Annotated in this window: 46 protein-coding genes and 3 tRNA genes (1 of these 49 running past the window's edge); 36 read left to right on the forward strand and 13 right to left on the reverse strand. The window is 23.3% G+C overall.

Going from position 1 to position 57,671, the window contains the following annotated elements; genetic code table 4:
* The first annotated feature begins 181 nt into the window (after window positions 1-181).
* From dcm (ACXX84_RS00760) to ACXX84_RS00790, 7 genes are all read left to right on the forward strand, one after another.
* Window positions 182-1,957, forward strand: a complete 1,776-nt coding sequence (gene dcm, locus ACXX84_RS00760) for a DNA (cytosine-5-)-methyltransferase (RefSeq protein WP_458572727.1) — start codon at window positions 182-184, stop codon at window positions 1,955-1,957.
* Window positions 1,941-3,197, forward strand: a complete 1,257-nt coding sequence (locus ACXX84_RS00765) for an HNH endonuclease (RefSeq protein WP_458572728.1) — start codon at window positions 1,941-1,943, stop codon at window positions 3,195-3,197. Before dcm (ACXX84_RS00760) ends, ACXX84_RS00765 begins: the two co-directional genes overlap by 17 nt.
* Window positions 3,198-3,206: 9 nt before the next feature.
* Window positions 3,207-3,280, forward strand: a tRNA-Trp gene (locus ACXX84_RS00770).
* Between the two features lie 26 nt (window positions 3,281-3,306).
* On the forward strand, window positions 3,307-4,710 hold the full coding sequence (locus ACXX84_RS00775; RefSeq protein ID WP_458559475.1) for a hypothetical protein: 1,404 nt from the start codon (window positions 3,307-3,309) through the stop codon (window positions 4,708-4,710).
* Window positions 4,694-5,191 carry a redoxin domain-containing protein gene (locus tag ACXX84_RS00780; protein WP_458557732.1) on the forward strand — a complete coding sequence of 166 codons (498 nt, stop codon included), beginning with the start codon at window positions 4,694-4,696 and terminating at the stop codon, window positions 5,189-5,191. The genes ACXX84_RS00775 and ACXX84_RS00780 overlap by 17 nt, the downstream gene beginning before the upstream one ends.
* A gap of 231 nt (window positions 5,192-5,422) precedes the next feature.
* Window positions 5,423-5,509: transfer RNA gene (locus tag ACXX84_RS00785), tRNA-Leu, on the forward strand.
* A 2-nt stretch (window positions 5,510-5,511) separates the two neighbouring features.
* A tRNA-Lys gene (locus tag ACXX84_RS00790) sits at window positions 5,512-5,587 on the forward strand.
* Between the two features lie 129 nt (window positions 5,588-5,716).
* Here the strand turns inward: ACXX84_RS00790 and ACXX84_RS00795 are convergent.
* Both ACXX84_RS00795 and ACXX84_RS00800 read right to left on the reverse strand, forming a co-directional pair.
* On the reverse strand, window positions 5,717-6,007 hold the full coding sequence (locus ACXX84_RS00795) for a YneF family protein (protein ID WP_458560670.1): 291 nt from the start codon (window positions 6,005-6,007) through the stop codon (window positions 5,717-5,719).
* A 103-nt stretch (window positions 6,008-6,110) separates the two neighbouring features.
* Window positions 6,111-6,443, reverse strand: coding sequence for a hypothetical protein (locus ACXX84_RS00800; protein WP_458557522.1), 333 nt, complete (start codon window positions 6,441-6,443; stop codon window positions 6,111-6,113).
* A 66-nt stretch (window positions 6,444-6,509) separates the two neighbouring features.
* On the opposite strand from ACXX84_RS00800, the gene efp reads away from it, so the two are divergent.
* The 4 genes from efp (at window position 6,510) to ACXX84_RS00820 (ending at window position 10,162) form a co-directional block, all read left to right on the forward strand.
* Window positions 6,510-7,073 (forward strand): elongation factor P, encoded by a 564-nt coding sequence (gene efp, locus ACXX84_RS00805; RefSeq protein ID WP_436358442.1) that lies wholly within the window; start codon window positions 6,510-6,512, stop codon window positions 7,071-7,073.
* Between the two features lie 2 nt (window positions 7,074-7,075).
* On the forward strand, window positions 7,076-7,390 hold the full coding sequence (locus ACXX84_RS00810) for an MMB_0454 family protein (RefSeq protein ID WP_436358441.1): 315 nt from the start codon (window positions 7,076-7,078) through the stop codon (window positions 7,388-7,390).
* 15 nt (window positions 7,391-7,405) lie between these two features.
* Window positions 7,406-9,262, forward strand: coding sequence for a transketolase (locus ACXX84_RS00815; RefSeq protein WP_458572729.1), 1,857 nt, complete (start codon window positions 7,406-7,408; stop codon window positions 9,260-9,262).
* Between the two features lie 279 nt (window positions 9,263-9,541).
* Window positions 9,542-10,162, forward strand: a complete 621-nt coding sequence (locus ACXX84_RS00820) for a hypothetical protein (RefSeq protein WP_458572730.1) — start codon at window positions 9,542-9,544, stop codon at window positions 10,160-10,162.
* A 44-nt stretch (window positions 10,163-10,206) separates the two neighbouring features.
* On the opposite strand, the gene ACXX84_RS00825 is transcribed toward ACXX84_RS00820, so the two are convergent.
* From ACXX84_RS00825 to ACXX84_RS00840, 4 genes are read right to left on the reverse strand one after another with little or no spacing between them, the layout of a single operon-like run.
* Window positions 10,207-11,355 carry an MAG4270 family putative restriction endonuclease gene (locus ACXX84_RS00825; RefSeq protein ID WP_458572731.1) on the reverse strand — a complete coding sequence of 383 codons (1,149 nt, stop codon included), beginning with the start codon at window positions 11,353-11,355 and terminating at the stop codon, window positions 10,207-10,209.
* Window positions 11,348-12,235 carry a DNA (cytosine-5-)-methyltransferase gene (gene dcm / locus ACXX84_RS00830; protein WP_458572744.1) on the reverse strand — a complete coding sequence of 296 codons (888 nt, stop codon included), beginning with the start codon at window positions 12,233-12,235 and terminating at the stop codon, window positions 11,348-11,350. The genes ACXX84_RS00825 and dcm (ACXX84_RS00830) overlap by 8 nt, the downstream gene beginning before the upstream one ends.
* Window positions 12,183-12,566 carry a DNA (cytosine-5-)-methyltransferase N-terminal subunit gene (dcm_N, locus tag ACXX84_RS00835; RefSeq protein WP_458560573.1) on the reverse strand — a complete coding sequence of 128 codons (384 nt, stop codon included), beginning with the start codon at window positions 12,564-12,566 and terminating at the stop codon, window positions 12,183-12,185. Before dcm_N ends, dcm (ACXX84_RS00830) begins: the two co-directional genes overlap by 53 nt.
* Before the next feature lie 47 nt (window positions 12,567-12,613).
* Window positions 12,614-13,456: a MurR/RpiR family transcriptional regulator gene (locus ACXX84_RS00840; protein WP_436358435.1), complete on the reverse strand. Its 843-nt coding sequence runs from the start codon at window positions 13,454-13,456 to the stop codon at window positions 12,614-12,616.
* Window positions 13,457-13,565: 109 nt separating this feature from the next.
* Between ACXX84_RS00840 and ACXX84_RS00845 the strand changes: the two genes are divergently transcribed.
* Genes ACXX84_RS00845 through ACXX84_RS00880 form a run of 8 tightly spaced genes read left to right on the forward strand, consistent with a single transcriptional unit; the run spans window position 13,566 to window position 20,014 of the window.
* On the forward strand, window positions 13,566-14,213 hold the full coding sequence (locus ACXX84_RS00845) for a hypothetical protein (RefSeq protein ID WP_458560574.1): 648 nt from the start codon (window positions 13,566-13,568) through the stop codon (window positions 14,211-14,213).
* Window positions 14,203-14,835, forward strand: a complete 633-nt coding sequence (locus ACXX84_RS00850; RefSeq protein WP_436358433.1) for a hypothetical protein — start codon at window positions 14,203-14,205, stop codon at window positions 14,833-14,835. Before ACXX84_RS00845 ends, ACXX84_RS00850 begins: the two co-directional genes overlap by 11 nt.
* Entirely contained in the window at window positions 14,835-15,506 is a 672-nt protein-coding gene (locus tag ACXX84_RS00855; RefSeq protein ID WP_458559467.1) for a hypothetical protein, read from the forward strand. Before ACXX84_RS00850 ends, ACXX84_RS00855 begins: the two co-directional genes overlap by 1 nt.
* A complete protein-coding gene (locus ACXX84_RS00860) occupies window positions 15,499-15,801 on the forward strand; it encodes a hypothetical protein (RefSeq protein WP_436358431.1) in 303 nt (100 codons plus the stop codon). Before ACXX84_RS00855 ends, ACXX84_RS00860 begins: the two co-directional genes overlap by 8 nt.
* A gap of 13 nt (window positions 15,802-15,814) precedes the next feature.
* On the forward strand, window positions 15,815-16,261 hold the full coding sequence (locus ACXX84_RS00865; protein WP_436358430.1) for a PTS sugar transporter subunit IIA: 447 nt from the start codon (window positions 15,815-15,817) through the stop codon (window positions 16,259-16,261).
* Window positions 16,261-16,533, forward strand: coding sequence for a PTS sugar transporter subunit IIB (locus ACXX84_RS00870; RefSeq protein WP_436358429.1), 273 nt, complete (start codon window positions 16,261-16,263; stop codon window positions 16,531-16,533). The genes ACXX84_RS00865 and ACXX84_RS00870 overlap by 1 nt, the downstream gene beginning before the upstream one ends.
* Window positions 16,534-16,551: 18 nt before the next feature.
* Window positions 16,552-18,081 (forward strand): PTS ascorbate transporter subunit IIC, encoded by a 1,530-nt coding sequence (locus ACXX84_RS00875; protein ID WP_436358428.1) that lies wholly within the window; start codon window positions 16,552-16,554, stop codon window positions 18,079-18,081.
* On the forward strand, window positions 18,074-20,014 hold the full coding sequence (locus ACXX84_RS00880) for a transketolase-like TK C-terminal-containing protein (protein ID WP_458561055.1): 1,941 nt from the start codon (window positions 18,074-18,076) through the stop codon (window positions 20,012-20,014). Before ACXX84_RS00875 ends, ACXX84_RS00880 begins: the two co-directional genes overlap by 8 nt.
* 47 nt (window positions 20,015-20,061) lie before the next feature.
* On the opposite strand, the gene ACXX84_RS00885 is transcribed toward ACXX84_RS00880, so the two are convergent.
* Both ACXX84_RS00885 and pheS read right to left on the reverse strand, forming a co-directional pair.
* The gene (locus ACXX84_RS00885; RefSeq protein WP_458560577.1) at window positions 20,062-22,221 is read right to left on the reverse strand and encodes a phenylalanine--tRNA ligase subunit beta; all 2,160 of its coding nucleotides are present in this window, start codon (window positions 22,219-22,221) and stop codon (window positions 20,062-20,064) included.
* Entirely contained in the window at window positions 22,221-23,168 is a 948-nt protein-coding gene (gene pheS / locus ACXX84_RS00890) for a phenylalanine--tRNA ligase subunit alpha (RefSeq protein ID WP_436358425.1), read from the reverse strand. The genes ACXX84_RS00885 and pheS overlap by 1 nt, the downstream gene beginning before the upstream one ends.
* 90 nt (window positions 23,169-23,258) lie before the next feature.
* Between pheS and ACXX84_RS00895 the strand changes: the two genes are divergently transcribed.
* A complete protein-coding gene (locus ACXX84_RS00895) occupies window positions 23,259-28,247 on the forward strand; it encodes an MGA_1079 family surface serine endopeptidase (protein WP_458572732.1) in 4,989 nt (1,662 codons plus the stop codon).
* Window positions 28,248-28,356: 109 nt separating this feature from the next.
* Here ACXX84_RS00895 and ACXX84_RS00900 read toward each other — a convergent pair whose 3' ends face one another.
* Window positions 28,357-29,550, reverse strand: coding sequence for a hypothetical protein (locus ACXX84_RS00900; protein WP_436358423.1), 1,194 nt, complete (start codon window positions 29,548-29,550; stop codon window positions 28,357-28,359).
* 37 nt (window positions 29,551-29,587) lie between these two features.
* Between ACXX84_RS00900 and ACXX84_RS00905 the strand changes: the two genes are divergently transcribed.
* From ACXX84_RS00905 to ACXX84_RS00925, 5 genes are all read left to right on the forward strand, one after another.
* Window positions 29,588-30,301 carry a R.Pab1 family restriction endonuclease gene (locus ACXX84_RS00905; RefSeq protein WP_436358422.1) on the forward strand — a complete coding sequence of 238 codons (714 nt, stop codon included), beginning with the start codon at window positions 29,588-29,590 and terminating at the stop codon, window positions 30,299-30,301.
* 108 nt (window positions 30,302-30,409) lie between these two features.
* Complete coding sequence (gene ffh / locus ACXX84_RS00910) at window positions 30,410-31,744, forward strand: signal recognition particle protein (protein ID WP_436358421.1); 1,335 nt, start codon at window positions 30,410-30,412, stop codon at window positions 31,742-31,744.
* Window positions 31,745-31,759: 15 nt separating this feature from the next.
* Window positions 31,760-33,484, forward strand: coding sequence for a Na/Pi cotransporter family protein (locus ACXX84_RS00915; protein WP_458572733.1), 1,725 nt, complete (start codon window positions 31,760-31,762; stop codon window positions 33,482-33,484).
* 8 nt (window positions 33,485-33,492) lie between these two features.
* A complete protein-coding gene (locus ACXX84_RS00920) occupies window positions 33,493-34,716 on the forward strand; it encodes a discoidin domain-containing protein (RefSeq protein ID WP_458572734.1) in 1,224 nt (407 codons plus the stop codon).
* A 7-nt stretch (window positions 34,717-34,723) separates the two neighbouring features.
* Window positions 34,724-39,703, forward strand: a complete 4,980-nt coding sequence (locus ACXX84_RS00925; protein WP_458572735.1) for an MGA_1079 family surface serine endopeptidase — start codon at window positions 34,724-34,726, stop codon at window positions 39,701-39,703.
* Window positions 39,704-39,763: 60 nt separating this feature from the next.
* Here ACXX84_RS00925 and ACXX84_RS00930 read toward each other — a convergent pair whose 3' ends face one another.
* Both ACXX84_RS00930 and ACXX84_RS00935 read right to left on the reverse strand, forming a co-directional pair.
* Window positions 39,764-40,750 carry a hypothetical protein gene (locus ACXX84_RS00930; RefSeq protein ID WP_436358417.1) on the reverse strand — a complete coding sequence of 329 codons (987 nt, stop codon included), beginning with the start codon at window positions 40,748-40,750 and terminating at the stop codon, window positions 39,764-39,766.
* 382 nt (window positions 40,751-41,132) lie between these two features.
* On the reverse strand, window positions 41,133-41,756 hold the full coding sequence (locus ACXX84_RS00935; protein ID WP_458572736.1) for a hypothetical protein: 624 nt from the start codon (window positions 41,754-41,756) through the stop codon (window positions 41,133-41,135).
* A 129-nt stretch (window positions 41,757-41,885) separates the two neighbouring features.
* On the opposite strand from ACXX84_RS00935, the gene ACXX84_RS00940 reads away from it, so the two are divergent.
* Entirely contained in the window at window positions 41,886-43,646 is a 1,761-nt protein-coding gene (locus ACXX84_RS00940) for a site-specific DNA-methyltransferase (RefSeq protein ID WP_458572737.1), read from the forward strand.
* A gap of 2 nt (window positions 43,647-43,648) precedes the next feature.
* Window positions 43,649-45,934, forward strand: a complete 2,286-nt coding sequence (locus ACXX84_RS00945) for a DEAD/DEAH box helicase family protein (RefSeq protein ID WP_458572738.1) — start codon at window positions 43,649-43,651, stop codon at window positions 45,932-45,934.
* Window positions 45,935-45,950: 16 nt separating this feature from the next.
* Here ACXX84_RS00945 and ACXX84_RS00950 read toward each other — a convergent pair whose 3' ends face one another.
* Together ACXX84_RS00950 and ACXX84_RS00955 are read right to left on the reverse strand one after the other, a co-directional pair.
* Window positions 45,951-46,871 carry an aromatic motif membrane protein gene (locus tag ACXX84_RS00950; RefSeq protein ID WP_458560511.1) on the reverse strand — a complete coding sequence of 307 codons (921 nt, stop codon included), beginning with the start codon at window positions 46,869-46,871 and terminating at the stop codon, window positions 45,951-45,953.
* A complete protein-coding gene (locus ACXX84_RS00955; protein WP_458572739.1) occupies window positions 46,861-48,723 on the reverse strand; it encodes an aromatic motif membrane protein in 1,863 nt (620 codons plus the stop codon). Before ACXX84_RS00955 ends, ACXX84_RS00950 begins: the two co-directional genes overlap by 11 nt.
* A 253-nt stretch (window positions 48,724-48,976) precedes the next feature.
* Between ACXX84_RS00955 and ACXX84_RS00960 the strand changes: the two genes are divergently transcribed.
* The 9 genes from ACXX84_RS00960 to ACXX84_RS01000 form a co-directional block, all read left to right on the forward strand.
* Complete coding sequence (locus tag ACXX84_RS00960; RefSeq protein ID WP_458559426.1) at window positions 48,977-50,776, forward strand: hypothetical protein; 1,800 nt, start codon at window positions 48,977-48,979, stop codon at window positions 50,774-50,776.
* The gene (locus ACXX84_RS00965) at window positions 50,776-51,486 is read left to right on the forward strand and encodes an ABC transporter ATP-binding protein (protein ID WP_458557674.1); all 711 of its coding nucleotides are present in this window, start codon (window positions 50,776-50,778) and stop codon (window positions 51,484-51,486) included. The genes ACXX84_RS00960 and ACXX84_RS00965 overlap by 1 nt, the downstream gene beginning before the upstream one ends.
* Complete coding sequence (locus ACXX84_RS00970; RefSeq protein ID WP_458557673.1) at window positions 51,458-51,964, forward strand: hypothetical protein; 507 nt, start codon at window positions 51,458-51,460, stop codon at window positions 51,962-51,964. The genes ACXX84_RS00965 and ACXX84_RS00970 overlap by 29 nt, the downstream gene beginning before the upstream one ends.
* A gap of 129 nt (window positions 51,965-52,093) precedes the next feature.
* Entirely contained in the window at window positions 52,094-53,770 is a 1,677-nt protein-coding gene (locus tag ACXX84_RS00975; protein ID WP_458572740.1) for a hypothetical protein, read from the forward strand.
* Between the two features lie 143 nt (window positions 53,771-53,913).
* Window positions 53,914-54,423 (forward strand): 50S ribosomal protein L10, encoded by a 510-nt coding sequence (rplJ, locus tag ACXX84_RS00980; protein ID WP_436358406.1) that lies wholly within the window; start codon window positions 53,914-53,916, stop codon window positions 54,421-54,423.
* A 1-nt stretch (window position 54,424) separates the two neighbouring features.
* Window positions 54,425-54,793: a 50S ribosomal protein L7/L12 gene (rplL, locus tag ACXX84_RS00985; RefSeq protein ID WP_436358405.1), complete on the forward strand. Its 369-nt coding sequence runs from the start codon at window positions 54,425-54,427 to the stop codon at window positions 54,791-54,793.
* A 68-nt stretch (window positions 54,794-54,861) separates the two neighbouring features.
* Window positions 54,862-56,037 carry an ATP-binding cassette domain-containing protein gene (locus tag ACXX84_RS00990; RefSeq protein WP_436358404.1) on the forward strand — a complete coding sequence of 392 codons (1,176 nt, stop codon included), beginning with the start codon at window positions 54,862-54,864 and terminating at the stop codon, window positions 56,035-56,037.
* Window positions 56,024-56,977, forward strand: coding sequence for a sugar ABC transporter permease (locus ACXX84_RS00995; RefSeq protein WP_458560512.1), 954 nt, complete (start codon window positions 56,024-56,026; stop codon window positions 56,975-56,977). Before ACXX84_RS00990 ends, ACXX84_RS00995 begins: the two co-directional genes overlap by 14 nt.
* A protein-coding gene (locus ACXX84_RS01000) for an ABC transporter permease subunit (protein WP_436358402.1) crosses the window boundary here: on the forward strand, window positions 56,970-57,671 show its 5' portion. The gene runs 108 nt beyond the window's last position; the window shows 702 of its 810 coding nt (coding positions 1-702); its start codon is at window positions 56,970-56,972; its stop codon lies off the right edge, out of view. The genes ACXX84_RS00995 and ACXX84_RS01000 overlap by 8 nt, the downstream gene beginning before the upstream one ends.

The raw sequence follows: 57,671 nt of genomic DNA on the forward strand, positions 1-57,671 counted from the left end.
AGGTATTTAATTTAATTTGAGAAGTAATTTGCTATTCAGTTTTGAAAGAACTATTCGCTCCTGATTAGGAGTTTTTTTATTATTTAAATACTTAAATAATAAACTTTTTAATGAAAAAATTTTTATTAAAAAAAGCAAAAAAATGTTTATAATTTAATGGTAGCAACGTAGAAGGAGAGGGATGGAATTTAAAATTTTAGATTTATTTTCAGGTGCTGGTGGTTTTTCATCAGGTTTTGAACAACATAAAGATTTTAAAACTAGTATTGCTGTAGATTTTGATCAAAATGCCTTAAAAACCTTTAAATTTAACTTTCCTAACACTAAAATAATTTGTGGTGATTTAACTTCAAAAGAAGTAAAGTCGCAAATTATTGAAACTGCTAAACAAGAAAAAATAAATATGATAATAGGTGGACCACCTTGTCAAGGTTTTAGTTTAAAAGGAAAACTTAAAGGTTTAGATGATCCAAGGAATTTTTTATTTTTAGAATATTATAATTTAGTCAAAGAATTAAAACCAGAAGTTTTTGTTATTGAAAATGTTAAAAACCTTTTAAATACATTAGATGGTTATTTCATTAAGCAAATATATGACAAATTTACTAATCTTGGTTATCAAATTAATTATGGAATTTTAAATGCTAAAGACTTTGGAGTACCGCAAAAAAGAGAAAGAGCAATTATTATTGGTTCTTTATCTAAAAACATTAATTTGCCTATTAAAAATACAGAAAAAATAGTTACTGTTAAAGACGCTATTTCTGATTTAAATTATTTAGAATCTTCAGAAGGTTCTTTTGAAAGTAAATATTTATTCAAGTCTCAAAGTGAATATCAACAGATGTTAAGAGGGGATAAATTATTTAATCATCAAGCAACAAATCATTCACAAATTGCTTTAGAAAAGTTAAAAATGATACCAGCAGAAGGGAATAAAAATCATTTACCTAAAGAACTATGAGGAAAACAAAGATTCAATACAACTTGATCAAGATTAAAATGAAATGAATTTAGTCCTACAATTGATACTAGATTTGATACTCCTTCTAATGGAAAAAATTCTCATCCTGTTTTGAATCGTTCTATTACACCAAGAGAAGCAGCAAGATTACAAAGTTTTCACGATAGTTTTGTTTTTTTAGGACCAAAAACTAGTATTTGCAGACAAATAGGAAATGCTGTTCCACCATTTTTAGCAAAAGCTATAGCAACACAAATCGCAAATTCGTATAATCAAAAAGAAAAAGAAAACAATTATAAATTATATAATGGTGATGCTTATAAAATAGTTGATGATCTTATTGAAAATAAAATTATGGTAGATCATATTATTTGTGATCCACCTTATAATATTTCAAAAGAAAATAATTTTTCAACTCTAAATTCGCCAAGAAAAGGAATTTTATTTGGACAATGAGATCAAAATTTTGATTTATTTAGTTGAATTCCAAAGTATGTCCAACTTTTAGATAATAACGGTTCGATAATTATTTTTTGTTCTTATAAATATATGAGTTTTATAATAAAAGAACTAGAAAATAGTAAAATAGAAGTTAAAGATGTTTTAGTTTGACAAAAAAGCAATCCAATGCCAAGAAATATAAATAGAAGATATGTTCAAGATATGGAATTTGCAATTTGAGGTGTTAAACAAAAAGCAAAATGAATATTTAATAAACCAAAAGAAAAACCATATTTAAGATCGCTTTTTGAGTTCCCTATTGTATCAGGGAAAGAGAAAGTTGATCATCCTACTCAAAAAAGTTTAAAATTAATGGAAGAAATTATCAAAATTCATACAAATGAAGGAGATTTAATTTTAGATCCTTTTATGGGTAGTGGAACTACAGGGGTTGCTGCACTAAAATTAAAAAGAAATTTTATTGGAATAGAAAAAGATGAAAAATATTTTAAAATAACAAAAGAAAGAATTGAAAATGTTAAAATTAAGTAATTTATTAAAAAATAAAATAGAACCATTTGCTTTTGGAAGTTTAATAAGTAGAATAGTCCCTTCACAAGACAATAAATATTTTGCAGCAATTAGTTCATTTCAAGAATCTACCAAAATAGAAAACACAAGTGAAGAATTCAACAAAGATTCAGAGCTATTTTTAAATAAATTAAATATTTTTTCAGAATCAAATAAATGAATTTCTTATAAGGAATATAAAGAAAAATATTTTTTTATAAATTTTAATTTTAAAGGAAAAGAAAAAGCAATATTAATTATTGAAAATGATTTGAATATAGATAAAACTAGTTTTTTCAATAAATTATATGCAAAAATTTATGAAGATTTTTCAAGTGATGAAATTTTGAACGAAGATAAAAAACAGTTTATACGTGGTTTTTTTGAAACAAGAGGAAGTATTGATACTCAAAGAAAATTATTAAGTATTGATTTGTTTTATGATTCTAAATTTGAATTAAATAAAATTTCAATTCTAAGTGAAATATTTTGTATTCCGATTTCTATGTTGAATGTTAATTTTAGACAACTGCAAAATCAATTTATTAATAATATAAACAAAAGAAATACACAGTTAAGAATAAATTTAAAATGATATGCAAAAAATATTGGTTTCTTAAATGATTATAAATTTAAAATTTTAATAAAGGTTTATAATTTTAATGACTATTATAAAATAAATGATGTAAATTTTATAAATTGTGAATTAACTGATGAAAGTAAAAATTTGAGAACAAATGTAATTATAGAATATTTTAAAAATTTAGTTCTTTATAAAGAATTAAATACTTATGAAATTGAAAAAATTAGAAATGAATTAGGTTTTAATTTTGAAGAATTAGAAAATAAAACAACAAGAAACAAAAAAATAGTTGATTTTGTTCTTTATTTAGATGATGATATGTGTTATGGTTGTGTTGATAAATTTCCTATAGAAAATAGAACTTTTAAACATAGAAAAACAGGAAAATATTATTTTGAAATTCATCACAATATATCATTATCTAATAATTCAAAATTAGACAAAGCAGAAAATTTAGTGAAATTATGCCCTGTTTGTCATAGATGTTTAAAGAAAAATGTAGGAATTGAAAAAGAACAAAAAGAAATAATAACAAACATTTTAAAATATAAAAAAGAAGCAAAAGAATTTGCACAAGGATTTTTTGATACAAAAGATGAACAAGAATTAATTAACAATATTTATAAAAATTTAAAATAATATTGTTATGGAGGTTTAGTATAATGGCAGTACAATGGATTCCAAACCCATTGGTAAGGGTTCGATTCCTTTAACCTCCGCCATATGTAAAAACACCAAATGGAGTAAAATGGAAAAAGAAAAAAACATATTTAATTATTTAATAAAAAATACGTCAAAATTTAATTTATCAAGTACAAATTTCTTTGAATTTTTAGATTTAAATGGAGCTAAAAAACTGATTTATGCTTTTGAAAAATTAATTTTTCAAGAAAATAAAAAACAAAAAATTTTTATTGCAAATCAAAATAGCGAAAAAGCAGATAAAATTAGTGAAATTTTTATTTCTTTATTTGAATTTAAAGATACTAATCAAATTACAACATTAAGAAAAAAAGATTCTATTTTTTTTCCTTTGTTTGCTTTTGCTTCTAGAAAAGTAGGTTTTGATTATTCTATTTATATTAGCGAAAATCCTTTAAGCAAAGAAATAAGTATTAGCTTTTATAAAGGAAATATGCAGTTTTTGAGCAAAGAGGAAATTGAAAAAATGAAATTTTATTTTGAATATGAAACAAATTTAGAATTTGAGAACATTCAAAAAAATAATAGTTTTTCAATTTTGAAAATTGACAATATTGTTGAAAATTTTGCAACCACTTTAATTAATGATTTTATGCTACGAAAAAATGATTCTAAAATTCTTAATATAGGTTTTTTAAATAAAAATAATGACATTAAATTATTACAACAAAAGATAGTTGGAAAAATGGATTTAAAATTTAATTATTCTCCTTTTAGCATAATTAAAAGTAAAATGATTAATAAACTTTACTTTAATTTATTTAAAAAATCTGATGTTTTAATAGATTATGAAAATGACTTTAATAACATTATTTTTTATGTTAAAAATAAAAATAAATATATAAAAATAAGTGATATTGAACTATTTATTACTATATGTCATTTTTTAAATACTGAATTAAATACTACCAAAATTTTAATGAATAATGAATTATTTAAAATAATAGATTTAGAAGTAATTAAACAGAGACTTTTAAATAAAGAGGGCAGTAACTTAATTAATGTCAATTTGGATTCTAAAATGAATATTACTATAGAACAAAAAACTTCTTTAGTTTTTGACAATCCTTTTAAAAACCTTATTTTGTTTTTAAATTTTCTAAATTATTGCAAAACACAAAATTTAAATTTTGAAAAAATACGTGACTTTTTAAAGAAAATTTATAAATACAACGAATTAGAATTTAATTCCTTAACAAGTAAAATTAATCTAGAAAAAACAAAAAATATTTTCTTTGAAAAAGGATATAAACTGATTTTTGAACATCAAAATGATTCTATGCAAACATTTTATTGTTATTTTGAAAACAAAATGAGTGAAAAAATTTGATTTTTTTATAATTTTTCTTTTTGTAATGCAAAAATTATGTATGAATCCAAAAAAAATGTAAAATATAATTATTTTATGCATAAATTAATAAAAAGGATTAAAAATGACAACAAAATTTAAACAAAAAGAATATAGATTATTAAATAATGGAAAATCCCTTGAAAAAGGAGATGTAATTTCTTTTAAAGCAACTAACACAATGTTTGAAGATGTAGAAATCAAAAATTTTGATAAATTAACAATTATCTCTATTTTCCCTTCTTTAAACACTAGAGTTTGTGATGAACAAACAAAAGAAATTTCTAAATTAGCATCAGAATTTAAAGAAGTAAGATTTATTTCTATTTCACTTGATTTACCAAGTGCTATTGCTGAGTGAAAATCAGTAAATTTATTACCTAATATTGAAATCTATTCAGACTACAAACATAGAGAATTTGGACTAAAATACGGATTTTTAATTGATCAAGTATTTTTACTAAATCGTGGTTATATAGTGTTAAACAATCAAAATAAAGTTATAGATTTTTCATACAACACAGATGTACATGAACAAATAAATTTTGAAAAAATTAGAGAAATTATCAACGAAAATATTTAAATTCAAAATATTAACTTTAAACCGCACCAAGCGGTTTTTATTTTCTTCTATCATTGTAAAAATTTCACTTTTTTCTTAAAATATTTAAAATTTTTATTATAATTTATATACTTTTATGATAATTACTAAATAATAAATAATATCAAATAAAAAATTTTAAAAAAATCTCAAAAAAATTTGGTTTTTTTAAAAAAAATAGTATAATTATAAAAGTATGTTAATACGAGACAAGCTCGAGTGGCGGAATAGGTAGACGCAAGGGACTTAAAATCCCTCGGTGGCAACACCGTGCTGGTTCAAGTCCAGTTTCGAGCACCAGTGCGCCCTTAGCTCAGCAGGTAGAGCAAATGGCTTTTAACCATTGGGTCAGAGGTTCGAATCCTCTAGGGCGTACCATTTCAATATATTGTCCAAAGAAAATACCTTTATGGGTATTTTTTTATTTTTTAATTTATGAAAATAATTAACTAAAATAAAGGAAAAATAGATGTTTTCAAAAAAATGAAAAAAACTTAGTTTCCTAAGTTAGTTATTTTTAGCATTTTTCATTGAACGCATAACAGCTTTAATTTGTGTTTCAGAAGCTTTTCTTCCCATTTGTAGGAACATAGCTCTAATCATTTTTTCAGTAATTGGAGGATTTTCTTTTATTTGTTTTTCAAACATTTTCTTAGATACTAAAACTCCGATGATACCACCAACAATAAATAAAATTACTGCAACAGCAATAACAATACCTATTCAACCACCAAGACCTACTCCCCCAGCTGTTTCCACAACTTTTACATTAGTTGCTTCATTAAAAATTTTTAACATAAATTTCCTCCTATGATTTTTCTCCTTATATTATACCAATCAATTAATAATTTTAGGTGAAAACTATTAATTTTATTAATTATTATTATATTATTTTTTTGTTTTATAAAACAATAGTTCCTCCAATAATTCAGGAAATTCCTATAATACAAAAAACAAGACCAAAAAATAAAGGACTAACTAATTTTATTTTTTCTCAAACTGGTAAATACATTCCAGTGCTTTCATAGTCAATGTTTTTTACACTCTTTTGGTTGTTTTTTTCTTTATATTTAATTAATTGCTTTTCTTTGTACTCTTGTGCTTTTCTTTTTGTTCTTGGATAATAGAAAAATAAAATAATTCCAAGAACAATGAAAAGAGATCCAAATAAAATGGTTGCTCATAAAGGTAAACCATCTAATTTTTTATTTTCTAGTGATCCTATTTGATTCATAATATTAAATTATAAAACTTTTTAAAAATATATTATAATTAAAATAATATTTAATTAGGAGGAATAATGTTTAATGTTAATGATTTTAAACCAGGGATAACTTATCAAGAAGATGGTGAACTTTTTATTGTTTTAGAGTCCCAGCACTCAAAACAAGGTAGAGGTCAAGCAACAGTTAAAGCAAAAGTAAAAAACTTAAGAACAGGAGCTACAACAATTAAATCCTACACAGGTGGAGATAAAGTTGAAAAAGCTCATATAGAAAAAACAGGTATGAATTATCTATATAATGACGGAAACGAAATTATTTTAATGGATGAAGAAACCTATGAACAAATTGGAATTGATGTTTCTAAACTTCAATGAGAATTGAACTTTTTAAAAGATGGATTAAAAGTTATTGTTAGAAAATTCGAACAAGAAATTTTAGATATCGAATTACCTATCAATATTGAGTTAAAAGTAATTGAAGCTCCAGAAGCTGTTAAAGGAAATACTACAACAAACCCACAAAAAAAAGTTATTGTGGAAACAGGTTTTGAAGTTGAAACACCTATGTTTATTAAAGAAGGTGAAATTATTATTGTTTCAAGTGAAACAGGAAAATACGTTGGAAGAGCTGGTAAATAAATATGAATTATGTTATTGTTAATTACGGTCTTAATCAAATTTATACTGTTTATGAACAATCATTTTTACAAACAGTAAAATCTGTATTTTCTAAAACTGATTTTGTAAAACTAGATGGTGATGTTAAGATAAAATTTAACAATTCCAATACCAATATTAGTATAGAAGCTCAATTTTACATTTATGAAAACAAACATGAATTTAGCGATATTATCAATAACTTAATTAACTCTTTAAGAGAATCAATTAAGTTACTTATAGGGATAGATGCTGAAAATATTTCATTGTTTTATAAAGGAAAAATAAATAAAAAATAAAATTAAAGGATAAAAATGAACTACAATAAAAATTTAGATCAACTTTCCATTAATACTTTAAAAATTAATGGAACAGCAGCAATAAATAAAGCAAATTCAGGTCACCCAGGGATTGTTTTAGGTGCTGCAACAATTATGCACACTTTATTTTCAAGACATTTAGTTTTTAACCCAATGTCTCCAGAATGAATTAATAGAGATAGATTTATCTTATCAGCAGGACACGGTTCAGCATTATTATATGCTCAATTAAGAGTTTTAGGATTAATTAAAAAAGAAGATTTAATGAACTTTAGACAAATGGATTCTTTAACACCAGGTCACCCAGAATTTGGACATACAATAGGAGTTGAAGCAACAACTGGACCACTTGGTCAAGGAATTGGAATGGGAGTAGGACTTGCACTTGCAGAAAGTCATTTAAATTCTAAATTTTCTGAAATTAACCACTATACATATGTTTTATGTGGTGATGGAGACCTTCAAGAAGGAGTTGCTAATGAAGCTTTATCTCTTGCAGGAAAATGAGAATTAAACAAATTAATTATTTTACACGATTCAAATGATGTGCAACTTGATACAAAAGTTGAAGCAGTAAATGCAGATGATTTAAGACTAAAAATGGAATCACTTGGATTTTTCTACCAACAAGTAAAAAATGATGTAGAAAAAATTTCTAAAGCAATTGAAAAAGCAAAATCATCTAAAAAACCTTCATTTATAGAAGTAAAAACAATCATTGGTGAAGGTGCAACAAAACAAGGAACAAGCGATGTGCACGGTGCTCCACTTGGTAAAGACTTTGAAAACCTAAAAAGCAAATTAAATTGAACAATGGATGATTTTGAATTACCACAAGAAGTTGAACAATATTACAGAGAAACTCTGTTTAAACGTGGAGAAGATGCACAAAATTCTTTTACAGAATCAGAAGAATTAAAAAATTATTTAGAAAACGCTAATAAAGAAATTTCTATTAATTTAACATTAAAAGAAAATGATGCTACTAGAAATTCTTCAGGTGCTGTTATTAAATATTTAAACGAAAATACACAACACTGAATTGGTGGATCAGCAGACTTAGTTGCTTCTACTAAAGCTGGTGGAGCTGATGGAGTATTTTCAGTTGAAAACAGACAAGGAAGAAACTTATTATTTGGAGTTAGAGAATTTGCAATGGGAACAATTGCAAACGGACTTGCACTTCACTCAGTTCTAAAACCTTTTATTTCAACATTCTTTGTATTTTCAGATTATGTAAAACCAGCAATGAGACTTTCAGCACTAATGAAATTGCCTGTAACTTATGTATTTACACACGATTCAGTGTTTGTTGGGGAAGATGGACCAACTCACCAACCAATTGAACAATTAGCTATGCTTAGATCATTGCCTGGAATTAAAGTTTTAAGACCTGCTGATGAAAAAGAAGTAATTGCTTCATATGAATTAGCAATTAATTCAGTAAATAAACCACACGTTATAGTTCTAACAAGACAAAACATTACTTCACTTGCTTCAACAAATAAAGACTTATTTAAACAAGGAAGTTACTTTGTGAATAAAACAAATTCTAAATACGCTTTAGTTGCAACAGGAAGTGAACTAGCAACAGCACTAAAAATTGGTAAAGAATTTGATTTAAACGTTATTTCAGCATCTAACTGAGATAATAAAGTGCTTTGAAACCCTATGAGCACTATTTCTATTGAAGCGGCTTCTACTTTTGGATGAGCTAAATTAGCAAGACACAATATTGGACATGATGATTTTGGTTATTCAGCTCCAGGTGATCTAGTTTATAAAAAAATAAAACTTGATTATGAATCAGTAAAACAATACGTTTTAAAACACTTTAAATTAAATAAATAAAGAAGGTGTATTACAAAAACAACAAATTTACAACCAAATACACCATCAACTGATTCCAAGTATTTTACTAAATCAAAAATTTTTAAAATTACAATTTCCGATATAGTTTTAAGTGGAATTTTAATTGCTATTTATTTAATAATTACTTCTATTTTAAGATTAACGATTTTTACAAGTAAATTAAACATTAGTTTTGAAATACCTTTTAGTATTATTTTAGGTTTAGTTTTTGGACCTTTTAAAGGTGCTTTTCTTGCAATAATTGCAGATACTTTTACTTTGCTAATAGTTGGAAGTATAGCAACTTGAATGATTGAATATGCAATTGTACCACCACTTATCGCTATAGTTTCTTGATCTTTGTTATATATTTACCAATTAAAAAATAAATGAAGTTTTATAGTTATAATCACTTCATTTGCTTTGGTAATAGTTACAATGCTTTTAATTTACTTTTTAGAAGTTTTAAATACTACCAAAAATGTTAGAATTGAAAATATTAATAAAGACTGAAGAAGTTTTTTTACAAAAGAAATAGTATTAACTTTTATTTCTATTTTTTCAATAGTAAGTATTGCAGTTTTTAGTTTCTTTATTTTTAAATATTTTAAGACTAAAAAAGAAATTTATTACCTTTTAACCTTTATTTTCGCAACTATTTGCATTATAATAATCATTTTCCGTTGACTTTGAGGACCGATTGCTTTTATTAATTATTACAATCGTTTTATCGCTGTTAAAACAAATAAAGGAAGAGAAATTAGTGGATATTTCTACTTCTATCTTACTCCAATAATTTTAAAAGGTTTAATTACAATTCCAATTTATACAACAATATTAACATTATTAGTTCCTATCTTATTAAAACTTAAAAAGAAATACGATCAACCAAAATATTAATAATAAAACTCATTCGTTTGAATGAGTTTTTTAGTATTTTAATATTATGGTTGATTTCTATAATCTAAAAACTTCTTTCGCTTTTCAGTTAATTGTTGCTCTGGAATTTTTTCAATTATTTTACATAGAACTGGATTATTTTTGCAATAATCATTCATATTTTCTTTATCTAAAAAGACTATTTCTCCATTTTCAGAATTAAAAGTGAAATTATTATCATCAAATTTTTTATGTAAAGTTGGTGAAAGGTTTAAATAATTTTCTTTATCAGAGATAAAATTTAATAATTTATTAATTTCTGTATCATCTTTATTTTCTGTATTAAAGTTTGAATATCAGTAATTTATAATCATCATTTTAATCTTATAAACGGGAAAAATGTGAGCTTTTTCAATTGGTTCACTTCTTGAAAAAGGAAAAACATTTACTTGATTTATTTTACTTCTTTCTTTTTCAATTGTTTTTTCAAGTGTTTCTTTTTGTCTGCTAATTAAATTTAAATTATTTAAATAGATTTTTTTCTTTTCAGGTGAATCATTTGAATTAATTATTTTTATTGATTCATAAATATTTTTAAAAATATTTGTTGATTCTTTTTTATTGTTAATTTTTGCTTTGAACTCTTCAATATAATCATATTCAAGACTTGTTTGATAATAAATTTTTTCATAATTTGAAATATTATTGTTAAGTTTAGTAGAAAAATTTTTGAAAAATAAATGAAAATTTCTCTTGAAAATTTCGTTTTCCTTACTCAAAATCAAAGGAGCATTTTCAGGTTTAGATAATTCCCCGGCAGGATTAGAACCTCTAACTAGAGTAATAATGTTCTTAATTGTTTCATTTCTAAAATTATCTTTTAAGAAATTATTTATAATAGAAAGTTCTTTTTCATTTAATTTTACTAATTTTCTATCACTCAAACTCAATCTTTTTTCTTGAGTAAATCCAAGTAAATTGAATAGTTCATCTCTTTTTTTAAACATTGCAATTTTATCCCTAAATCATCTTTCTGTTGTTTTTAAATCAATAAAACATTCATCAAGTTTGAAGAAATAATCAACTATAACAAGTGATTCTTTCATATAAATGAAATAAAATTTCCCCTTAAAACTTGCACTTGTAGTGGTTTTGGAATGATAATTTTTTGTTTCAACATCAAATGAATTTCAAACTAATTTTGGGTTATTCATAATTCTCCTTTATAAATTCAACAATTTTTTCAAATATTTTTTCAAGCACTTCAACTGAAATTGAATTTCCTGCTAAAAATGTCATTTTTTGTTCGCTTAATAAATTAGAATCTTTAATCTTTTTTATATCTTCTTTACTAAAACCCATATATAATAAAGATTCTTCTCCATTTATTACTCTTATTTTCTTTGTATTTTCAAAGAAAAATTTTATTCTGGAATTTGCTCCTGAAGCAGTTAAAGTTGGACCTAAATGAGTATTAGCATAAATATAATTTTCAGAATTAAAATTTGTATAATTATGTATAAATGCTTTTTTAATATTATTTTTGGTTACATAAAACTCATCTATTTTTAGCTTTTTTAATTTATCTTCAAGTAATTTATCTTTAGGTGTTTGTTCTGTATCTTCTTTTATTATTTTGTTGAGTTTTTTTGTATTTTTAATAATTTCTGGTCATTCAAAACCATTTTTATTTAAAGTTGAAATCATAAAAACTCTTTCTCTATTTTGTACTGAATTGAAATCTGAAGAATTGATAATTTTTCAAGTAGAAAAATATCCAAGACTTTTTAAAAAGTCTATTCATTTATTGAAGTCATCATTAAATTTTTTACTTGCTAGGCTCTTTACATTTTCAAGCAGCAAAACTTTAGGTAGTCTATCTTTATTGGCAATTAATAACCTTTGAATTTGAAGTAATAAACCACTTCTTGTTTCTTTTGTTATTCCTTTTTGTTTACCTTGCTGTGATAAATCTTGACAAGGAAAAGAATAAGTAAAAATATCTATACCATTTGGTATAACTTTTACTTCTTTTATATCATTATAAAATGAAGGAGTCTCCTCAGAGAGAGAGAGAGAGAGAGCACTCGGCAGTTTTTATAAATTTTTCAAAAAATGGATAAATTTGTATTAAATATTCATCGGATTTCTTATTAAAAAATCTGTTAGAAACCAAATTTTTACTATCATTACTTAATTTTAATTTAGATAAATTTTCTTTAATTTTATCTAAATTAATTTTATTTGTGTGACTTTCCTTCTTTTCATTTATTAAATCATAAGCAATTATTGAATCTATAAATCATTCAATTAAACCCATTGATTTGACAGTTATATTCATTTTGTTTTTAATATTGTTTAGTGCTTTAATTTGCGAACCAATTCCAGCAAAAGCTTCAAAAATTTTTATTTCTCTCTTTTTCATTTCTTTTTAAGTATATCGCGTTTCAAAAATAAACAAAAATCATTTTTTTATCTCTCTTTCTTTAAAAAATCTTGTCAAGAATTTAAAACATTGTTAGTGTTTATTAATTTTTGTTTGTATTTCTGATTTGAATTAGTGATGTAATCAAAAAAGTAATCTAAAATAACAAGGTGAGAAATTTTGGAAGCAATAGGTACTAATTTATCTAAATTATTGATTTTGGCATAAGTTATTTTTATATCAATTAATTCAGAAAATATTTTTTCAATATTTGAAGTAATTACTATTGTTTTTGCTCCAAATTCTTTTGCTTTCTTGAGAGCAAAATAAATTTCATTATTTCTAAAATTATTGCTCAAACAGATGATTGCATCATCTTTTTCAAGAGTTCCAAGTAATGGAAACATAGTGTGGAAATCCAGTTCAAAAGTTGCATCAAATCCTATTTTCTTTAGATTTGCACAAAATTCAGAAAGAATTTTTCCACTTGAACCAAGTCCAAATAATAGCACCTTTTTTGCTTTATTTAAATAGTTAGTAGCAAGTTTGATTTTATAGATATTTTCTTTTTGCACAGCAGAATTAATTGCATACTGTTGAGTCTTATAAATATTAAGAAAGTTCTTTTCAGTTTTTAAGAATTTTGTAGAAATATCTAAAATATCTAACTCTTTTATTCTTTTGTTAATAAAAATAGTTAGTGCTCTATAATTGTTAAAACCATATTTCTTGGCAAATCGTGAAATTGAAGCCTCGGAGCAATAAATTATCTGTGATAATTCTTGCTGAGTAAGGTCAAATTCCTTTTCATGGAATAAATTTATAAACTCAAGAATTTTTAATTCTACGTTAGTTAAAGAGTTAATTTTGGTCAAAATATTGTTAGTCATATTAATAATATTTTAATATATTAAATAATAAATGAAAGAAACTTTCAAAAATTTATTTTTTTCTTTCATTTATAATAAAATTATTTATGGATAATATAAAGGAGATTTTATGAAATATTCACAAAGTGTTTGTGCTATAAATAGTTTTGAATCACTTAAAATATTAGATGAACTTTCAAATTCTGGTATGACTCATATTCATATTGATTTTATGGATAGTTTTTATGTTCCAAGTTTTGGTTTTTCTTTCGAACAAGCAAAATTTTTAATCGAAAGATTCAAACATATAAATTTTGATGCTCATTTAATGGTGAAAAAACCTTTAAGATTAATTGAAAAATTAATCGAAGTAGGATTCAAAACGATTTTTATGCCAGCAAATGAAATATCACTTGAAGATTTTGTAGATGCTACTAAAAATTATCCAAATATTTGCTTTGGAATAATGTTAGAAGCAAATAATAATCCAGAAGACTTTAGAAATATAATATTAAATTCAAAAAAAATTCTTTTGATGACTATTGATAAAATAGGTGGTACTGGACAAAAATTAAATAATTTATTATTTTCAAAAGTTAATACAATTAAACAAATAAATAAATCGATTGAAATTTATTCAGATGGTGGCTTAAGAGTGACAAATAGTGATGAATTTTATCAAAATAATATAGATGTAGCTGTTGGTGGTTCCATAATATATTATTTTGATAGTGCTAATAAATTTATGAAATGATGAATAGAGAAATATGATTCTTAATATAGCAGTAATTGTTTTAGGTTCGCTTCTTGGTTTTATACTTTTAGTAGTCATTATTTGACGTTTATACGAGAAAATTAAAGGTAAAAAAAGCAATTTCAATTCTTCTAAAATTGGAAACACATCTAAAAAAACTCTTGAAAAACTATTGATTTTTGATTCATTAAATGATTCATTAACTTTAAGCAATATTCTTGTAAAAAATAATTTTGCTAAAAAAGGTTATTCGCTTTTTAGTGGAGTTGTTCTTACAAAAGAAAAAATTTATTTAATTTCTGATTGTGTTTCACTTGACAACTATGAAAAAATTTTAATTGATGAAAAAGGTGTTTTTTTACAAAAAAATAATAAATCATTTAAAAAAGATCTTTGAGAAACCTATTGATTAAATGAGTCATCAAGATGACTTGAGAAAAGATTCAAAGATAAATATGAAATTTTAATTCTTGTTGATGAAAATCTTAATAGTGATTTAATTGAAAATAAAACAAAATACAGATTTATAGATATTTATTCATTAAATAAAGAAATAGAAACTCAAAGTCAAACTTTAATGAATCCACAAAAGGTAAGTGAAATATTTTTAAAAAACAATTTATTTAAAAAGGAAGATTCTAAATAATGAAGTTTAATATTTTAGGGATTTTTCTTTTAGTTTGTGTTTTGATAATCCAAATTTTTATTGTTTTTGTTTATAAAATAAACTTAAAAATAAAATATCAAAAAATTGGTTTAAATTTGGTAGAAAAACCAACAGTAATTGTTCAGAAAAATTTAAGTACTAAATTCAATAAAACATTTAATTTAAGTTTAAATATTAGTTGATTTAAAACTCAAATTAATATAAAAAAATCCTTGTTCTTTATCTCTAAAGAGAATTTAGGTTCAAATATTTTTTCACTTGTTAATTTACTTCACTTTAATTTTTATTGTTCAAATATAAAGAAAAATACAGAAAAAATAACTCTTATCTTTAAATATTTAATGATTTTATTATTTAGTACAGGTTGAGTTTTACTTACTATGGATTTATGAATTTGATCACTTTGTGTATTATCTTTATTTATTTTACTATTAGTATTTGAATTTGTTTTTAGTTATAAAATTTCTAAAATAGCATATATACAAACGAAAAATTATATTATTGAAAAATATCATAATCAAAATCTAAACTTAATTTTAAGTTATTTAAAATACAAAAGATTTTCACTTTTAGAAAAATATTTAACTTTTTATATTACTATCATTCAAGAATTAACTATTAAGTTTAAAAATTGGGGAAAAAATGAATAAAAAAACTAAACAAGAGTTAATTGAACATTTAGTTTATAAATATGCACTAGATGAAAAATATTTATCACAATTGTCATTAGAACAACTTGAAGAACTTTATCAAGAAAAAGAAAAAGAATCGTTATTAATTGCTAAAAACCCAAATAAATTCTTTTATATTAAAAGTTTACCTGTTCCAAAAGAAGTGGAAACAAAAACTTCTACAAAAGGTGGTTGAATAATATTTGGAGCATTTATTACAGTAATTATTTTTGCAATTGTTTTGTTTTTATTATTAGCTTTCTTAAAAAATTAAAATAAGGAGAAAAATGAAGTTATTTGACAAAAAAATGATGGAATGACAAGAAAATTGTCATGATTGAAAGGAAGTTGTACACAAAGGTGTAGAACTACTTGTAAAAGAAAATAAAGCTACATGAGAATTAGAGACAAAAATTTTAGATTCAACTGCACAATACGGAGCTTACTATGTTTTAGAAAAAGGAATAGCACTACTCCACGGACCTGCAGGAGATCATTGTTTAGAAGCTGCAACTTCCACACTTATTTTAAAAGATGAAGTAGTTTTTAATAATCAAGAAGATAAAAGTGCAAGAATTATTATAACTCTTTCAGCACCAGATAATACTTCTCACATTGGTTTTATTCAAGAATTTGGAAATTACTTTATGAATGAAGAATTTAAACAAAAAGTTTTAAAAGTTAAAAATATGCAAGAGTTTTTGGATTTAATAGAAAAATACGAGGTGAAATAATGAACATTAGATGTGTTTGTGGTTCTGGTTTAGGTTCAAGTCTTTTATTAGAAATGAATGTCAAATCAGTTTTAGATAAATTGGGAGTAGATTACGAATCTGTTGAACATACTAACATTTCATCATTTTCAAAAAATGGTGTTGATTATGTAGTTGTTGGTGCAGATGTTGCTCCTACATTGGATTTTCCAAAAGAAAAAATGGTTGTTTTAACCAACATTTTATCAAAAGATGAATTAGAAAAAAAATTAAAAGAATTATTAAAAATATAATTTTAGAAAGGAATTAAAATGGCTTTTCTTTTATGAATGCTTAATTTTTTAAAAGCCTTTGTAGCAGTGCCTGCTTTATTAGTTGGTATTTTTACAATGATTGGTGCCCTTGTTTTAAGAAAAAAGGGTTCACAAGTTGTAGTAAGTACTTTTAAAGTTATTGTAGGTTTCTTAATTATGGGTGGTGGAGCTGGAGTTCTTGTTGGTTCACTAAACAAGTTCCAACCAGTTTTCCAAGCTGTTTATAGTTTAAATGGTATTATACCTAATAATGATGGTTTTGTTGGAGCTTTAGCAAAAGCATTACCAGAAATTGCTACTTTAGGTTCAATTATAATGTTAGTTGCAATGTTGTTAAACATTTTATTAGCACTAACTTCAAGATTTAAATATGTTTATTTATCAGGACACGTTTTATACTATACTTCCTTAATGTTAGCAGCAGTAATGTATGTAATCGGTTTTGATTTTCAAAATAGTGTTGCAGACTTTGTTTTAGCAATGTTTGCAGGAGCTGCTCTTTTAGCAGTTTATATGGTTATTTCACCAGCAGTTCAACAAAGATACATGAGACAAATTGTTGGGAGTGATGAAATCGCTTTAGGACACACTGGTGGATTTGGTTATGCTTTATCTGGATTAATCGGTGAAGCAGTTTATAAACTTAAAAAAGGAAAAGTTCTTTCAACAGAAGAAATTAAATTTCCACAATCACTATATTTCTTTAGAAACACACTAGTTTCTATTTCAATTACAGTATTTATTTTCTATCTTGCAGCATTTTTACCAGGTGGAATTTTATTTGAACTTGGAAAAATAACAAATAAAGAAGCTTTAGCTGTTTTAAGCGATGGAAACTGAGTTATCACAATGATAGTTCAAGCATTTACATTCACAGCTGGAGTAGAAATTGTTTTAGCTGGTGTTAGATTATTTATTGGTGAATTAGTGCCAATGTATAAAGGATTTAGCGATAAATTAATTAAAAATTCTAAAGCAGCTGTTGACTGTCCTGTAGTATTCCCTTATGCTCCTAATGCAGTTATTATTGGATTTATTTCTTCTTTTGCTGCTGGACTTGTAGGAATGGCTATTACTATTGGTTTAGGAGCTGCAAGTTTAATTCCTGCAGTTGTATTACCAGGATTAGTTCCTCACTTCTTCTTAGGAGCAACTTCTGGAGTATTTGGAAACGTTAAAGGTGGAATAATTGGTGCAATAGTTGGTCCATTTGTAGTTGGATTAATTATTACATTTATTCCTGTATTCTTTGTGCTTGGAAATTGAACTCCAACTAACACAAATGCTTTAGGAAAATTACTTGAAGCATCTAACTCAGTAAAAGCAGATTCATTAATTTCACTAAACTGAGGAGATACTGATTACTTTATTGGTTACATTCCAGGAATTATAGGATTAATCCCTAAAGCAGGAAAATATGTTGCTTTTGGTACAATCATTGCAACTTACTTAGCGTTAGTTACTGATGGACTTGTTAAAAGATTTGTTTTTGACAAAAAAAATAAAGGTGAAGTAAAAAATGCGTAAAAAACATTTGGACTACACTGCAAATGAATTTATTGCAACAATGCGTGCAGTTGCTATTGACGGAATAAATAATGCAAAACAAGGGCATATTGGAATGGCTCTTGGTGCTTCTGAAATCTTTTATGCACTTGTAGGACAAGTAATGAGATTTAGTCCTTCTGATCCAAAATGAATCGATAGAGATCGTTTAGTTTTATCAGCAGGACATGGTTCAATGGGATTATATTCCATTTACCATTTACTTGGATTATTAAGCATTGATGATATTAAAGCACATAAAGAATATAATTCTAAAACTCCTTCACATCCAGAAATTGATAAATTAGAATTTGTCGATGCTTCTACCGGTCCATTAGGACAAGGTGTTGCAATGGCAACGGGAATGGCACTAAGTGCTAAACACTTAATAAAAAGATTTAATAAAGATCGTTTAAATATTTTTAACCACAACATTTTTGTAGTTTGTGGAGATGGGGATTTACAAGAAGGAGTAGCTTTAGAAGCAATCCAATTTGCTGGTACAAATAAACTATCTAAACTTGTAATCATTCACGATTATAACAATATGCAAATTGATTCAGCATCTTCTGAAGTAAATAACATAAATTTTGAACTATTTTTCAAATCTCAAAATTTCAATGTTATTATTTTAAGAGATAATGATCCAGTTGAAATTCAAAAAGCATTAGAAAGAATTAAAGACACAGTAAAACCTACTTATATTCAAGTTCCTACCACAATCGCTTATGGAACAGATGTTGCAAACTCTCCAAAAGGACACAATGGAATTTTAAGTCCAGAAGCAACTGTTAGTTACAAAAAAAGACTTGGTTTAAAAGAAACTAAACCTTTTGAATACAATGAGCAAGCTTATGAATTTGGAAGACAAATGATTATTTCCAAATCAACAGCTTACACAAGATGAGTTAATAATTTTGAAAAATTAAAAACAAGATATCCAAAATTAGGAAGAGAACTTGAAGCGTTAATTAAAAGGGAAAAATCCTTTGATTTTAAAGATTTTAAATTTAAACAAACTAATGTTGCTACAAGAAATTATGTTGCTGAAATAATGCAATATTTAGATGGAAATTATGAAGATTTTATGGGTGGTTCTGCAGACCTTAGAAGTGCTACTAAAGTAGGTTTTGATTCTAATAGAAATATCAAATATGGAATTAGAGAATTTGCAATGACTGCTATCAACAACGGAATAAATTTACACTCAGGATACACTACTTTTGGTTCAACTTTCTTAGTTTTTGCAGACTATGCAAAACCAGCTCTTAGATTAGGTGCACTAATGGAAATCCCTTCTATTTCTGTATTTAGTCACGATTCTTATCAAGTAGGAGGAGATGGTCCAACTCATCAACCGGTTGAACAAATTGGGATGCTCCGTTCTATACCTAATTATTTAGTATTTAGACCAGCAGATGAAAATGAAATGCTAAATTCTTTTAAATATGCATTAAATAGCAAAAAAACACCTTGTGCTATAATTACATGTCGCCAAGAAGTGAAATCATTTAATTTACAAAAAAATGAATTTAAAGCAGCTTATTTCATTGATAAACAAGAAAGTGCAAATATTACACTTCTTGCTTCTGGTTCAGAGGTGAGTTTAGCTGAGCAAGTAGCTAATGAATTGAAAAAAATTAATATTAAAGCAAGTGTAATTTCTGTTCCATCCTTGCAATTATTGCTCGATGATGAAAAACTTATAAGTCAGTTAGAACTTGCTAAACAACCATTATTTGCAATCGAAGCTTCTAACGATCATTTATGATACAAACTTTCTAAATATTCTAAATTTGATGCTCATTTAGCAAAAGACTTTGGACACTCAGCACCAGGACAATTTGTTTATGAGTTAAATGGATTTAATAAAGAATTTTTAGTAGAAAAAATCAAATTATTTTTAGAAAAATAATAAAGAAAAAAACAAAAAAAGCATTCATTAATTGAGTGCTTTTTTCTTTAATTGTACTTTTGATCAATTAGTTTCATTCCAATTTCATCACAAAGAATATTTAAGGTAATTTTTACTTCTATCTCAGTTTCAAATTTATCTTTAATTTTTATTGAAAAAATATTTTGATATAAAGCATATAGTTCATTTATGACGTTTTCTATACTTTCTCTTTTAGTTAATGAAAAGGTAATGTCTCTTGATTTTAATGGTGAATTATCATACTCTTTAAATATTACTTTCTCTTTTTCAATAGCATCTAAATTGATTTCAGCAAACAAAGCATCACTGATATTTAGATATGGAGAAATTTTTCCAATTCACCCTACGAGAGTGTTGTTGTGGTATATTAAAGCAGTTGTTCCTGTGTGAAAATTATTAATATCTTCTGCTCTTTTGAAAGTTAAATTTTCTGAAACATTGTTTAAAATCACTTCTTTTAATTGATTGAAAGGATAAGAAGTTGAAGCTAAAGCTAAAACATTCTTAAATTCATTAACCATTCCTACTTCAAAAATAGAAATATCTGTGATTTTTCTTTTTTGATTATATTCAATCACTTCTGCTAAAGAAATTGCTAAAGAGTTTCTAATTTCTTCTCTTTCTTTGGAAACGAAAGTTTCTAAAGTTATATTTTGTTTGAAATCAAAAGGATTAAAAACATTACGTTCTTTTGAAATTAAAGAATAAGTTCAAACTTCTTGAAAACCACTAGAAGAGATTTTTTCTTTAATAATATTTGGTCTATTAATTAAAAATGAGTTAATTTTTGGTTGATTTAAAATCAAATTATTAAATCCATAAAATCTTAAAACTTCTTCAAGAATATCATCTATATCTTCAATATCATGTCTATAGTTAGGAACAATAATTTGTTCACCTTTAAACTCAAAACTAAGAATTTCTAGTGATTTTTTAACTGTTGCAAATCTTTCGGTTTTTGAAATTTCACTTCCTGCAATTCTATTAATGTAATTGATATCAAAATAAATAGATTTTTGCTCTATTTTTGGTAGATTGATTATTTGTGAAAATTCAGTTAAATAATTAGATAAAAAATGATGACCTAAAAGCATTGTACCTAATGAAACTTTTTTGGATGATTGTTTATAGGAATTAGAATCAATTTTGAGTTGCTTTGCTGTATGTCTTACATCTTTAATAGAGAAATTACCAATTTCAAAAATAATTTCTTTAGTATCTTTAGTTATAGAAGTTTTTTCTGCTCCCATAACTCCAGCAAGAGAAACTGCTTGATTATTTCCATCATAAATGGCAAGTGCGTTTGTAAAATCTACAATTTTATTACCAAGTGCTTCAAATTTTCCAGAAAAAATTTGTGGTTGTAAAGGACTTTTAATAGTATTTTTATTATATGCATGAGTGGGCATTCCGCTCATAATCAAGGTTAAATTAGTTAAATCAACTATAGGGGAAACTAATTTAATTCCTGATTTTAAAAGTAAAAATGAATCTTGTATATTTAGTTTAAAGTTACCATCTTTTTTAGCTTCAATACCTGTTAAAAGATTGTTTTCATTATTTTTTATAATAAAGTTGCTATTAAATGTTGGATTTTTATAATTTATATTTAGAGGTTCTGAAAGGAAAAAGGCAGCTAATTCTTTTGCCATTATTAAATAAGAGTTAGCATCAGAACGATTGCTTAGAATTTTAATATCAATTAAATAATCATCAAGATCAAACAAATCTAAAGGATTTTCCTGTAAATTTACTTTTTGAAAAGTAAAAATACCTTCTTTAAATTCGTCTCAAACTAAGTTAGTATCAAAACCAAGTTCATTTAAAGAAACAAGCATCCCTTCTGAATTAATACCTTGTAATTTTTTTTCAGCAAAAATCATTTTTCCATTGGTAGAACCAGGAACAAATGCCATTACGTAATCATTTTGCTTAACATTTATTGCTACAGTTTGAATAACTCTATCTTTATCAGCAAATTCGATTTCACAAACATTCAATTTATCAGCATTTGGATTTTTATAGATGTTTTTGATTCTACCAAATTTAACACCTTCAATGTTATTAAATTTTTGATAACTTTCAACTTCAAAACCTATGGAATTTATTGCTTCTAAAACATTTTCAAGTGTAATTTTAGCATCAAGATTAGCTAATTGTCTTAATTTTTTATATGAAAAAATCATTAGTTTTCCTTTCTAAATTGATTTAAAAATCTTAAATCATTTTTGTAAAATTCTCTAATATCCTGAATTTGGTATTTTATCATTGCAATTCTTTCAAGACCAATTCCTGCTGCAAAACCATTCATATCATTTGTATATCCTGCTTGCTTTAGCACATTTTTATGTAGCATTCCTGCACCTAAAATTTCTATTCATTTATTTTTGTAAAAAACATCTACTTCTACTGAAGGTTCAGTGAATGGAAAATAAGATGGTCTCATTCTAATTTGAACTTCTTCTTCTAAAACATAAGATAAAAAAGATTTTAATGTTCAGATTAAATTTGGAAAATTAACATTACCTACACTAATAAAGTCTACTTGTGTAAATTGATGAGAATGTGTTTGATCATCTTCGTCATTTCTATAAACTTTTCCAATTGAAAATTGACTAAAAGACTGATTTTTAAACATTTCTAAAGTTTTTGCACTTATTCCTGTGTTATGAGTTCTTAAAAGTAGATTTTGATTAATATACAGAGAATCTTGCATTTCTCTTGCCGGATGATCTTTTGCAATATTTAGTCTTTCAAAATTATATTCATCACTAACAATTTCTGAATCTGTGTATTCTAAATATCCATTTTGTGAAAATCACTCTCTTATTTTTTTAGAAACTAAAGTTATAGGGTGTAATGAACTTTTTGATTCCAAAGGTTCATTAACATCAATTCATTCGTTTTGAATTTTAGATTCAATTCTATGTTTTTCTATATTTTCAGCAGCTTTTTGAAAAAAAAGTTCAGCTTTTTCTTTTAATTCCTTTATTTTTTTTCCAATTTGTGCCTTTTTATCGTTAGTAGTTTGTTTTAATTCTTTAGTTAATTTTGCTATTTCACCTTCAGGTCCAAATACTTTATTTTTAGCTTGTTTTAAATCTTCGAGATTTTTTATTTTATCTAATTCCATTTTTCCCTTTCTAATATGTAAAATTATATATAAAAATATGTTTTTAACAACATTTTTTGCATTATAATATATTTAAAATTATTAAAATAAATGATTAAGAATAAGGTTTGTATGATGAAAATTAATAAAAAAACAATAATGGTATTTTCTGTTCCTATAATTGCTCTAACTTTAGGGATTACAACAACTTCCATTTTAATTACTAAAAAAATTAATAATGAAAAAATAAACAAACAAAATAATCAATTGAAATCATTTATTTATAATCAACCAAACAGTGAATTAGATTCACTATTAGAAAAATTTTATTTTAAATTTATCAATAATAATGATTTAAATTTATATCAAAAAGAAAAGTTATCTTTAAACTTGCAAAAATTCGTTTCAGAATATAATGCTTTTTTAAGCAAACCTTTGACATTATTAAACTCAAGGATAGAAAAAAAATATCCTGATTTATTAAAAAAATCAAATGAATTAATTGAATTTAAAAACAAAATTAAGAAAATTGTTTCAAACATTAATTTAAATAATTTCAATTTTGAAGATAATACTAACCAATTAATAGAAAAGAATAAAGATATAGTTTACATAAATCAACAAAATAAAAATCTAAATGATGAATTAGATATTTTTTCTACTAAAATAAACTCTACAAATTTTTATAATAATTTTCTTTTAAAATTAGTAGATAAAAATTTTTTAAATGACATTATGGATGTAAATTTTTCTTATTCTAATTACTTTCAAAAAATAAAAAACTTAGATTTAGAGATAAACGAAATTAAGGATACAATTTCTTTTTTAGATTTTTACTTTGAAAAATCTGATAGTAATTTAAAAAATGAAATAAATCAAATTACAAACAAATATAAAGAAAAAATACAGGAAAAAAGCGTCTTCTCTCTCTCTCTCTCGAATTTAAGCCAAGTTAATAAATATATAAATATTATTTTAAATGACTTAAATTCTTTTATAAGTTTAAATAATCTTTTTAGTGATTATTTAATTTATAAAAAAGAAGAATTTTTAATAAAAATAAATAATAGTTCTTTTTTAAGCAAAGAGCAAAAAAAGACTTTTACTAGCAAATTAAAAGAAGTAAATACAATTATAAAAGAACAATATTTAGAAATTGAATTCAATAATGAATTGGAAAATTTTCAATTATCTAAATCTAACTTAATAACAGAAATAAATCAATCCATTATTAATGAAAAAAGCAAGTCTGAATTAATAAATAATGTAAAATCTCTAAAATCCAAAACTGAAATTCTTGATTTTAAAAATACTTTAGAAGAACTCTTTTCTAAAATAGAAAATTTAAAAATACTAATTTTAGAATTTGAAAATGGAATTTTAAATAACAATTTATCAGGACAAAAACAATTTAATTTTTTAAAAGAAAAAATAAAACTTGATTCATTTATTAAAAATAATGAATTGTTAGATGTAGATATTTTTGATCTCACTAAATCAATAGATAAAGTAGATCAATTTATTTCAAAATTGAATGAAATAAAAAACGGAACTGATGCAACTAATGATGGATTGCAAACTATTTTTGATAGAGAAGCCACTGCGAATTTAAGTAATTTTCAATTAAATTCTAATACAGAAAAGTTTGATTTGAAACAATATTTATACTCTGGTTCTATTAATTTAAAAAATTCTAATTTATATTTTGGAGCATTGGATACAGATTTTATCGATTACACAATTTTTGATTTACAATTAAAAGAAAATAATAGAAATATTCTTGTTGTAACAATAGATGCTGTTGCAAAAACTAACTCTAATTTGCACACAACAATAAGAAAAGAAATTGATTTTTCTACCAAAGATATTACACCTATTATAAATAATATATCTATTGCTAATTTAGATGAAATTTATGACATTAACTATTTTGAATTATCTAAAATTAAATTTAGAGAATTTCTTGAAAATGAAACATATAAAAAGTATTTAATAAAGAAAAAACAGGGTATTTCTAATTTCTTTAGTTATGATATACTACCTAATTTTAGTTTAGAAAACAACACAAATAAATTGCAAGCAACAGTAAATGTTTTATTTAATAAACAAATTATAAAAACTTTTAATCTTACTTCTTTAAAAGCAGTAGAATTTGAAAACGAAAACACCGAAAAAGATGACGAAATAAATAGAAATAAAATTTTACAACTTTTAAGTGGTCCAGTTGGTGATTTATTAGAAGAATTTAAATTTAAAGATGGTGTAAGAAAAACTCACACAGACTATTATTCAAAAGATGCAAAAATAGCAATTGAAAATTCCTATATTTTACCTAAATATGGTAGATATGAAATTTATGTAGAAAATGTTGAAAGTTATAATAATATAAAAGATGCTAAATATAAAAATAAAGGTGGAGATGCAAATGTTTTCTTTTGATACAAAATAGATGGACAAAAAGCACCTTTGCCTGAAAATAAATCAAGATACATAAAAACAGTTGATTTCTTTAGACATTTTACTTATGAAGCAATAAAACCAATTAATGGTAAACAATTTACAGCAGCCGATTTTAAATGGAATTACAGTGAAATAGAAGAAAATTTCAAAACAGAAATCAATAAAATTAATGAAACTAATTTTCAACATAGAAAAGTTCAAGGAAAAGCAATTAAACAAGACCAAATTACCTTGTATAGAGCATTTAACATAAAAGATTTTCTTTTCCAAAATCATCTAGAAAAAATGAATTACTTTTTCAAATTAGCAAATGCAACTGATGATTCTGCTTTAGTTGGACAAAGTTATGATAATGACTGATTTGTACCTTTAGATGCTAAATTAATTACTAAAAGTGGAGTCACTAAAAGCAATGCAAACTTAAATGATTTATTATCTAAATACTTTTATTATTTTTATGATATAAAACAAATAAATAAGTGATCATTATCATTTAAAATTGGATTTATTAATATTTTAGATAATACCAAAAGATTTACTAATGAACAGGAATATGTGTTAGATAATGTTGTAAATGATTATCAACAAGAACTTTATCCTGCAGTTATTTTAAACAAAATAACTTTATCAGATATTAATGTTAATAAAGAGCAATTAAAAGAACACGATGTAACTTACTACAGAAATAATTTGGATGAATTAAATAGAATTATTACTTTAAACTATCCTGGTGATGAAATAGAATATAATAATTTTTCTTTACCTAAAAATCGCTTTAAAATTTCAGAAATTCAAAATGCAAATGATGATTTTGCATTTGTTAGATTTGCCTTTTATAAAAAAGATGATTCTGTTATTAAAAGTGATGTTTGATATAAAATTAGCGGATTTAAAAAGATTACCACCAATGAAGGAATTAATAAACTTACATTTGATAATAACAAACTAAATACAGTCTTTTATTCAGAAAATGAAGTTGAAAGAGAAAGAGAATTAGAACCTTTTTGAAAAGACTTAATTTGAACTTTAGATCCTAAAACCAATGTTGCATCTTGAGTGTTAAAAAAACAGTATATTGAAAAAACTTTTCTTGCATCAGGAACTAAAAACCGAAGTTTTAAATTAACTTTATTTGGAAATGTTTTATCAGTTGATAATGATAAAGATGATCGAATAAGAAATGAAACTAAGGTTCCTAAGTTTTATTTTGATTTTGAAGAGTTAGTAACAGGTAAACTAGTTATCAAAGAAGGTGTTGTTGGTGGTTATAAATTTCCAAAAGGGAACACTTGAATTCAAGTGCCTCCAGTTGAATACATTTTAAGTGCCAAATATGACGAAAATACGGGAATTTCCTTTACTTTAAAACTAAAAAACCCTGAATATAAGATTATTATTGATACAACTTATACCCAACCAAATGATGTTAATTTTTCTCCATCAAGAGCTTTTATTTTAAATTTTGCACCAGCAAAAATTGTAATGAAATATATAAATAGCAAGCAAAATGAACATTTTAGTGACTACAAAACTAATCAATATAATTATGAACATGTAAATTACGATTTACAACAACAACCAATCTTACACTATAATGATGAAAATGTTGATTCAGATTATAATGTTTATAACCCAAATCAAAATGTGATTTATAAAATTCATGAAGGATATAAACCAGATAGAGAGTGAATTAGAAGTGAGTGACATAATTGAGAACTTGTAAATACAGTAAAATCAAGAGCAATTAAATATGTTCCCAATATTAACCATACTCTTTGAAATGGTTCTGCAACAATAATAGCTAAAGTTAATGATGACATTAATAATCATAGATTTTATGTTTTAACTAATCACCATGTTGAAAAAGAAGTTGATAAACTTTCTAAAATTTCGGGAGAAAACTTACCATATAAACCAATAAGTCATAGAAATATTTTTATTGAAAGTGATAAATATAGAAATGATATAAATGATGGTTTCGGTTATCCTTCAACACGAAATGAAGTAGGTTTTGGTCAAATTCCTACCAAAATTTTATGGGTAGGAACAGGAGAAAGAAATCAAATTTCTAAAGATAGCAAACAAAAAGGAAATTATGATGCTGCTGTTTCAATTATTGATTGAGGAGATTATGTTAAAGAAGCAAAACGAGAAGGTAGAATGGGTATTGTTAAACATTTTCAAAATTTACAAACATTAGAAAATGTTAAATTGGATGTTGACTATAAAACAGCGGAAATTTTTGTACCAAATATAACAGATATGGCACATTTAGGTTTCCCTTATTGAGGATCTAAAACTGGTTATATAAATCATCGTCCTGATTTAAGAAAAAATAGTGTAATTTTTGCACAGTCACCAAATTTTTCACCTTTATATTTTGGTTCAGGTAACTCTGGTTCTGGGATGTTTGTTGATAAAAATAGCTTAGTTGGTTTGTGAACATCAGGAAATGGCGGGGGAACTTCAGAAATTTTTAGATATGACACTGATGAATATAACTTTTTTGGAATTAATTGAAATAATGAAAATCCATTAAATTTAAAAAATACCGGTTCTTTTGGTGCTCAAATCATTAGAGCAAATGCTAAAAATCCAAATGATTTCTCATTACCTTGGTTTTGAAAAGAAATTAAATAGCAAATTAATTAATAGTTAATAATATATCAAACTTTATAAAAGGAAGACTTGTTTTGTTAAGTCTAATGACTTTTCTTAATATTTACAGTCTATTAAAAGAAAATAAATCTTACAAAGTTAAAGTAGATTTAAATATCTTATCTAATTTTTTAAAATTAATTTCTAAATTATTGATATTATAAAATTTTTTAATTTTATCTTCTAAATTATTATTTTGAACAAATTCTTTAAATGTTTGATTATTTAATAAACTTCAAGAAACTAACATTTTTTTTATTGAATCATTTTCAATCATTTCTGTATATAAAGGACTAAGATTAGAGTATAAAAATTTATTTTTCAAATTAGAATAATTATTTTTACAAAAATCTAATCAGCAGTATTTATATAAATTTTCTATAGAAACTGCTATTGCATTGTTTATTTTTTTACTTAAAAAGGTTTTATTTCTAATTAATGAGTTTATGTCTCTTAATGTATAAAAATATAAAATGTCTTTTTCTTCAGTTTTAAAAGGATATTTATGTATTTTTGAATCAATTGTATTGAAATTATTTAAGATAAAAAAATCTTGATGATTAAAAATATCAAATTTGAATTTTAAGATATCTTCATAATTTGTTTCGATATTGTTTTGTCTTTTATATAAAGATAAAATTAAAGGAAATTCATTAGTTTTTTTATTTTTTAGTTGTTCAAATTCTTTGCTTGAAAAAATCATAGATTTTTCAAGTTTATAGTTTTGAAAAAAAGATTTTAATTTATTAAAATTTTGTTTTTTTATAAGAAAAGAAAGTGGGTGAATTACACAAATTAAATCTGCTTTAAGTTCATTATACATTTTTAAAAATGATAAACCTAAATCATTTGAAACAAGATTTTCATCCATTTCAAAAGAACCTTTTTTATTTTTTTGGTATTGACTTAAAGTGTCATTATATGGTGGATTCCCAATTATAAGAATTTTTTCATTCTCTTCTATTTTATATTTTCTTCTATTTACTTTTATAAGCGAATTTTCTTTATAAATGGAAATATTAGGGAAATTTTCTTTTATAAAATTAACACTGAATTCATCAATATCAGTTGCAATAAAATTGCTTTCTAAATCTAGAAAGTCATTAATGAAAGAACCATAACCTACACCTAAATCCAAAATGTGGTCAAATGGATTATTTTTAATTTCATCCATAACCCATTTTTTAGCTATTTGAACTATTTTTTTAGGACTATAATAACTTCCGAGTTGAATTTTTTGTTTTTCAACTAAGTGTATATTTTTTTCAAGATTAATTTGCTTCATTACTTTATTTTATCACATTATGTAATATAATTTAATTATGAAAATTAAAAATAATAGTGGAATTTTAGAATTATTTTTTTCTTCCAAAAATAAAGGAAAATTTCGTTGAAAAATCAAAGAAAGTGAAATAGATTTTCCTAAGACATTTGCTACAACAAAAGATTTTTTTCAAGATAATTGTTTTCTTGAGTGACAAATTAGTTATGATAAAGATGCTGAACAAAACAAAGAATTTGAATTTGTAAATTACAAAAATAAAAAGAAAAATCTTTTTGAATTATCATGAATATTAAAAGAATTAATAGAAAATAAAATGATTAGTACAATCGATATTAACAAATTAATTGAAAAAATAAAAAAATATAACTTTTATTTTGAAGAAAAGAAAATTCAATATCAAAAATCCGAAGAAATATTAATTGAAGAAATAAATTTTAGTCAAAAAAATATAGTTTTGCCTACTTTTTTACACTCTTTTGATAATGGAATTAATATTGAAATATCAATTCAAAAACAACAATATGCATCTGGTTTTCAACCGATGGTTTATTTGAATATTCCTATTTCATTATTTAGTAATTCCATGTTATTACTTGGACAAACTTCTAAACATTTAACAGAATTAAAACTAATTATAAATAAAGAAATAGTTACAGTTTTTATGACTGTAGTAAAAATATTTGCTTTATGTTCAACAAAACATAAAACTGATATTTTGAATATTTTGTCATTTTTAAAAGAAAATATTTAGTTTCGAAAATATGAATTTTTTATCAAAAAAAGCAAATAAAAAACAAAATTTTAAAATATTTTATCAATATTACTCAAAACGGTATTAATTATTATATAATTAAGCAATATGTTAGATTTTTTAGGGAAAAGATTACAAAAAGCTATGCAAAAAGCTAGCTCAAAAACAACTTTAAAAGAAGAAGATTTATTAGAAATTACAAGAGAAATTAAATTAGCACTTTTAGAAGCTGACGTTAACTTACTTGTTGTAAAAGATTTTATTAAAGAAGTTAAAGAAAAAGCAATTGGTTCTGAAATAATTGGTAAATTAAATCCAGGACAACAAATGATTAAAATTGTTAATGATGAATTAACTAAAATCCTTGGTGGAAAAACAAAGGAAATAAAATTAGATCAAACAAGAACAATCATAATGATGACTGGGTTACAAGGATCTGGTAAAACTACTTCTACAGCAAAATTAGTTAGTTATTTTTTAAGAAAAAAAATGATTAAAAAACCATTAATGATTGCTGCAGATATTTATCGTCCTGCTGCTATAGAACAATTAAAAGTTCTTGGTAAACAATTGAATGTTGATGTTTATTTTGAAAATGATGCTAACGTCCAAAATATAGTAAAAAACGGAATTCAAAAAGCTAAGGATGAATATTATGATTTTGTAGTTATAGATACCGCTGGACGTTTATCTATTGATGAAAATTTAATGAATGAACTTGTTGATGTTAAAGAAATAGTAAAACCAAGTGAAATATTTTTTGTTGCAGATGCCTTATCTGGACAAGATATTATTAATGTTGCTCAAACATTTAATGATTATTTAAAATTAACAGGTTCCATTATAACTAAACTAGATTCAGATGCTAGAGGTGGTGCTGCATTTTCATTAACAAAATTATTAAACTTACCTATTGTTTTCATAGGAACAGGTGAAAAAACTAATAATTTTGATTTATTCCATCCAGATAGAATGGCAGATAGAATTTTAGGAATGGGAGACGTTTTATCTTTAATTGAAAAAGCTGAAGAAGTTATTGATAAAGAAAAAGCAGAAAAATTAGGTAAAAGAATGCTTGCTGGTAATTTTAATTTAGATGATTTACTAAATTCATTACACCAAATGAAAAAAATGGGAAAATTTTCTAAATTAATAAAACTAATACCAGGTTTACCTAAAAATATTGATCTTTCTCAAGTTGAAGGTGTTGATGAAAAAATTAAATTATATGAAATTATCATTTCTTCAATGACTATGGAAGAAAGGAAGAATCCTAAATTGTTAAAAATGCCATCAAGAAAAAATAGAATTTTAAAAGGTTGTGGCAAGAGTGTTCAAGATTATAACAAACTTTTAACTGAATTTGAAATGCTTTCAAAAAGAATGAAAGAAATGTCAAAAAATGGAATGGGAGGACTAGGAAATATATTTAATAAATTTTAATTAATTTCCTAATATATGATTTTTGAAACAACTACTTTAGCAATTATATTTGCATTAGCCAGTTTGTCTTTGTTTATTTTTGCAACTAAAAAACTATCAACTACATTAAAAAATATTGGAGATAGTAAATTCAAAAAAATAATTAAAGTTATTTCCAAAAATAATTTTGTCGCACTTATGGTAGGAGTACTAATTACCACTTTAATTCAGTCTTCAGATGGTGCAATTGCTCTAATTATGGGGTTATTAGCTGCCAAATTTATTGGACTAAGGGTTGCAATTGCTTTTCTTTTAGGAGCAAATATTGGTACCGCTACTACTTCACTGATTGTTTCATTTCAATCGAGTTTTCAATTTACTGAATACTTTGTTCTTTTTATGTTTCTTGGAGTTTTTGGTTCCCTTTTAACAAAAAAAGAAAAAGCTGTAAATATCTTTTTAATTTTAGTTTCGATAGGAATGGTATTCTTTTCTTTAAAAATAATGTCAGGTGCAGCAAAGCAAATAGTAAAGGAAGATTTCTTTAAAGAAACTTTAAGAATTGCAGGAATTAATCCTTGATTATCTTTTCTATTTTCCTTTGTTTTAACTGGTTTATTGCAATCATCAAGCGCAACAGTTACTTTATATCAAGTTGTTTTCAATGAATCAAATTCCTTATTACAACTGCCTTCAGCAATTGCTCTTGTTTTTGGCGCTAATTTAGGTACAACAATAACAGGATTGATTGTTTCATTTACATCAAAAAATAATAATTCTAAAAAAATAGCATTAATTTGAGGATTTACTAACTTCACAATTTCCTTAATTTTATTGCCATTTTTATCACCTTTTACCTTTTATTCTGATTTTATTAAGTTAATTGTTTCAAATCAAAAAGCTCTTCAATTGTCAATTGCACATTTACTTTTTAATTTCATTTTAGTTTCTATATTTTTCTGATTAATAAAATATTTAGAAAAGTTAGTAAATTTTCTTATCAAAGAGAAAAGAGTTGGAGCTGAATTTGATATTTATCTTCCAGAAGAATTAATAGGACAAAATGCTTCTTTAGCTTTAAAAGCAGCCAAAAATGCTTTATTTTCACAAGCTAAAATTTCAGAAGCAGGAATTGAATTGTTAAATAAATATATTGAAACTGGTGATACAAAATTACTTAGAAGATATTCTGAACTTGAAGAAGTAATTGATAACACTAGAACTTTAATTTACAATTATTTAGTTCAAATAAGTTCTAATAATTTAACTAAAAATGAAGCTAAAACACATTTATCTTTAATTTTATCTTCCCGTTCTATTGATAAAATTATGGGTTTAGGTCGAAGTGTAATTATTGAATTAAATAGAATTTATGACTCGAAAAACGAACTTTTCTTTGACATAGAACCAGAAATTGTTACGGAAATTAAAGAACTTGTTTCTTTAGTGCTTGTTTTAATCAAAAATGCCGCTTCTCAACTTGAAGAACAAACAAAAGAGCGTAGTGAATTTATCGACAAAATGTCTAATAATTTAAATATTTTAACTTTAGAATTTGCAAAATCCAATGTTGAAAGATTAAAAACAGAAGAAGGCAGAAAACAATTAGAAAAAGACTTTGATTATAGCGTTTTACTTAGAACAATAGAAAGAATGGCACATCACTGCCAAAGAATTAGTCACTACATTAAAAATTCAAGATTTAAAATGAAAAGAATTTCCGAACAAGAACGAACCAATTTTATAGATTTAAATAACTAGGAATATTTATGAATAAAAAATACAAAAAAATCTTTTTTCCTTTATTATTAGCAACTTTATCAACATCTTTGATTGTTGTTTCGTGTAACTCTAACAACAACAATGACGACATAAATTCAGAAAAATTTCCACCTAAAAATCCTAATCCAAATTTTAAAGAAGGAATTTACACAAAGGTAAATTCAGATATTTTTAAAATAAAAGAAACAGTAAATGATGTTAGTAGAGAAACTAATTTTATTGTTCAAGAACCAATTCTTTATTTTAATAAAGGAAAAGTTATTACTAAACAAGATTTACCAAAAACTGTTTTAATTATAAATAATACAGATTTTAGTTTTGAAAAAGAAGTTGTTTGAGACACTGATTTTGAAGAAAAAATACTCATTGATTACTCCACAACAATTCAGGGGCACATTAAGGATTATCCATCTTTAACTACTCAATTAACAATTTATACAAGAACTCAAGTAGATGGAGATGAATACGTAAGAAGTGTTTTACCTGCTATTGATGAATTAAGTGCCAGAAAAGAAATTGATTATGACAAATCAACAAAAATTTTTAATCAAGCAAATTATGATTTTTGAAAAATGCTTGATAGCGATCAAGGAATAGAGTCTAGATGAGATAATAGAGATATCCACAATAGACATACTTCCATTTCAGACAGAACAATCGTTTTTAAATGAGATGAAAGAAAATCCATTTCTCAAATTAGAATCAATTGATTTAAAAATGGATGGGGCGGAAGCACATTGCCAGAAACCTTTTATTTTTCTTATTCTAACGATGGAGAAAATTGAACAGAAGTTACAAATTTAGACAAAAACAAAGGAAGTCAATTTGATATAACTCCAGCAAACCCACTTTATGGAGCTAACGTGTCTAATCAAACTGTTTTTAATTTTGATCCTATTAATACAAGGTGATTTAAATTTTCATGAGATTCAGCTAAAACAGCAAATGGTGGGGATTCAATGATAGGAATTACAGATTTTCAATTTTGAGTAAAAAATAGTTTAAAAATTTTAACTCAAAATTCTAATTCAAGCTTTTTGAAATCTGTTTTAATAAATAATAAACCTATTGAAAATTTTAATTCTTTTAAAACTAGTTATGATGAAGTCAACATTAAAAACAATACAAAAATTAAATCTATATTTAAAATTTTAGTTACAGATGAAAACAATAATACAACTATATATAAATTAAATTTATCTAAAAAATAAGGGAAATATGGAAAATAATAAAAAAAAGAAAGCAGCAATTTTTTGAATAAGTACCTCTCTTATTGGTGCAAGTGTTCTAATAGGAACTACAACATCACTTATTTTATATAATAACAACAATATTGAAACTAAAGATTATAATAGAAAATATAATGAACAAAATCTAAATTTAAAAACTTTTATTCTTAAACAACCCAATTATAAAATAGACGAACCCTTAAGAAATTTTTATAGTTGATTTTTACATACAAAAGAAAAAGATTTAACTAAAAGAGAAGAGCAAATTAATGAACTTAAATCTTTTGTTAATGAATATAATAAATTTGCCCAAATGTCTTTTGAAGAGTTAAATCATCTTTTTTCTGTCAAAAAAGAAATATTATTTAATAAAAATAATAAAATTATTAATTTTAAGGATGAAATCTTTAAAGAAATTTTAAAAACCAAGTTTGAAAATTTTAACTTTAAAGAAAAAACTAATGAACTAAAAAGTATAATTCAAAATTTACCTATAATTGATGATGAAAATAAAAAATTAAATAGTGAAATTACTAATTTTGCTACAAAAATAAATGATACAAATTTCAGTAATCCTTCCATTTATAAATTTAACAATAAGAATTTTAAATTTGAATTTAATAAGGAAATTTTTGATTATCAAGAATACTATAATAAGTTAGAAAAAGTTGATAAAAATATTAAAGAACTATTGGATGATTTCTCTTTTTACAAAGAAAATTGATCTTTAAGAATTGAAGATTGATCCACTTTTTCAAATACTATAGAACAAGGGTTTTCTGAAGAGAAAATCTTATCTTTTAAGACAGTAGATGATTTGCAAAATCATATTGATTATTTATCATTAAATTTTAAAAATTATATAAAATCAAAAAATTTAAATGAGTCCTATTTACATTATAAGAAAACCAAATTTACGGAAGAAATAAAAGAATTTGCTTTTTTAACAGATGATCAAAAACAATTTTTTATCAACAGAAATAACGAAATTAAAACTATTGAAGATTATGAACAATTATTAAATAAAATCAATTCTCTAAAAAATGATTTCGATATTTCAAAAGAGAAATTAATCGAATATTTAAATAATTCTAAAATTGAAAATAATTTTAAAAAAGAGTTAATTCAAAATGTAAAATTAATAAAAACTAAGCAAGAAATAGATAATTTTAAAAATGCTTTAGAACAACTTTTTTCTAAAATAGAAAATTTAAAAACACTAATTTTAGAATTTGAAAATGGAATTTCAAACAATAGTTTATCAGGACAAAAACAATTTAATTTTTTAAAAGAAAAAATAAAACTTGATTCATTTATTAAAAATAATGAATTGTTAGATGTAGATATTTTTGATCTCACTAAATCAATAGATAAAGCAGATCAATTTATTTCAAAATTAAATGAAATAAAAAATGCAACCGATACAACAAATGATGATTTGCAAACTATTTTCAATAGAGAAGCAAATGCAAATTTAAGTAATTTTCAATTAAATTCTAATACAGAAAAGTTTGATTTAAAACAATATTTATACTCTGGTTCTATTAACTTAAAAAATGCAAATTTATATTTTGGAGCATTAGATACAGATTTTATCGATTACACAATTTCCAATTTACAACTAAAAGAAGATAATAGAAATATTCTTGTTGTAACAATAGATGCTGTTGCAAAAACTGATTCTAATTTGCACACAACAATAAGAAAAGAAATTGATTTTTCTGCTAAAAATATTACACCTATTATAAATAATATATCTATTGCAAATTTAGATGAAATTTACGATATTAACTACTTTGAATTATCTAAAATTAAATTTAGAGAATTTCTTGAAAATGAAACATATAAAAAGTATTTAATAAAGAAAAAACAGGGTATTTCGAATTTCTTTAGTTATGATATAGTGCCTAATTTTAGTTTAGAAAATAACACAAATAAATTGCAAGCAACAGTAAATATTTTATTTAATAAGCAAGTTATAAAAACTTTTAATCTCACTTCTTTAAAAGCAGTAGAATTTGAAAATGAAAACACCGAAAAAGATGATGAAGTAAACAAAAACAAAATTTTACAACTTTTAAGTGGACCGGTTGGTGATTTATTAGAAGAATTTCAATTTAAAGATGGTGTAAGAAAAACTCACACAGACTATTATTCAAAAGATGCAAAAATAGCAATTGAAAATTCTTATATTTTACCTAAATATGGTAGATATGAAATTTATGTAGAAAATGTTGAAAGTTATAATAATATAAAACAAATTAGAGACACTGCTAGAGGTGGAGACGCAAATGTTTTCTTTTGATACAAAATAGATGGACAAAAAGCACCTTTACCTGAAAATAAATCAAGATATATAAAAACAGTTGATTTCTTTAGACATTTTACTTATGAAGCAATAAAACCAATCAATGGTAAACAATTTACAGCAGCCGATTTTAAAGGAAATTACAGTGAAATAGAAGAAAATTTCAAAACAGAAATCAATAAAATTAATGAAACTAATTTTCAACATAGAAAAGTTCAAGGAAAAGCAGTTAGACAAGGAGATGTTACCTTGTATAGAGCATTTAATATAAAAGATTTTCTTTTCCAAAATCATCTAGAAAAAATGAATTACTTTTTCAAATTAGCAAATGCAACTGATGATTCTGCTTTAGTTGGACAAAGTTATGATAATGACTGATTTGTACCTTTAGATGCTAAATTAATTACTAAAAGTGGAATTGTTAAAAGTACTGCAAACTTAAATGATTTATTAACTAAATACTTTTATTATTTTTATGATATAAAACAAATAAATAAGTGATCATTATCATTTAAAATTGGATTTATTAATATTTTAGATAATACCAAAAGATTTACTAATGAACAGGAATATGTGTTAGATAATGTTGTAAATGATTATCAACAGGAACTTTATCCTGCAGTTATTTTAAACAAAATAACTTTATCAGATATCAACGTTAATAAAGAGCAATTAAAAGAACATGATGTAACTTATTATAGAAATAATTTGGATGAATTAAATAGAATTGTTACTTTAAACTATCCTGGCGATGAAATAGAATATAATAATTTTTCTTTACCTAAAAATCGCTTTAAAATTTCAGAAATTCAAAATGCAAATGATGATTTCGCATTTGTTAGATTTGCCTTTTATAAAAAAGATGATTCAGTTATTAACAGTGATGTTTGATACAAAATTAGCGGATTTAAAAAGATTATCACTAATGAAGGAACTAATAAACTTACATTTGATAATAACAAACTAAATACAGTCTTTTATTCAGAAAATGAAGTTGAAAGAGAAAGAGAATTAGAACCTTTTTGAAAAGATTTAATTTGAACTTTAGATCCTAAAACCAACGTTGCATCTTGAGTACTAAAAAAACAGTATATTGAAAAAACTTTTCTTGCATCAGGAGCAAAAAACAGAAGTTTTAAATTAACTTTATTTGGAAATGTTTTATCAGTTGATAATGACAAAGATGATAGAGTAAGAAATGAATCTAAAGTTCCTAAGTTTGATTTTGATTTTGAAGAGTTAGTAATAGGTAAATTAGTTATTAAAGAAGGTGTTGTTGGTGGTTATAAATTTCCAAAAGGAAGAACTTGAATTCAAGTGCCACCAGTGGAATATATTTTAAGTGCTCAGTATGACGAAAATACAGGAATTTCCTTTACTTTAAAACTAAAAAATCCTGAATACAAAATTATTATTGATACAACTTATACACAACCAAATGATGTTAACTTTTCTCCTTCAAGAGCTTTTATTTTAAATTTTGCACCAGCAAAAATAGTAATGAAATATACAAATAGCAATCAAAAGGAACATTTTAGCGATTACAAAACTAATCAATATAATTATGAACATGTAAATTATGATTTACAGCAACAACCAATTTTACATTATAATGATGAAAATATTGATTCAGATTACAGTGTTTATAATCCAAATCAAAATGTAATTTATAAAATTCATGAAGGATATAAACCAGATAAAGAATGAATTAGACACGAATGATATGATTGAAAACTTGTGAATACTGTAAAATCAAGAGTTGTAAAGTATGCTGCAGATATTGCAGGTAAATATTATTTTGCTTCTGGTTCAATTATAGGAAAAGTTAATAATGATCCAAATGATGCTAGATTTTATGTGTTAACAAATCAACACGTAGATAGAGAAGTAGGTAGTTTAAGTCAAATTACAGGTGATAACCTTCCTTATCAACCTAAAATAAATAGAACTTTCTTAATTGCAAGTGATAAATACAAAAATGATATTAATCCAGGATATAGATATAATGCCACCGAAAATGATGTTGGATTTAGTAAAGTTCCATCCAAAATTATATGAGTTGGTGGATGAGATAAAAGTCAAATAGGTAAAAATGGTACATCTAAAGCCGCATATGATGCAGCAGTAACTATTATTGATTTAAAAGCACTTTTAAAACAAACAAAAAGAGATGGAAGAATGGGACTTGCGAAACATTTAGAAAATCTTTTTAAAATTCCTGATTTAAAATTTGATGCAAATTATAAACAAAGTGAAATGTTTGTTCCTACAATTAGAGATACAGCTCATTTAGGTTTTCCTGTTTGAGGAACTAAAACAGGATATGTAAATCATAGACCGACAATAGGTAGAGATAATGTTAGATTTACACAAACACCTAATTTTGCACCTTTATATTTTGGAACAGGGAATTCTGGTTCTGGAATATTTACAGATGACAATAGTTTTATAGCACTTTGAACATCTGGTTCTGGTGGAGCATGATCTGATGGGTTCCGTTATGATACAACAGATTTTAATTATTTTGGTATTAACTGAAATAACGAAAATCCATTAAGCTTAAAGAACACAGGTTCTTTTGGTGCTCAAATAGCAAGAGCAAATGCTAAAGATCCTAATTCTTTTGCACTCCCTTGATTCTGAAAAGAAATAAAAGAATAAATGCAATGAAGAAAAACTTCATTGCTTTTTATAAATGATTTTTAGGTTAAATATTCAAAATTAAAAATTTTCAATTAGTTGTTTAATAATTAATTTATTTTCAATAAATACAGCATTATTTAAAGTTTTTAAAAGCATTTTTTTGTTATTTTCCTGTAAATTTTCCGTATTTTTATAATTTTTAGATAGTTTGAGTTTGTTAAAAGTTTCATCTAGAATATCTTTTTCAAATTCAATAGAAAAAATAAAATTATCAATGGTTTTTAATAGTTTAAAAGATTCTTTTTCACTTTGAATTTTTTGTTTATATATTAAATTAAAAATGTTTTCAAAAAGATTTCAATATTTATTTGAAATTATAAAACCATTACTTTTTGTTTGAAATTCTTTAATAGTATCATTATTAAAGATAATTTCAATATTGACTTTATTTATTATTCCTCGAATTGTTTCATTATCTTTATATAGAATTTTATTAAAATTTTGTTCTAATTTTAATTCATTAATAGGGACTGTGGATATTAAACTTATTTTGTTAATTAAGGAGTAGTCATTTGTTAGTATATATTCTGCTAGATCATTGATAATAACTAAATTTTTATTTTTTAGTTTTTCAATTATAAATGAAATTTTTTGAAAATTAAAATAAATTTGAATCAATTTAAAACTTTTAAAAAAATTAAGTTTAGAAATATTTATAATTATTAAAAATATCATACAATAATTCATAACAAAATAGTTGTTATAATAATATAGTAAATAATATTCCGAAATATTCTTAACTAGTTTTAATGAAAAATAAACGGAAAAAATAATAAATAAAATTTTTAAGTAAAATAAAATTTTTTCAATTGTTTCTTGGTTTTGATAGTATTTTGAAATTTTGTCATAAATGAAAGAAAAATTTAGTGATAAGGCAGAAGATATTAAAATACAATAACTTGTAATTAGAAAAGAAAATAAGATTTTAATAATAAGATATTTAAAGGAAGTAATTGCACTTATTTTTTCTATTTCTCTTTTTATAAAGTATTTTGTTTTGTTCATAAAAGTTGTCTCCCATTTTTAAATTTAAAATGTAAAAAAAAGTAATATTTAGTTAAAATAAATATTTTAAAATTACTAAATTTTTTATTTCTTTTAAGCATTAATTTGATAATAATAATGTTTAAAGTTCTTAAAAAACCTAAAATGAAAAATAAAAATAAAATAATTCCACTAAAATAACTGAATAAAAAAATTAAGTTATAGACAATTCCAAAAAACAAATTATTGTAAATAAAATCAATATAAAAAAAAGAAATTAAGGTAAAAATAATTAAATAAAGGTAAATCAAAAATTTGGCTATAACTTTTAAAAAACTGTTATTTTCATTAATTATTTCTGTATAAAATAAATAACCATTCTTTTTATCAAAATAGATTTTCATTATTCAATGAATTTTCTTTCTGTTCCATTTATTTTGTTTATATATCTTTTAATTGCAGTTTCTTTTATTGAGTTAATTGAATTGATCATATTTTTAATCTTATTATACATTATTGGTCCATTTGGTCCTGTTCTGTGATAGAAAGGCAAACTATCAATTATATTTAATAAGTCACTTAAATCGTTTTTAATTTTGTCTAAATCACCATTAGTTGAGATTAAAAAAGAAATTTCATATACTTTTTCTCTTGTTCTTTCATCTATAAAATTAGATGCTTCTATTATTTGACTTATTCCTTCAAAAACTCCACTAAGAATTCCTGAAAAAATTTTAGTTTTATCTCATATAGGATCTCCGGGTATTACTGATTCTGAAAATCAACCTATATTATCAGATGAAGTTGAAAAAAAGATAGCAACTTTTTCTCTGTTATAATCTGCTTTTAATATCATATCTGATAAATAATCGGATAAATCTCTTTTTAGAGAATTTCATTCTCAAAATTCTATTTCATCTTTATATTGATAAAATTTATAATCATTTAAAACTTTTTTAATATAAATTAGCGGTAAGTCTGTTCCATTTTTATTTATTAAATCTATTATTTGTGTTGGTATAAACATAGTTTCTCCCTATTTAATAATATTGTTATATTTTAATTATACTCCTTTATTTTATTAGATTTTAAAATAAATAAAATAATACTTATAGTAAAATTTAATTTATAATAAAGAAAATAAAAGGAAGTAAAAATGAGTAATTATTCAAAAACAAAACAAGAAGAATTTGTAGAATTAATAAAAGAAATAAAAAGCGAAACTAGAGATGAAAAAAGATTAATTCAACTGAATTTATTATTAAAAGAAGTAAGTCAAAAAAGATTCGGCTTAATTTGAGAAGAGCAAAAAGAAAAAGTAGATAATGTTTTAAAGTCGAATATTCTTTTTTTGCAGGAAAATAAAGCAAATAAGATAATTAATTCTAAAGAAAAGTCATTAAATTTTTTAATAGAAGGTGAAAACTTATTGACCTTAAATTTACTTTTGAAAACTCATAAAAATAAAATCGAAGTCATTTATATTGATCCACCTTATAACACTAAAAATAAAGATTTTATTTATAACGATAATTATGTTGATGCAAATGATAAATTCCCGCATTCTAAATGATTATCTTTTATGAATAAGAGATTGAAATTAGCTCGCGAATTATTAGCAGATAATGGAGTTATTTTAATTAGCATAGATGAAAATGAGTTTGCTCATTTGAAAATTTTATGCGACCAAATTTTTGGAGAATTTAATTTTATAGAAAATTTTATTTGAATTAAAAATTCAACAAAAAACAATTCTAAAACAACATCAACTAATCATGAATACATTTTGTGTTATAGTAAAAATAGAGAAATTTTAGAAAGAAAAAATTTCTTTAAAATAACTAAACCAGGATTTTTAGAAGTGCAAGATTTACTTCAATATGCTAAAGAAGAAAATTTAGAAATTTCGGAAGTAGAACAACTATTAAAATCTTTTTATAAAGAGAATCCCCAATTAAAAGGAATTTCAAACTATAATAAAGTTGAAAAAGAATATTTAACAAAGACAGATTGAAATTTTAAAGTTTTTGCTTTAGATAATACTTCTTCTCCTGTTTTTAGCGAAAAAAATAATTATAAAATTCTTCATCCAATTACAAAAAAAGAATGTAAAAATCCAAAAACAGGATGAAGATATAGCTTAAAAACTATGGAAGAACATTTAAAAAATAATCGAATTTATTTTTATGATGATGAAACTAAAACACCACGTTTCAAAAGGTTTTTATCAGATTCTGAAATGGAAGTAGCGAAATCGGTAATTGAAAATACTAAAGAAGGTATAAAAGAAATAAATAAAATATTGATTAATAAAAACTTTAATAATCCAAAACCTGTTAGTTTAATAAAATATATATTAAGATTTTTTAATAAAAATTCAATAGTTTTAGATTTTTTTGCCGGTAGTGGAACTACTGCACAAGCAGTAATGGAATTAAATAAAGAGGATAATGGCAAAAGACAATTTATTTTGTGCACAAATAATGAAAATAACATATCTAGAAATATAACTTTTTCAAGAATAAAAACTGTTATAACAGGATTCAAAGATAATGGCGAAAAATATTCAAATGGTTCAGAGTTTAATTTAAAGTATTTAGAAGTTAAAACTATAAATTTTGCACAAGCAGAAAAAGAAGATTTTGAAATAGAAGAAATATTAATCAATAGTTCTAAATTGCTTGCAGAACTAGAGTATTTAAATGAAATTAACAATGAAAAAATTTATTTTATAAATAATGAAGAAGAAATAGAAACTGCTTTAAAAATAATCAAAAATAAAGGAAAATTGTTTATAAATACAGAAGTAGAGTTAAACTTAGAACAACAAAAAGAAATTGAAAAAAAAGAAATATCGCTTTTCAAAATCCCTTACAAATATTACTTTAAAGAACTTAAAAAGATAAGAGGTTATTAATTATGAAACTAAAAGAATTTCAAGTAAAAGCTGCTCAAAAAATATTTGAAAAAACATTTTCAACCATCGATGACAGCGCAATAAATAAAATTATTTTACAAGCACCTACCGGTTCAGGTAAAACAATAATTTTATTTGAATATATTAATCAGTTTATTTCAAATACTGATAATTATATTTTCATTTGATTAACACCTGGAAAAGGGGAATTGGAAGTGCAATCTTTTAATAAAATGAGAAAAAGTTTTCCAGCAATGATTTCTGGAGATTTGGATGATGTGTTACTAAATGGTTTTGAAAATAAAGGAATATATTTTATAAATTGAGAAAAAATTACAAATAAAACGAATATTGCTATTGCACAAACAGAAAAAAATAATTTTTTTGATAGAATAAACGAAGCTAAGTTGAAAAACTATAATTTTATAGTTATTATAGATGAAGAGCACAATAATAACACAATAAAAGCTAATTTTATTATTGAATCAATTTCTCCAAAAAGTGAAATTAGAGTTTCAGCAACGCCTATAAAAAAATCAAATAATTATCAAGAAATAATTATTAGTGAAAGTGATGTTATTGAAGAAGGATTAATAACAAAAGGAATTTTTATAAATAAAGATCTTGAAAAAAATAAAGGCAATAATATATCTTTTGAAACAAAATATTTAATTGAAAATTCAAATCAAATAAGAAAAAATATAATTACAGAATATCAAAAAATAAATCTTGACATTAATCCATTAGTGTTAATACAATTTCCTAATTTAAATGATAATTTAATTTCACAAGTAGAAGAAATTTTAAATAACTTAGGTTTTAATTATGAAAATGGAAAAGTAGCTTCTTGATTTTCAGAAACAGATTTAGAAACCGAAGGAACTAAGAAAATAAAAAAACTTAGTAAAATCAATTTAGTTCCTGATGAAATAGTTAAAAATAATAATGAAGTTTCTTTTTTATTATTCAAGCAAGCAATAGCAACAGGTTGAGACTGTCCAAGGGCAAAAATTTTAGTTAAATTGCGTGATAATATGAGTGAAAAATTTGAAATTCAAACACTTGGACGAATTAGAAGAATGCCAGAAGTCCATCATTATAATAATGAAATATTAGATTATTCCTATTTATTTACATATGATGAAAAGTTTAAGAATGAAGCTATTTTATTAGGTGGATTTGAAGCTGAAAAATTATTTTTAAGAGAAGGTGCAAAGGATATTACATTATTAAAACAAATTCCAAACAAAAATTATGCTTACAATGAAAATAAAACATTATTAGAAGAAATCAGAGAGTATTTCTTAATAAAATATAACCTTAAAATCAATGAATTTGAAAAAAATAAAGAAATTTTAAAACAAAATGGTTTTATAATAAATGAAAAAATAATTACAAGTTTTCTACAAGGAAAGATTAATAATTTACAGGAAAATCCTTTTGAAAATGTTAGTGAACATACTAATGAAGTAGATGTAAGCACAAGTAATCATGGAAGAATTTTAATGAAAAGTATAGATCAATTAAAAAACCCTCTTAATCTTTCCTATGAAGATTTAAAAGAAACTATTTTGCATAAGTTATTTAAAAAATCTTCATTATTTAGGTTAAAAAGCAAAAAAGATAAAAAAATATTATCTTTAAATAATAAAGAATTCTATTCATTTATAATTAATAATTTTGAGAAATTACTGGAAATATTCAAAAGATTTGAAGAAACTAAAATATTACAAAATTCCCTTTTAGAAGTTAAAGAAGTGGAATTCAAAATCCCTAAAGAAGAATATTATTCATTTATAAACTATGAAAAAGAAAATAAAATATTAACAACAAATGTTTATAAAAATTATTCATTAGCTATGATTGATAGTGAAAAACTGCGTTCAAGAGCAGAAATGAATTTTGAAATTTGGTGTGAAAATAATCAAAATTTTATAAAAGATGTTTATAGAGTAGGAAATAAAGGTTATTCTAATTTTTCAATAATTTATTATAATTCACTTCATAAGAAAAAATTTTTACATATTGATTATATAATCAGAACTCAAAACCAAAATATTTACTTAATAAAAATAGAAAAAGATAATTTTAATAAAGAAGAAGATACAAAAGCAATGTTTAATCAATTAAAAAGATATTGTTTAAAAAATAAATATAATTTTGCTTTCATAAAGGAAAAACATTATAAAAACGATTTCAAACTTTTTATTAATAATACTATTTATTCTAGTAATATTAATGATGAATCTTGAATTGAAATTGAAAAAATGATAGAAAAAAATAGATAGTTTTGCTATCTATTTTTTATAATTTTAAATCAGCAAATGTGTATCTTATGGGTTTTCCGCCTAAATTATCTAGAAAAATTTCTAGAGAAATTGCTGAAGAATTGGAGTTTAAACCTCTTGATTCTTTTTCTTTTACATATTTTTGAATATCAAAATTAGATTTATTATTTTTCACATTTCATTTTTTAATTTTATCTGCTCATAAAATAAAATTCATTTTGTTAGATGTGTTATTTTTGTTTTCATCAAATTCTTTGGTTAATTCCATTTCAAAAAGTAATCCATCATAGTTTACAAAATAAAATTTGAAATCTTGCTGATAATCTTCGGCTTCTTCTTCTAACTCTTCTTTTGTTAAATTTAAGTTATCTTGAGTTTTTAAAATAGCAAAGTCTAAAATTTTATTATCTTTTGATATATAAAATAAAGGATTAGTTAGTAAGTTTTCTCTAGATTTTTCTGTTTGCTCTTCTTTAGTACCAGCAAACAAATTTGTTGTATCAGCTAGTTGAATAAAAACTATTTTATTTAGATTAAATAGGAAAAACAACCAATTTTTACTAGTTAATTCTTTTATTTTAGCAAGAGATTGACTATAAGGCAATGCTTTTTTTGAAATAAAACCATCATCAGTATTATTTTGAATAGTTGTATAATAGTATAATCAATTTTTAATATCTAAAAATGTTGTTTTAATATCTAATTCTTTTTGTTCCTTTATAAATTGATTCTTTTTATCTTCAGAATCGAATGTAACATTTAGAATATTTGTAATAAAGTCAGAATTTATAAATTCATTTCATTCTTTATCTTCTTTTTCGTTTTCCTGTATTTTTAGCTGATTAATTTGATTTTGTTGACTATTATTATTTAAATTACAAGAAGACAAAAATAAAGGAAAAACGGTTAAAAAAGGAAATATTTTTTTAATTTTCATTTAGATCCTTTCATATAATTAACATTTCTGCAGGTTGTCCATATCTAAACTTTTTAATTAAATCATTTTCAAAAGCTTGATAATGTTGAAAACTATCGTGATAAATAGCATTATGAAAAATAGTTGTGATAGCATTTATCGATATATTATCTGTTTTAGAATTGGCAAAATAGAAAATAAAAGGGTTGAATTCGAGTGTTGTTCCACTATCTTTTAAACTTATTTTAATATTGAAAATTTGATTATTTCTTTTGATATATAAATCTTTATAAGAATTACTTAATGCAGTAGTATCCCCTTCTTTAATTTCATTTAATAAATTATTAGAAAAGTAAGAGTCACTATAGCTATCTAAATCTTCTAAACTTTCTAAATATTCTTTTGATGGAGATAATTTATTACCATTTTTATCTACTTTATTAGTTATTGGTAGAGTAAATCAATTGCTAAATACAGCTTTAAATTTAGTTAAATTTTTTAAAACAAAATATCAATTTTGAGACAAGAAATTTTTATATTGTAAATAAATAGGATTTTTTTTAAAATCAAAAGAAGAAGATTTTTTTATTTCTTTAGCAAAGTTTTTGAATCCTTCTTCTATTTGTTTTTCTTTTTCTTGTTGATTTTTAATAAATTTATTTATCATATCTTCATCTTTATTAAATTGAATATTTAGAATTAAAGATAAAATATTATCTGTATTTTTTTCTTCAATAGTTTTTCCTTTATCAATAATATCTAAAGAAGGATTAATGAATTTTTTAAAATCATTATCAATATAAAATTTATCATTTGTCTCTTGATTATCATTTTCTTCTTTTTTATTGTTAATAAAAGAAGAATTTATATTTTTTAATAAATATTTTTTTAAAGAAAATTCCTTTTCAAGTGCTTTAAAAACTAAAAAATCTAAATTTAAAAAAGTAGTAGAATTTGAAATATTTAGGTTATTTAAATTAGAATATTTCTCTTCAATTTTTTTGTAACCTTCAAGTTTTCTTTGGTTTTTTTCTTCTTCAGTTACATCTTCTTCATCTTCGAGTTCATATTCTAAGTCTTCGTCAAAATCTTTTTTATCTTTTTCTATTTTTTCTTTGATAATTTCTTCTTGTTTGCTTTCGAATTTATTTGCAAACAACTCAATATCTTCTTTTGTTATATTTTCTTTATTTATCTCATATATTTGACTATCTAATCTAAATTTAAATATGTTGTTTTTATAAACAAATTTTTGCAATCTTATAACTTTATTTTTGTCAATAACAATATAAAAAATATCTTTCGATGCTAAAATATTGTCTTCTAATTGTTTATGTACTTTTATAAAAAAATCAATGGATTTTCCTTTCAAATTTAAAAAATTTAAAGAATCAGTTTTAAAATATTCATCTTCTTTTTGTGAATAGAAATTAGAAGTAAATCTATTAACATCGTAAGGATAATGTAAAAATTCTAAGAGATCTAAATTTTTTAAAATTCAATATCAATTGTTGTTTAAATTTTCTTCTAAAATAGATTTTCCTATTTTGACAACTGCTTCATTAGAATTACCGCCTTGAGCTTGATTTGGTCTAAGTGGATTATAAACAAATAAAGAAAATTTTAAATCTTCTAATTTTTTATCACTTATGTTTTCTTGTTCAAGAATGTAATTATTTATTTTTTCTAAATTATTTTCAAAAATATCTTTTAATAAAAGATCAATTTCTTTGTTGGAATAAAAATTTTTTTTATTTTGTACATTTGTTTGATTATGAAAATTTGATTTTGCTTCATTACACGAAACAAAAGAATAAAAAGGCGAAAATAAAACTAAAAAAGGTAGAAATAATCTTACTTTTTTATTTTTCATTTTTATTATCTTTCTACTTATAAACTTAGAATAACTATTAATAATTATAACTTATTTATAAAAAAGCAATAAAAAAATTCCCTAAGGAATAATTTAAATCCGCTGTATAAATAATAGTTATTCTAAGTTGTTGTTAATGTGTTTATTTATTGTTATTTAATTATTTATACTAAAAAATTATACTATTTTTTGGAAAATAATCAATTAAATTGTATAATTTTATGAGTTATTCAGTTGTTGTGTAGAAAGAAATATGAATAAAAATTACTTTTTATTTATAAATAAATTACTTTTAAAGAAAAAAAGCACAATTATTATTCCTGTAATTAATTTATTAATGATTATATTAACTTTAATTTTAAATTTCACTCTTGCTAAAAGTATAGAGAACTTTTTGATTATTTTTTATATCAATATTTTAATTAATGGGATTTTATCTAGTCTCTATGGTTCTATAAAAGGACTAAATATTTTTAAAGATTTACAAAGCGAAGGAATAGAAATAATTGTTTTTTCAAAAAGCATTACAAGACATAAAATAGTTTTTACTAAACTTATAAACTTTGCTTTTTGATCAATGTTATGATCCTTTGTTTCTTATTGAATTTTATCTACAACTCTGTTTTTAAATTTAAATTTCATTAATAGTTTAAATATACCTTTTTTATGAATTTTCTTAAGTCCTCTTTTTATTTATCTATTTTTTGGATTGATATCTATTTTAATTTCATCTAGATTTTCATCAAAAATATCAATAGCATTTCCTTTATTATTCTTTATGCCTTTTACAACTTTAGGGAGTATAATTTCTATATTTTCAACTTCTAGTGAAAACAAATTTGGAGAATATTTAAATATTAATTACCCAAATTATGATTCTGGAAAGTTGCTTGATGTTGAAAAATTTTATTTAAACAATAATAAAGATGAGTTATACATAATTCCTAAAAATGTGGATAATAAAAGTTTTTCACAAAGAGAAAAAGAATTTTTAGAATTAGCAAAGCAAAAATCTAAAAATTCATCAACTTTATGACAAGCATACTCATTACTTTCACTACCTTATCAATTTCTTGATATTTATAATAATAAAGATAAAGATGCTCTTTCTTATGTTTCTAAGAGTCAAATTAATAATTTAGAAAATTATTTAAATTATAAAAATTTAGATTCTGGAGAATACAATTACAAGTTAGAATTAAATAATAACAACTTATTAAAAGTTGCTATACAAGATGATGATAGTTTATTAGAAACAAAATATTCTTATTTAGTTCCTGGTGCATTAAAAAATAGTTCTCATTTTGAGAATGTAAAAAATAGAGAAATAATTTATTCAAGAGAAAATGCTTCCAATTTTGAAGTCTCATTTCCTGAAGATGATAAGATAGTTGCAGTTCCTGAAGATTTAGTTGGAAAACTAAAATGAGAAATAATTGAAGAAGTTTTAAAATCTGCTATTTTTGACAAATATGCCTATAAAACCTTTATAAAAGTTAAAAATTATAATAAAAATGATCTTTTAAAATACTTCGAAAATATACTTTCAAGTAATATTAATAACACTAACGATGATAATTTTTCAAAAGTTATTGATAATAATACAGAATTATTAAAAGAGATTATTGACACAAATAAAATTAAAAATTTAACTGAAAAGAAAATTTATTTTATCACTTCACTACTTTATTATGCTTACTTTCATCCTGAATTCAATAAAGTTATTTTAACTTTACTTGAAAAAGAAAATGATGGCAAAAAATATTATAATCCTGACAAATTTGAAATTTCTTTTGATAATAAGAAATATTTTATTGGTGGATATTCTACTTACAGTCCTATTCAACAAATAAAAAATGATAAAATCATTTATCGTTTTAGTTTAGAAGAAAGTAATAATTTCTTATTTCAACCTGTTGATGAAGTATATTCATACAAAGCAACAAATAGAATTGTTTATAATAAAAATATTAATTTAGTAATATGATCTTTAGTTGTAACTATTCTTGCTTTTTCAAGTTATGTAGTGTATAAAAGAAAGGATTATAAATAATGAATAATAATATTTTAGAAATAAAAAATTTAACAAAAATTTATAATAAAACCAATTCTGGTGTTAATAGCATAACATTTAGCGTTGAAAAAGGTAGTTTTCATGCATTTATAGGGGAAAACGGTGCAGGAAAAACAACAACTATAAAAAGCATTATAGATGCTTTTAGTGGATATACAGGAGAAATCTTAATTGATAATATAATAAATACCAAAGAAGAAGCTAAATCCAAGATAGGTTATGTTCCTGAAAACGCTTTATTTCCAAAAGGATTGACAACTTATGAATATTTATTTTACTTAGCCCAATTGTCTAAAATCCCTAAAAATACAGCACAAAAGAGAATAGATTTATTTTTGCAAAAATTTAAAATCGAAGATTTGAAAAATAAAAAACCTTACGATTTTTCTTCAGGACAAAAAAAGAAAATCCTTTTAATTCAAGCACTTATAAACGAACCAGAATTACTCATTTTAGATGAGCCTGCAGCAAATTTAGATCCTTCCGCTCGTTTTGAATTATTTTCTATATTAAAAGAATTAAATCAAGAAGGAAAAACAATTTTTATTAGTTCACATATTTTAAAAGAAATAGATGAATTTACTACTTATGTTACTTTAATCCATGAAGGAAAAATTTATTATCATGGACTAAAAGAAAAAAGTTTAGAAGATATTTTTTATGAAAAAGTCATTAATAAAGAAAATTAAGTTGTTTTCAACTTCATTTATCATTACAAGTCCTATTATTTTTGTTGCAAGTTGCAATCAAAAAACAGATAATATTTCAGAACAAGAAACAGAAATTAATTTCAAAGAAGGAGAAAATTTTGTTTATAAAAAATTTTATTCTTGAAGTTACTACAAAAGTGAAGATTTTGAAAAATTCAATATTTCTATAAAAAATCCAAATCAAAAAATAAAAGAGATATTAGATTTTATTAATACTTTAAAAGCAGAAAATAAAAATGATTTAGAAATTTTTAAAGAATTAATAACTCAAAACTATATTATCACTTCAAATACAGCTTATTTTTTAGATCAAGAAAATAAAATAACAATTAAATTTGAAAGTAAAAATACTGAAAAAGTAAAAGCTTTAGCTTGAAAAATTAATTTACAAGTTAAACACATAAATCATTATGATGATAAAGGCACTTTAAAAATAATAATTTATTTTAAAAACTAGTTATAACAGGAATTAATTCCTGTTTTTATTTTTCAAAAACTTAAAAATTGTTTATTTTTTTATGAAAAAATTCATTTTTTAATAATTTTCTTGGGTTTCATATATATATATATATATAATGAAATAGCAATGAAAAAGAAGTTATCAAGAAAAAATAAATTAATAATTTTTAGTATTTTAGGTATTTCATCCGCTATTTCTATCTCAAGTTTAGTAACATATTTTGCAACTAAATATCATCATAGAATTGAAAATAAAATAACTAATGATGAATTTTCAAGAGTTGAATTTAAGGAAACTGAAAAATATACTAATATTTTAGATGAACAAGATAGTGCTGATATTAATATTTATTATTCATCTTATGGAGTGCAAACCTTTTATAACTTAATAAGAATGGCGATGTTATCTAAAAAATCAGTTATTTTTTATCATTCTAAAAATAATGTAGAAATTCAGCAGCAATTAAATACAAATGAATTGCGAAAATTTTTACAAAACGAAAGAAATACAGATGAAATTTATTTAGAAGACTCAAAAGTTATTGAAGTAAAAGGAGAAGAAAATAAGTTTTTTGAGCAAGCTTATTATCAAGCTTATTTAAATCCAACAAAAAAAGTTAATGTTTGGTTCAATTCAGATCATATTGCTTCAGCAGGAAGTTATTTTGAGAAGATTAAAAACCTTAAAAATGTTAAACTTCAAGCTATTGAGGATTCTAATGTGTTAGGTGAATATCACATTGAACATTTTTATTCGCAAGAAGAATTTAAATCTAAATACTATGATTTTTCAAAAAATGAATGAAAAACTAACTTAGGAAGTTATGATAGATTAACCCAGTATTTTAGATCAGCTGAAATGAACAACTTAAAAATTTATTGATCTGACAAAATTGTGTCTAATAAATATTCAATTTTAAATTTCAAAAATCACTTACCTTTTTTTGAAAATAACAATAATTTAAAAGACTTAATATTTACTACAAGAACTAAAGAAAATAAAAGATTTAGTTCGTTTTGATCTAAAATTACAGGTCTTGATTGAGAAAAAGAAAGAGATAAAGTTAATGAATTAAAATCTAAATTCAATAAACCAAGTTTAATAATTTTAGGTAGTGGTTATGATGAAGATTTTGATTATGTTATGACTATTATTGCTAAATTGAATTCTCAATATAATATTTTTTATAAAGGACATCCAGGAGTGAATAAAACTTCTAATGAACTTCAAAAAGCACTAAAAAGCACAAAAGAAATATCTTATTATGATTATGACCAAAAAGTAAAAAGAACACTAAATACGGCAAAAATACAGAATTTTGATATTTTAGAATCCCAAATTTCTTCTGAAGAATTAACCACTCATCACGCTAATGAAGAAAAGGGATTGTCGTTTGATAAGTGGTTTGCAACCGACTATTCAACAAGTGCACTTTTTGGATTGAAAAACAACAAAAATAATTTTGAAGATTTAATTGGATTTGTTGATTTGCTTTCAAATAAAGAAGACTTAATTTGAAACGATGAAAAGGAATTTACAACTAAATTTGAATCAATAGTTCAAAAAATAGCAACAAAAAATATTTTTGCAACTTTAAAAGAAGAATCTAAAAATAAAAATAAAAACGAACTTCAAAAAGAAGATTTTATCTTGACAACATCTACCAATTCGTTAATAACCAATTTAACCATTAAATCAATAGAAAAAGCAAATCAACAAGTAAAATTACAAATATCTTTTGAATACAATCCAAGAGAAGTAGATAATCACAATAGTTACACTGTAGAAATTGTTTACATTTAGTTCTAAAATTAATCTAACAAAAAACGATTTTGTGCTATAATTTAAAAGCAATATATGGAGATAATAACTGTATGAAAATACTTAATTTGTTATTTGAATATATTTTCCTCTATAAATTTGCATTACATTAATAAGGAGGTTCAATGAATTCTTTTAGACAAGAAAAAGAAAATATTGTTGCTGAAGTTAAAAATAACATTCAAAATTCTTCTTCATTAGTTATTGCTGAATATCGTGGATTACATGTTTCAGATTTTGAAGAATTAAGAAAAGAATTAAAATCAGCAGGTGTTAAAATTAAAGTTTATAAAAATAGACTTTTCAAAATTGCATCTAATGATTTAGGTTATTCAGAATTAGAGTCAACTTTAGTAGGTCCAAATGTTTTCGCATTTGGTGGAGATGACGCTATTGCACCAGCAAAAATAATTTCTAAATTTAGCAAAAAACACCCAGAAGTTGTTTTAAAAGGTGGAATTTACGAAAATCAAGTTATTGATGCAGCTGAAGTTCAAAAAGTTGCTTCATTACCAAGTTACGAAGAAGCTCTTACAATGCTTGCTTCATCATTGATGGGTTCATTAAGACAATTATCAGTTGGACTAAAAATGTTAGTCGATGAAAATAAATTAGTATCAGAAGGAGAAAAATAAAATGGCAAAATTAACAAAAGAAGCTTTTATTGAAGCTTTAAAAGAAATGAATATTAAAGAAGTTATGGAATTAGTAGATGCAATGAAAGAAGAATTCGGAATTGATCCATCTGCTGTTGCTGTAGCTGCTGCTCCAGCTGCTGAAGCTGCTGAAGCAAAATCAGAAGTAAACATTACATTAAAAGGTGATGGTGGACAAAAAGTTAATGTTATTAAAGTAGTTAAAGAAGTTTTAGGATTAGGATTAATGGAAGCTAAAAAATTAGTAGATTCTATTCCTGTAGTTCTAAAAGAAAACGTTAAAGTTGCTGAAGCAGAAGACATCAAAGCTAAATTAGAAGCTGCTGGTGCTGAAGTTTCATTAGGATAATAACAATAATTTAAAAAAAGAAAAATTCCTGAGCATAAACTTGGGAATTTTTTTGATAAAATTAAAATATGAAAAATATTATAGAAATAGAAAATTTACTTTATAAAAAAGAAAATAAAAACATTTTACAAATAGAATCTTTATCTATTCCAGAAAAGAAAATCATTTCTATAGTAGGACCTTCTGGTGCTGGTAAAACAACTTTATTAAATTTGCTGTCACAATTAGAAAATCAATTTAGTGGAAATATTAAATTTTTAAATAATTTAAAATTAGAACAAATAGGATATATTTTACAAGAAAATGTTTTATATGAGCATTTATCAGTTTTTCACAACATTTATTTAAGTGCTAAAAATTCATTAAATTGAAAAAAAGAAAAAAGAATTAAATTTTTAGAAAATTTTTTCAAGCATAGTAATCAACAAATTGAAAACCAATTATCTAAAAAAATAAAGAAATATACAGAAAATATTTCTTTTAAAAAGGAAAAATGGTTATTTTGATCCCTATGATGAAAATTCTTGTTTTTAACTTTAAAATACGATAAAAAGCAAATAAAAAAAATATGAAATTTTTTATTTTTTATAAAAAAAACTTTTAAAAAAGATCTAAAAGTTATTGCAGAAAAACTTGAAATTAACACTTTAATAAAACAAGAAGCAAACAAACTTTCAGGCGGTCAAAAACAAAGAGTAGCAATTGCAAAAGCATTAATTAAAAACAATAAACTTTTGTTACTGGATGAACCTTTTTCAGCTCTAGATATTAAAATTAAAGAAAAAACTTTAGAATGAGTTATTAAATTAAAACAAGAATTTGATTTATCAATAATTTTAATAACCCACGATCAAGCAGATGCACTCAAAATAAGTGATTATATTTTAGTTTTAAATAACGGAAAAATAGAACAATTTGACTTAACAGAAAATATATTAAATAAACCTAATAATTATTTTGTAGCAGATTTTTTTAATTATCCAAAACTTAATTTATTAAGAAAAACAGAGCAAAACTCTTTTTATGTAAGAGCAAAAGATGTAGTAATTACTAAAAGTCAAGAAAAATCAGAATTTAAAATCATCGATAAACAGATAGTTGGAAATTTTATTATTTATAAGGTAGCAAGTGAAAATAATGTTTTAACTTCTATTTCGATTGATGAGTCATTGGAAATAAATGATTTTGTTAAAGTTGATATTAATAATGAAAAAATTTTGGAGTTTTCAAATGAAAAAAAATAACATAGAAATGACAAAAATAAAGAAAAAAACAGTAAAAATAACAAAAATATTTTTATTAATTTTACCTTTACTCATTTTGCTGTTTCTATTTTATATTTATCCAATTATAAAATCTACTTATGAATCATTTATTGTTTTTCCAAGTTCGACAAAAAAAACAATATTTATTTATGGACTCAATAATTTTAATAATGTAATAAACGATTCTAATTTTAAAATTGCCATTGAAAATTCTACCTTTTTATTTTTTGTCCCAACATTTATATCTTTATTTTTATCTATTTTTATTGCTTATATGTTGAGTACAATTTCAATGAAAAAAACACAAAATTTATTTTTAAAACTTATTTATTCGCAATTTTTTATTTCTTATTTTGCTGTAGGAATTGCTTTTTTATTGCTTTTTGGAGAACAGAACTTATTTTTTAAAATCTTTAATTCCAATGCTAGTTTTACTCACGGAAATAATAAATTAAATATAAAATTATATCTTTTCATTTTTCAAGTTTGAAGATCACTTTCCTTTAATATAGTTATATTTACTTTTATTTTTATTTCAATAAATAAAAAATATTATAAAGTTATGATTTTAGATAATTTAAATTTTTGAGATAAAATGAAATATTTATATTTCAAAGAATTTCAAAAACACTTATTAATTATTATATATACAAATTTAGTTTTTTCTGCTCTTTTATATCCAGGAGCAATTATGGAAGAAGATAAAATAGAAGAACTACAAGCTCATACATTATCTAGTTATGTTTTGAGCTTAATTCAACCAATAAATGGAACTTTGGAAATAGACATTAATAAGGCATATGCTGCAAGTATTTTATCTCTATTTTATTTATTATTTTTATTTTTAATCACTTACATATTTTTCTTTTTAGTGCGTTTTTTCTTTATAAAAATCAAAAAAGGAGAAAAATATGATTAAAAAAATTACCAAAGAAATTATTAAAATTTTAATCTTGTTATTTATTTTATTATTAATTTTATTTCCTTTATATATATTATTAATCACTTCATTAAAAAGTAATTATTCCACTTCTAATAATAATTATTCATTAATTTTAAAAGAGTTTGAATGATCGAATTTTAATTTTTTCAAAAATTCAATATTTTGAAAAGCAGTTTTTTTATCAATGTCAAGTTCTTTACTGCTTATATGTTTAAGAGTGGTTTTTTATACATTATTTATAGTTGGTTTATCTAAAATTAATCAAAAAATAAAAAAAGCAATTTTACTTTTTATTATGTTTTTTTCTTTTATTCCAGAATTTTCTATTTATCTTTCATTAAGAGAAATATTATCCAATTTTCATATAATAAATAATTTATCAGTTTTTTCAATTGTTTCTAATTCTATATTTTCTTATTTTTTTATTTATAATCTATTAATTAATTTTGAAAAAACAAAAAATCAATATTGAAAAGTTATTAAATTAGATAATTTAAATATATTTCAAAAAATCTATTTAGTTTATTGAAAAGAAATGAGAAATTATTATATATTATTAATTATTTTTAGTTTTATTTCATCGTGAAATGATTATCTATGACCAAATTTTTTATTATCTAGCACAGACTCTAAAACTGTTGGTATTTGATTTAGACAAATAGGTGAAACT

This window comes from Mycoplasma sp. AC157, assembly GCF_054343415.1.